This window comes from Cupriavidus pauculus (genome assembly GCF_022179805.1).
GTDB classification, from domain to species: Bacteria; Pseudomonadota; Gammaproteobacteria; order Burkholderiales; family Burkholderiaceae; genus Cupriavidus; species Cupriavidus pauculus_E.
Genome location: NZ_BPUO01000002.1, coordinates 223,443 through 281,113, shown reverse-complemented (window position 1 = coordinate 281,113; position 57,671 = coordinate 223,443). Strand labels below are relative to the sequence as shown.

Below are 57,671 nucleotides of genomic sequence, written 5' to 3'. Positions count from 1 at the left end.
CATAGGCCGACTTGCCGGCCGAGCCGACCAGTCCGTGCACCGACGCGATATTGACGATGCGGCCCCAGTTGGCGGCGCGCATCGACGGCAGCGCCAGCCGCGTGGTGTGGAAACCGGAACTCAGGTTGATCGCGATGATGTCGTCCCACTTCTGCACCGGGAAGTCTTCCACCGGCGACACATGCTGGATGCCCGCGTTGTTGACCAGAATGTCGACGCCGCCGCACTGTTCGCGTGCCAGCGCGAACATGGCTTCGATCTCGTCGGCGCGGCGCATGTCGGCCGGGTGGTGTACCACCTTGGCGCCGAGGGCGCGGATGCTTTCCCGCGCGCCGTCGATGTCGCCAAAGCCGTTGAGCACGATGTTGGCGCCGGCTTGCGCCAGCACCTGGGCCACGCCCAGGCCGATGCCGCTCGTCGAGCCAGTGATCAGCGCGGTCTTGCCATGCAGATTGACCATGATGTTTCCTTGCGCGAGGTTAGACGAGGCCCGTCAGGTAGAACGTGAGGATCACGAAGAACACGGCCATCGTCTTGATGATCGTGATCGCGAAGATGTCGCGGTACGACTCGCGGTGCGTGAGGCCGGTGACGGCCAGCAGCGTGATCACGGCGCCGTTGTGCGGCAGCGTGTCCATGCCGCCGCTGGCCATCGACACCACGCGGTGCAGCACTTCCAGCGGAATCTGTGCAGCCTGGGCACCCTGGATGAACACGTCGGACATCGCGGCCAGCGCGATGCTCATGCCGCCCGAAGCGGAGCCCGTGATACCGGCCAGCGTGCTGACGGAGACGGCCGCGTTGACCAGCGGGTTGGGAATGCTGCGCAGCGCGTCGCTGACCACCAGGAAGCCCGGCAGCGCGGCAATCACGCCGCCAAAGCCGTATTCCGAGGCGGTGTTCATCGACGCCAGCAGCGCGCCCGACACGGCGCTCTTGGTGCCTTCGGCAAAGCGCGACTTCACTGCGGCGAACGCGGTGACCAGCACCACGACGATGCCCAGCAGCAGGGCGCCTTCCACGGCCCAGATGGCGGTCACGCTGGCGATCTTGGTTTCCACCGGCTTGGTCAGGCCCGGCAGCGACACGCTGTTCGACTGGCCGTACCAGAGCGGAATCATGCGCGTGAGCCAGAAGTTGGACACGCCCACCACGATCAGCGGCAGGATGGCCAGCCATGCCGGCGGCAGCTTGCCGCCTTCCACGCGTTGCGGTTCGTTCACGAGGTTGGTGCCGTAGCCCTCGCCGCGCGCGGCGGCGGCGCGGCGGCGCCATTCCAGGTACGACAGGCCCACGATGATGATGAAGAGCGAGCCGGCCACGCCCAGCGCCGGTGCGGCCCACGACGTGGTCTTGAAGAACGTGGTCGGGATGATGTTCTGGATCTGCGGCGTACCCGGCAGCGAGTCCATCGTGAACGAGAACGCGCCCAGCGCAATCGCACCCGGCATCAGGCGCTTGGGGATGTTGCTCTGGCGATAGAGTTCGGCGGCGAACGGGTAGACCGCAAACACCACCACGAACAGCGACACGCCGCCGTACGTCAGCAGTGCGCAGACCGCGACGATCACGGCATTGGCGCGCGAGCGGCCGATGTAGCGGATGGCGGCGGCCACGATCGACTCGGAAAAGCCCGACAGTTCGATGACCTTGCCGAAGACCGCGCCCAGCATGAACACGGGGAAGTAGAGCTTCACGAAGCCGACCATCTTCTCCATGAAGATGCCGGAAAACACCGGTGCCACGGCCGACGGGTCGGTCAGCAGCACCGCGCCCAGCGCGGCGAGCGGCGCGAACAGGATCACGCTGTAGCCGCGATAGGCGGCGAACATCAGGAACGCCAATGCGGCGATCACTACGACAAAAGACATGGGGTCTCCATTACTTGTTCTTGAATGCGGTCAGGCCGAGGCAAGTTGCCTCGGTGCCGTCAATGCGAGGGTCGCTTGTGCATATGACAAGGGACCGCTTCATTAGCAGGCTCTGTGCCACACCAAAAAGTTACGAATAAGGCGCAAATAGTGTAACTTGCGGCGCATTGTCTCTACGTTGAGACAAGACAAGCGATTCGCGCGGCAGCGAATTCTTCTATATGAGACACTTCGCGTCTACAGATCGAGACAGGGTCCTCTCAGGGGACTTCCCGCCATGCAAAAGATCGCCGACCCAGGTGGCGCACTGCTGCTGGACTACGACTATGTTGCGCGACGTGCAATGGAGTCGTTGTTCCGCACATTCGAAAATTTCAGCGAAGGCACGTTCGTCGTGGACGAACACGCACGCGTGGTGTGGATCAACAAGCGCTACGCGGCGCGGTTCGGGTTCACCAATCCGCAGGACGCCATCGGGCTCGACTGCGAGCAGGTGATTCCGAACAGCCTGATGCGCGAGGTGGTCACCACGGGCAAGCCGATCCTGCTGGACCTGCTGGAAACCGACCGCGAGCCGATGATCGTCACGCGGCTGCCCATCAAGGACGACGACGGCCATACGATCGGCGGCGTGGGCTTTGCGCTGTTCGACGAACTGAAGGCGCTGACGCCGCTGTTTGCCCACTACTCGCGCGCGCAGGCAGAGCTGGCGGCGGCACGGCGCTCGCTCGACTACGCGCGGCGCGCCAAGTACACCTTCGCCAGCTTCGTCGGCACCAGTCCGGCCGCGCAGGAGGCCAAGCGCCAGGCGCGGCGCGCGGCGCTGGTGGAATCGCCGGTACTGCTGCTTGGTGAAACGGGCACCGGCAAGGAACTGCTGGCGCACGGCATCCACGCGGGTTCGGCGCGCGCCGAGCGGCCGCTGGTCACGGTCAACGTGGCCGCTATCCCCGACACGCTGCTGGAGGTGGAGTTCTTTGGCGCTGCGCCGGGCGCTTATACCGGAGTTGACCGCAAGGGGCGCGTCGGCAAGTTCGAACTGGCCGATGGCGGTACGCTGTTCCTGGACGAGATCGGCGACATGCCGCTGGCGCTGCAGAGCAAGCTGCTGCGCGCGCTGCAGGATCGCGAGTTCGAGCCGCTGGGGTCGAACCGGATCGTCCGCAGCGATGTGCGGATCATCGCCGCTACTTCGGCCGACCTGCCGGCGCTGGTGGCCGAAGGCCGCTTCCGCGCCGATCTCTATTACCGGCTGAACGTGCTGACGATCGACCTGCCGCCGCTGCGCGAGCGCCGGGCCGACCTGCTGCCGCTGGTCTACGCGATCGTCGAGGAACTGAGCATCAAGGCCGAGCGCCATCCGCTGGGCCTGCAGGACGATGCGCTGGAACTGCTGCGCACCTACGACTGGCCTGGCAATGTGCGAGAGCTTCGCAACGTGCTGGAACGCGTGGTGATGATGTGCGACGAGGATTCGGTCGATGCCGCCACGCTGGCGCCGCTGCTCGGGGCGCGGCGCGTGGCCTTGCCCGCTGCCGAGCCGGTCAGCGAACCCCCGGTCAGCGTGGCCGCGCCTGCCGTCGAGGTGTTGCTGTCACCACAGTTGTCACCGCCATCGCTACCAATGCCGGCGTCACCATCCACCCAGACCTATGCCGAAGCAATGGCCCAGTTCGAGGCGGCCTTCCTGTCGCAGGCGCTGGATGCATGTGGCGGGCGCGTCGCCGATGCCGCCGCGCGCATCGGTATCAGCCGCGCCGCGTTCTACAAGAAGCTGGCGGCCGCGCGCGAGGCTCTGTAACCCGCGCGCGCATCCCGACTTTCACGACGGCGTGATAACGTCACGCGAGACAAAGTGAATGGAGTCTGCATGCAATCGGGCATTGTCGAAGCCGGCTATGGTTCCGACCCGGTCGGTCTGGTCAGCGGTTTCCTGTTCGAGCCCGGACGGCCGGGGCGCGAGATCGACTCCAGCGCGGCGGCGGCCTGGCTGCGCGAGCATCCTCCTGCCGGGCCGGACGACGAAGTGGAGCAGGTGGAGCGCCCGTTCGTGTGGCTGCACTTCAACCTGTCGCACAGCGCCTGCGAGCGCTGGATGCGCGCCCAGCTTGGCCTGCCCGAAGACTTCTTCGAGGCGCTGCGGCAGGGGTCGCATTCCACGCGCATCGAACGCCAGGACGCCGCGCTGCTGGCCGTGGTCAATGACGTGATTTACAACTTCGGTGTGACTTCGACCGATATTTCCACGCTCTGGGCCCATGCCGACCACCGCCTGGTGGTCACCGCCCGCGCGCGTCCGCTGCGCTCGGTGGATCGCCTGCGCGCTGCCGTGCGGCGCGGCGAGATGTTCCGCTCGCCGCTCAACCTGGTGGTGCACCTGTTGCAGGACCAGGCCGACGTGCTGGTACAGATCGTGCGGGAAACCGGTGTTGGCGTGGATCAGATCGAAGACCAGTTGCTGTCGCAGCGCCTGCAGTCGAACCGGGCAGACCTGGGCGCCATGCGGCGCGGACTGGTGCGCCTGCAGCGCCTGCTGGCGCCCGAGCCCGGCGCGCTGTTCAGGCTGCTGAACCGGCCGCCCGCCTGGCTGCTGGAGACCGACCTGCGGGAACTGCGCGAATCGACCGAGGAATTCTCGCTGGTGCTCAATGACCTGGCCGCGCTGGTGGAACGCATCAAGTTGCTCCAGGAAGAAGTGGCCGCCAAGCTGAACGAGCAAACTAACCGCACGCTGTTCACCCTGACCGTGGTCACCGTGCTGGCCTTGCCGATCAACATCGTGGCCGGCTTCTTCGGCATGAATGTGGGCGGCATTCCGCTGGCCGACCACCCGCACGGCTTCTGGGTGCTGGTGGTACTGGTGGCCAGCTTCACGGTACTGGCCGGGCGCTGGGCGTTCCGCAAGCAGCAGGACGGCCTGATGTGATTCATGATGCCTCTATGACAATTCATCGAATTGCCATAAGGCGAGCGTACGATCGTTCACCAAGGCGCACGCCGTTCGGCGCGCGCGATGGAGGAAAGCCATGGACTACAACGACGAAGCACTGATCCGGCGCATTCACCGCGAGGTGGCGGACTACTACGACGAAGAGCTCGAACTGGAGCTGGAAGACCGCGATCCGATGCTGGTGCAGCGCGTGCTGGCCGGCGACATCGGCGGCCCCGGCGACAGCAGCAACCTCAATGGCGACGACGCGGAACGCGCCGAGCGCCATCTCTACTTCCGCGAGCTGTTCCGCCTGCAGGGCGAGCTGGTGAAGTTGCAGAGCTGGGTGGTGGCCACGGGCCACAAGGTGGTGATCCTGTTCGAGGGGCGCGACGCCGCCGGCAAGGGTGGCGTGATCAAGCGCATCACGCAGCGGCTGAATCCGCGCGTGTGCCGCGTGGCCGCGCTGCCGGCGCCCAACGATCGCGAGCGCACGCAGTGGTACTTCCAGCGCTATGTGTCGCACCTGCCCGCCGCCGGCGAAATGGTGCTGTTCGACCGCAGCTGGTACAACCGCGCCGGCGTCGAGCACGTGATGGGCTTCTGCACCGACGACCAGTACGAGGAATTCTTCCGCTCGGTGCCCGAGTTTGAACGCATGCTGGTGCGTTCCGGCATCCAGGTGATCAAGTACTGGTTCTCGATCACCGACGAGGAGCAGCACCTGCGCTTCCTGAGCCGCATCCACGATCCGCTCAAGCAGTGGAAGCTGAGCCCGATGGACCTGGAGTCGCGCCGCCGCTGGGAAGACTACACGCGCGCCAAGGAAATCATGCTCGAGCGCACGCATATTCCCGAGGCGCCGTGGTGGGTGGTGCAGGCCGTGGACAAGAAGCGCGCCCGCCTGAACTGCATCCATCATCTGCTTACGCAGATGCCGTACGTGGAGCCCTCGCAGTCCAGCATCGTGCTGCCCGAACGCGAGCGCCACGCCGACTACGTGCGCCAGCCCGTGTCGGACAACATGATCATTCCCGAGATCTACTAGGCACGGATCAAGCGGGGATCGAGCGGGAATCAAGCAAGGCCCACGCAGGTGCCGGCCTGTGTGGGTATCACGACGGATTGAAACGGCCGTTGGATCGAACCATCGCAAAAAGCGATGTGACGGCGCTAAATCCTCAGGGCTTTACACCGTTATTGGGTGACCACTCCGAAGCGGACGCGATGCGCCGTCGATCCGGAGACCGCTTTCGATTCGGAGTCCCCAATGCGTTCGATGACCTCGCGTGCCGGCACGCACCAACCGTTTTCCACCAGCCTGACCGCCCTTGCGGCGGCAACCGCGCTTGCCCTGGCCGCGTGCGGCGGCGGGGGAGGGGATGGCGGCGCCACCACCACGACCACGGCCCAGGCCGCCCCGCCCGCCACCGCCGAGCCATTGCTGGTCAATGGTCTTGACCAGGCGTGCAGCACCTGCGGCGCGGCCACGGCCAGCAGCTACGCGGGCACCGATGTCGGCGTCTGGGGCTACCGTAGCCAAAGCGGCGCGACGACCGACGTGCAGTATGCAATTTCCGGCGTGGCTGGCAAATCGATCTGGCTGCAGCTTGCCAACCTGACCGACACGGCAGCGGCCCTGCCGTCCGCGACGTCGTCGAAGGTTGCGGCCGAGATGATCGCGCCGCAGTCGCTGAGCCAGGCATCGGCCGACGAGGCCACGCAGCGTGCCATCGGCGAATACAACCGCAAGGGCTGGGCCGATGCCACGCACACGTCGGGCGATCCGATGCTGAGCACCCTGAGCGCGCCGGCCCCGCTGGCCGCTGGGATCGGCACCATGGGCATGAGCGAGAACGCCACGCGTAGCTGGTACCACACCGACGGCACGCTGCGCCCGGCCACGCTGCGCAAGCAGATGGTGGCCAGCGACGGCACGAAGGTCAATGTCTGGGTGGAGACCGCGGAGGCCGCCAACGTCACCGACAGCATGGTGCTGGACCTGGCCACGACGTTTGCCGGCAGCGGCATGGTCTACGACCGGCTGCTCGACCTGGGCGGCAAGGTGTGGGGCGCCAACCAGTTCGGCACGTCGATGCTGCCGGCGGGCGTGCCCGTGGACATCGTGGTGCTCAACTTCAACCGCGACGGCAAGGCGTACGGCACGGTCGGCTATTTCTGGGGTTTGCACAACTTCCTGAAGTCCAAGGAAGCCAACAGCAACGAGTCGATCTCGCTGTACCTGGACAGCGAGACGATGTCGGTGGGCGCGGCGGACGGCATGCGGTCCATCAAGACCACGATGGCCCACGAGGCCACGCACATGCAGAACTTCTACCGCCGCCAGGTGACCATGGGCGCCGAGCACGCCTACGACACGTGGCTGGAGGAAATGACGGCGATGCAGATGGAAGACTTCCTGAGCGGCATCATCGTGTTGAACCACAATCCGATCCGCGACGTTCGCCTGCCTGACTACTACCGCTACAGCGACTACAACTGCAACCTGACCACGTTCACGGGCTTCGGGGTGTCGTGCGAGAGCTATGCGGTGTCGGGCAGCCTGGGCGGCTTCCTCGATCGCCAGCTCGGTATCGGCTTCTTCCGCGACCTGCTGGCGCGCCCCGGCACCGATTCCCGCACGGTGCTTGGCAATGCCATCAAGGCGGCCCGCACCGACTGGAGCCTGGAGCAGGCACTAATCAACTGGCGTGCCACCACCAACAGCAACATGCCGATGGACCGCACCCCGGCCGGCTACGGCTATCCGCAATGGACCGACGGCGTGTACGCGCTGCCGGCCATCGATCCGTCGGCGGCCACCTACACCATGCTGCGCAAGCTGCCGGCCGCCGCGCCGTCGATGCTGCAAGGCTACGCCAGCTACATCGCCACGCGCAGCGCCAACAATAGTGGCGTGTACAGCGACAAGGTACGCGTGCCGGCCGGCGTGGCGCTGTCGGTCGTGGTGTACTGAGTTTGATGCGGTACTGAGCCGAGCGTGGCCTACAGGGCCACGTCCGGAAACGCCTCGGCAAAGGTCTGCACCGTGCCAGTCATCTTGCCGTCGTAGCCGGGCAGCGCATTGACGCGCTCGCGGAAGCTGCCGCTCTTCATGGCGTTGACCGCGCCCTGCAGCGCCGGGCTTTGCAGCGCGTCGGCCTCCAGCGCAAAGAAGTAGCGCTCCTTGAGCACCGGCACGAACTCCAGGTTGAAGCGGCGCGCCGCCGTTTCCACGCCAAAGCCCACGTCGGCCATGCCGCTGCCGATATAGGCTGCCACGGCGGCGTGGGTGAATTCCCCGTTGCTGAAGCCTTCGATGCGGCTGCTGTCGATGCCGCGCCGCGCCAGCATCAGGTCCAGCAGCAGGCGTGTGCCGGAACCGAGCTGGCGATTGACGAATCGCACGTCGGTGCGCGTCAGGTCGTCCAGCGACACGATGTTCAGCGGATTGCCGGGCCGCACGAACAACCCCTGCTGGCGCGTGGCCAGATGGATCAGGCAGTGCTTCTCAGGATGCAGCCAGCGCGTGAAGCCGCGCAGCGTCTCTTCCTCGAATTCCCCGATGGGCACATGAAAGCCCGCTACGTCGCACGCGCCTTCGGCCAGCGCGGCGGCGGCTTCCAGGCTGCCGCAGTACTTCAGGTCGTGGCGCACCTTCTGTTCGTCCAGGAAATCCCGCAGTGCAGCAACGGCAAAGCCATGGCTGGCGTGAATGCGCACCGCCGGGTCGCTGGCAGCCATCAGCTTCTTGAGCTCGATTTCCAGTTCGGACGCCAGGCTGTCCAGCGTGGGGGTGAGCCGGGCCGCGATGCGCTTGCTGGCCCACACCAGTTGCTGGGCCAGCGGGGTAAGGGTAGACCCTCGGCCGCGCGTCTTGGCGATCAGCGCGCCACCGAAAAGTGTCTCGGCATCACGCAAAATGCCCCAGGCGTAGCGGTAAGACAACGCCATGGCTTCTGCCGATTGCGCAATGTTTCCGGTGGATTCGATCAGGCCCAGAAGGGCCACCAGACGCGACACATCCAGCGCTGGCGCGGGTGCCAGGGAGGTATCGTCACGGATCTGCAGGTGGGGAAGGATCGAAATACGTAGCATATGCGGAAAATAGCATATTGAACGGCGTAAAACACGGTCCTATAGTCGCATAAAGAGGCCGAAAAGCCCGTTGTGATGTGCCCGAATATGAATAAGAAAGCCGGTTTCGGGACCGACAGAACAGAATGGAGACAGCATGCCAGACACCGCCATCCCCACGGCGCCAGCCGGCAGTGGCACCCCCGCACCAGAGATTGCGCGCATCGTCGCGGCCAGGCGAGACATGCCCGGCGCGTTGCTGCCGATTCTGCACGAAATCCAGGACTCGCACGGCTTCATTCCCGAAGATGCGGTGCCTGTCATTGCCAAGGCCTTGAACCTGTCGCGCGCCGAAGTGCATGGCGTCATCACGTTCTATCACCATTTTCGCCAGCAGCCGGCCGGCCGCCACGTGGTGCAGGTCTGCCGCGCCGAAGCGTGCCAGTCGGTGGGCGCCGATGCGCTGGCCGACCACGCATGCCGCAAGCTCGGCTGCGATTTCCATGAGACCACGGCCGACGGCCAGTTCACGCTGGAGCCGGTCTACTGTCTGGGCCAGTGTGCGACCGGCCCGGCGATGATGATCGGCGAGCGGCTGCACGCACGTGTGGATGCCAAGCGCTTCGACAAGCTTGTGGATGCGGTACGTGAAGACGAGGAGGCGCGCGCATGACCACCACCATCTTTGTCCCGCGCGATTCCACGGCGCTGGCGCTGGGTGCCGACGAGGTGGCGCAGGCCATCGCCGATGAAGCCGCCCGGCGCGGTGCCGATGTGCGGATCGTGCGCAACGGCTCGCGCGGCATGTTCTGGCTGGAGCCGCTGGTCGAGGTGCAGACCGGTGCCGGCCGCGTGGCCTACGGCCCGGTGACCGAGGACGATGTCGGCGCGCTGTTCGATGCCGGCTTTCTCACCGGCGGCCAGCACGCGCTGGCACACGGCGTGACCGACGAAATCCCGTTCCTGAAGCAGCAGGAGCGCCTGACGTTTGCACGCGTGGGCATCACCGATCCGCTGTCGCTCGACGACTACATCGCCCACGAGGGGTTTGCCGGCCTGACGCGCGCGCTGTCGATGACGTCGGCGCAGGTCGTGCAGGAAGTGCTGGACTCCGGCCTGCGCGGCCGAGGCGGCGCGGCGTTCCCCACCGGCATCAAGTGGAAGACGGTGCTGGCCGCGCAATCGCCGGTCAAGTACATCGTCTGCAATGCCGACGAAGGCGATTCGGGCACGTTCTCCGACCGCATGGTCATGGAAGACGACCCGTTCATGCTGATCGAGGGCATGACCATCGCGGGCCTGGCCGTCGGTGCCGAGTCCGGCTACATCTACACGCGTTCCGAATACCCGCACGCGATTGCCGCCACCGAGGCCGCCATCGAGATTGCCACGCAGGCGGGCTGGCTGGGCGACAACATCCGCGGCAGCGGCAAGCGCTTCACGCTGGAAGTGCGCAAGGGCGCCGGCGCCTATGTGTGCGGCGAGGAAACGGCGCTGCTCGAAAGCCTGGAAGGCAAGCGTGGCGTGGTGCGCGCCAAGCCGCCGCTGCCGGCGCTGAAGGGTCTGTTCGGCAAGCCCACGGTCATCAACAACGTGATCTCGCTGGCCACGGTGCCGATCATCCTGGCGCGCGGCGCCAAGTTCTACCAGGACTTTGGCATGGGCCGCTCGCGCGGCACGCTGCCGTTCCAGATCGCCGGCAACATCAAGCAGGGCGGCCTGGTGGAAAAGGCGTTCGGCGTGACGCTGCGCGAGCTGATGTTCGATTTCGGCGGCGGCACGCGCAGTGGGCGTGCCATCCGCGCGGTGCAGGTGGGCGGCCCGCTGGGCGCCTACCTGCCGGAGTCGCGCTTCGATGTGCCGCTCGACTATGAAGCCTATGCCGCGTTTGGCGCGGTGGTGGGCCATGGCGGCATCGTCGTGTTCGACGAAACGGTGGACATGGCCAAGATGGCGCGCTACGCGATGGAGTTCTGCGCCATCGAGTCGTGTGGCAAGTGCACGCCGTGCCGGATCGGATCGACGCGTGGCGTCGAGGTGATCGACCGCATCATCGCGGGCGACCAGCCAGTGAAGCACGTGGCGCTGGTGCGCGATTTGTGCGACACGATGCTGGCCGGTTCGTTGTGCGCGATGGGCGGCATGACGCCGTACCCGGTGCTGTCCGCGCTGAACGAATTCCCGGAAGACTTCGGGCTATCGGCCAAACCGGCAAAAGCTGCCTGAAGCGGCGGCATCTTTACAAGACGACGCATCCCTAAGGGATGCGCAACCTCACTAGCAGTGCATTACGGGAGACGTCCCTTGAACGCTCACGACGATTTCGACTACGGAACTCCGGCCATCGACACTGACACGATGGTCACGCTGGAGATCGACGGTGTACCCGTCACCGTGCCCGCCGGTACCTCGGTCATGCGCGCCTCTGCCGAAGCCGGCATCGGTGTGCCCAAACTCTGCGCCACCGATTCCCTGGAGCCGTTCGGCTCGTGCCGCCTGTGCCTGGTGGAGATCGAGGGCCGCCGTGGCTACCCGGCGTCGTGTACCACTCCCGTGGAAGCGGGCATGAAGGTGCGCACGCAAAGCGGCAAGCTGGGCGAACTGCGCCGTGGCGTGATGGAGCTCTATATCTCCGATCACCCGCTGGACTGCCTGACCTGCCCGACCAACGGCAACTGCGAGCTGCAGGACATGGCCGGCGTGGTGGGTCTGCGCGAAGTGCGCTATGCCGATGGCGCGGGCGGTGCCGCCCCGATCGCCACGCATACCAAGATGAAGAAGGACGAGTCGAACCCGTACTTCACGTACGACCCGTCCAAGTGCATCGTCTGCAACCGCTGCGTGCGCGCCTGCGAGGAAACGCAGGGCACGTTCGCGCTGACGATCAGCGGCCGGGGCTTCGACTCGCGCGTGGCGGCGGGTACCAGCCAACCGTTCATGGAATCGGACTGCGTGTCGTGCGGCGCCTGCGTGGCAGCCTGCCCGACCGCAACGCTGACCGAAACCTCGGTGATCCAGCTTGGCCAGCCGTCGCACAACGTGGTGACCACGTGCGCGTACTGCGGCGTGGGTTGCTCGTTCAAGGCCGAGATGAAGGGCAACGAGGTGGTGCGCATGGTCCCGCACAAGGACGGCGCCGCCAACGAAGGCCACGCCTGCGTGAAGGGCCGCTTCGCCTGGGGCTACGCCACGCACAAGGACCGCATCCTCAAGCCGATGATCCGCGCGAAGATCACCGATCCGTGGCGCGAGGTGTCGTGGGAAGAGGCCATCGGCTACGCCGCGTCGCAGTTCAAGCGCATCCAGGCCGAGCACGGCCGCGATTCGATTGGCGGCATCGTGTCGTCGCGCTGCACCAATGAAGAAGGCTACCTGGTGCAGAAGCTCGTGCGCGCAGCGTTCGGCAACAACAACGTCGACACCTGCGCACGGGTTTGCCACTCGCCCACCGGCTACGGCCTCAAGACCACGCTGGGCGAATCGGCGGGCACGCAGACGTTCCGCTCGGTGGCCAAGTCCGACGTGATCATGGTGATCGGCGCCAATCCGACCGATGGTCACCCGGTGTTCGGCTCGCGCATGAAGCGCCGTATCCGCGAGGGTGCCAAGCTGATCGTGGTGGATCCGCGCCAGATCGACCTGGTCGATTCGCCGCACGTGCGCGCCGACTATCACCTGCAACTGCGCCCGGGTACCAACGTGGCGCTGGTGACGTCGATGGCCCACGTGATCGTCACCGAGGGCCTGCTGGCTGACGAGTTCATTGCCGAGCGTTGCGAAGACCGCGCGTTCCAGCAATGGCGCGATTTCGTGGCGCTGCCCGAGAATTCGCCGGAAGCGCTCGAAGTGAACACCGGCGTGCCGGCCGACTTGCTGCGCGGTGCCGCACGGCTCTACGCCACGGGCGGCAACGCTGCCATCTACTACGGCCTGGGCGTGACCGAACATGCGCAGGGCTCCACGACCGTGATGGGCATCGCCAACCTGGCCATGGCCACCGGCAACGTGGGCCGCGAAGGCGTGGGCGTGAATCCGCTGCGCGGCCAGAACAACGTGCAGGGTTCGTGCGATATCGGCTCGTTCCCGCATGAGCTGCCCGGCTATCGCCATGTGTCGGATTCGACCGTGCGTACCCAGTTCGAATCGGCATGGAACGTGGAGATCAACCCCGAGCCGGGCCTGCGCATTCCGAACATGTTCGAAGCCGCGCTTACCGGCACGTTCAAGGGCCTGTACTGCCAGGGCGAGGACATCGTCCAGTCTGACCCGAACACGCAGCACGTTTCCGAGGCGCTGTCGTCGATGGAATGCATCGTCGTGCAGGACATCTTCCTGAACGAGACCGCCAAGTACGCGCACGTGTTCCTGCCGGGTTCGTCGTTCCTGGAAAAGGACGGCACGTTCACCAACGCGGAGCGCCGCATCTCGCGCGTGCGCAAGGTGATGCCGGCGGCGGGCGGCTATGCTGACTGGGAAGCCACCATCCTGCTGTCGAACGCGCTGGGCTATCCGATGGACTACAAGCATCCGTCCGAGATCATGGACGAGATCGCGCGTCTGACGCCGACGTTCTCGGGCGTAAGCTACAAGAAGCTCGACGAGCTGGGCAGCATCCAGTGGCCTTGCAACGACGAGGCGCCGAACGGCACACCGACCATGCACGTGGACGGCTTTGTACGCGGCAAGGGCAAGTTCATCATCACCAAGTACGTGCCGACCGACGAGCGCGTGACGAAGAAGTATCCGCTGATCCTGACCACGGGCCGTATCCTGTCGCAATACAACGTCGGGGCGCAGACGCGCCGCACTCCCAACGTGAACTGGCACGACGAAGACCGCCTGGAAATCCATCCGCACGACGCCGAGGAACGTGGCATCAAGGACGGCGACTGGGTGGGCGTGCAGAGCCGCGCGGGCGAGACCGTGCTGCGTGCGATCGTCAGCCAGCGCATGCAGCCGGGCGTGGTCTACACGACGTTCCACTTCCCCGAGTCGGGCGCCAACGTGATCACCACCGACAACTCGGATTGGGCCACCAACTGCCCCGAGTACAAGGTGACGGCGGTGCAGGTGATGCCGGTAGCGCAGCCGTCCACGTGGCAGCGCAACTACCAGGCGTTCAACGAAGAGCAGCTCGCGCACTTGCGCGCGGCCGGCGAAACGGCGCAGGCGGGCTAAGCGAGCGGGGAGGTGCGATGAAACGGGACGTACCCAGCCCGGACAGCGCGGCCGGTACCGACGAGGTACCAGCGCAGCGCACGTTCCCGGTCAGCCGCTGGCGTCATGGCGTGCTGACCGCGGAGGTCGATCATCTGGCCGAGGAAGTTCCGGTCGCGCTGGAATACAACGGCATCTCGCACGCGGTGATGCTGGCCACGCCAGCCGACCTGGAAGACTTTGCCGTGGGCTTCAGCCTGAGCGAAAGCATCGTCGACGCGGCCAGTGACATCTACGGCATCGACGTGGAGGCGGGCGCGCAGGGCATCACCGTGAAAGTCGAGATCGCCACCGGTGCGTTCGTCGAGCTCAAGGGCCGGCGCCGCACGCTGGCGGGTCGCACCGGCTGCGGGCTCTGCGGCACCGAATCGCTCGACGAGGTCATGCGCATTGCGCCGCCGGTGCACAGCGATGCCAGCTTCGATCCGCGCGCGTTCGAGCACGCATTTGCCGCGTTGCACAGGCGGCAAGCGCTGCTGCGCGACACCGGCGCCACGCATGCGGCTGCCTGGATGCGCGCCGACGGCGAGATTGCGCTGGTGCGCGAGGACGTGGGCCGGCACAATGCGCTGGACAAGCTGGCCGGCGCCCTGGCGCGCGGCGGGCAGGAAGATATCGCGCACGGCGCCGTGATCGTCACGAGCCGTGCCAGCTACGAGATGGTGCAGAAGACCGCGGCCATCGGCGCCGGCGTGCTGGCCGCCGTGTCCGGCCCCACCGCCATGGCCGTACGCCTGGCGGATACCGCCGGCATCACGCTGGCCGGCTTTGTGCGCGGCGGCACGATGGTGGTCTACAGCCACCCCCAACGATTCCATACCGAATAAGGTCAGGCATGCATATCGAGAACCTGGTCAAGATGGCCAACCAGATCGGCAGCTTCTTCGAGGCCATGCCCGATCATGACGAAGCGCTGGGCGATATCGCCGGGCATGTCAAGAAATTCTGGGAGCCGCGCATGAAGCGGGCATTCCTGGCGCATATGGATAGCACTGGCGGCGAGGGCGTGGACCCGATCGTCAAGGAAGCCATAGCGCGTCACCGCGAGAAGTTCGAGGTGACGCTGCGGGAAGCAGCCTGAGGCTTTTCACAGGCTACTTCTTGAGACGGTAGAGCACCTGCAGGATCGTCAGCCCGAACAACGTGGCGATCACGGCCGTGGCCTCGCGGCCCAGGCCGCACGCCACGCCAATGGCGGCCACGGTCCAGATGCTGGCGGCCGTGGTCAGGCCGCGCACGTCTTCCTCGCTGTTGAGCTTGATGATGGCGCCCGCGCCCAGAAAGCCGATGCCCGACATCAGGCCCTGCAGCACGCGGCTCATGTCGGGCAGCGCCACGCCGGCCTGCAGCGGCACCAGCACGAACAGCGCCGACCCCATTGCCACCAGCATGTGTGTGCGCAGGCCAGCCGGCTTGCCGGCGGCTTCGCGCTCGTAGCCGATCAGGCCGCCGAGCACGACGGCCAGCGTCAGGCGCAGCAGAATCCGTGTGAGTTCCTTCACGTCAGGCACGTCCGCGAATTCCGATCGCAGCGTGCCGTAGATATCGCCCCAAACTCCTTCCATGGCTGCCTCCACCTCCGGCGTGTTCCGGTTCGGGCAGGCTAGCATGCGGGGCAGGGCGCCGCCGTCGGGCGCCCGCTGACAACGCGGTCAGCGCAGACGCAGTGGCTCCAGCAGCGCGGCGTCGTATTGCGCACGTGTGATGCGGCCCAGTTCCATCATGCGCAGCAGGATATAGGTCTGGCGCTGCCGCGCGCGGCGCGGATTGACCACGGGATTGTTGGCCGATGGCGCTTTGGGCAGCCCGGCCAGCATCGCGCACTCGGCCAGCGTCAACCGCTCGACAGGCTTGCCGAAATAGGTATCGGCCGCTTCCGAGAAACCATAGGCGCCCTGACCCAGGTAGATCTTGTTCAGGTAGACCTCCAGGATCTCGTCCTTGGTCATCGCATTCTCGATGCGGTAGGCCAGCAGGATTTCGTACAGCTTGCGCGTGTACGTCTTCTGGCGCGACAGGAAGAAGTTGCGCGCCACCTGCATCGTGATCGTGGACGCGCCCTGCGACAGTTCGTCGGACAGGTTGGCAACGCCGGCACGCATCACGCCGACATAGTCGACGCCATCGTGCAGATAGAACCGGTCATCCTCGATGGCGACGACGGCCTCGGGCAGCGTATGCGGGAAGTCGCCCAGCTTCACGTAGCTAGGCGTATGCCGGAACGCCGTGAGCGCATCGAGCGACGGCAACTGCCGGTTGGCCATCAACACGGCAAACGCGACCAGCAGCGCGCCGCCTACGATGGCGAGGAGCACGAACTTGACGAAGAGGGACCAGAGACGTTGCATGGCGCGTATTGTGCCATTGCCGTTGTATGCCTCTGTTTTTTTGCTCCCCTCTCCCGCATGGCGGGAGAGGGGAGCAAAACAGGCGGGAGCCGGCAAGCTACGCCCCCGGCACCTCCACCCCCAGCTCCCTTCCCAACGCCTCCAGATTCCGCCAGATATTCGGATTGATATCGAGTTCATCGCCCGCCGCGGCGCGGCAAGCCGCTTCGTACTCTCCCGGGTACTGGACGCGCTCGCAGCCTGGTGCGGTCGGCGTGTCGTGCAGTTAGTCGATGAAGGCTTCCACCTCGGCGCGTTCCCAGTTCAGGCCAAGGTCGAACTCGGGGTTGAGCAGAACGGCGAACAGGTTGTTGGTGGCCACGCCGCCGCGCGGGTTGTCGGGCTGGATCGTGCCGCCGCCGGACAGCACGCCGGCCAGCAGTTCCGCCACCACGCCCAGTGCATAGCCCTTGTGCTGGCCGAACGGCAGCAGGGACCCCGGCCGTTCGCCAAACATCACCGACGCATCGGTCGTCGGGTTGCCGTCGGCGTCGATGATGCTGTGCTCGGGGGCCGGCTCGCCTTTTCCGCCAGCACGCGCGCCTTGTTGATGGCAATCGCGCTGGTGGCGATATCCACCACCAGCGGCGGACGGCCATTCGGCATTGGCCCGGAAAAGCACAGCGGGTTGGTGGTCAGGCGCGGCACGCGGCCGCCGAACGGTGCCACCACGGGTGGCCGGTTGATGACGTTGGTAAAGCTCAGCAGCACCAGGCCCGCCTGCGCCACCATTTCACCGTAGTGGCCCATGCGGCCAAGATGGTGCGAGCGGCGCAGCGTGACGATGCAATGGCCATGCTGGCGCACTCGGTCGATGGCCTGCAGCATCACGGTCTTGCCTATGTGCTGGCCAAAGCCGCCGTGGCCGTCGAAGACCATCAGCATGTCGCGGTCCATCACGCATTCGGCGCGGCCGGCGCAATTGACGCTCTGGCCCTCGATGGCGCGGCGGTAGTTGGGCAGGATCGAGATGCCGTGGCTGACGTAGCCGCTGCGGTCCGATTCGACCAGATGCTCGGCCACGTCGTCAGCAATGTCTTCGGGCACATTCTGTGCGATCAGGATATTGCGCGCAAAGGTGCGCGCGGATGCGGTCGACAGTTTCATGGGGGCGTCCTGGGTTACAGGTGGCCGGGTTCAGACCCAGCCAAGCCAGCGCCAGTAAGTGGCGGCGAACAGCAGCATCAGCAGGTGGCCAATGATCGTGACCGGGATGCCGACGCGGGCAAACTGCTTGCCGTTGAAGGTGTCAGTGCCCAGGCAGACCATGTTCTGCGGTGCGTTGATCGGCAAGATGAAGCCGAAGCTGACCGTGAAGCCGAGCAGCATCGTCATGCCGATCTTGTTGATGTCACCGGGCAGCGTCTGCAGCACCGAGATCAGGATCGGCAGCAACGCGGCGGTCAGCGCCGTGGCGCTGGCGAAGCCCAGGTGGAGCAGGATCAGGAAGGCCGCCAGCACGGCAAACACCATCAGCGTGCCGTGATCGGCCAGCCCGGAATGCGTGACCACGAACTTGCCAAGCCACTGGCCGGCCTGCGTGGTCAGCAGCGCGCTGCCCAGGCTGATACCCACGCCGAACACGATCAGCGTGCCCACGGCGTGCGTTGCTGCAGGGTCTTCCAGTCCATCACGCCGATGCGCGGCATCATCAGGATCACCAGCCCCACGAACGTGATGGTGGCGGTATCGAACTTGTGCAGCTTGCCCTCGGTGGCCCAGAACAGCAGCAGCCCGATGGCCACGGCGGCCAGCCGCTTCTGCGGGCCTGTTATGGGCCCCAGCGCGGTCAGTTCGCGCTGCACGGCTTCCTTGCCGCCGGCGATGGCGTCGGTTTCCGGAGGCAGCAGCCAGCGCACCAGGAAATACAGCACCGCCGACATGTGAGGGCCCACGGGGCACCGGCAATCAGCCATTGCATCCACGTCACGCGCTCGCCGAGCAGCTTGTCCATGAAGCCGGCAGTCAGCAGGTTCTGCGCGGCGGCGGTCTGGATGCCGACGTTCCAGACGCTAGTGGCCATGGCCACCATGATCATGATGCCGGCCGCGATGTTCGACTTCTTGTCCACGCCGAATGCGGCGCGTGCTGGTGCCGATGGCCGACAGCGTGACCAGCGCGATGCGCCGGTCGAGTCCAGTCACGGTCATCGCCGCCGAAATGAAAAGCGCGGCGGCCACCAGTGCCAGCGCGGTGTTCGAGAAGCCGGCCAGCGCCATGCCCAGCGCACGGGAAGTGCCGTAGATCGTGGTGGGATCGTTCACGGTTGGCGCAAAGCCGATCAGCCCCGCCATCAGCGACGTGATCATGATGGCGCTGGTCTCGTAGGTCACGGCCTCGGTGATCCACACCACCACCGCGAAGGCCAGGATTGCCAGCATGCGCTGGCCGGCCACGGGAAGGTCCGGCGGCAAGGGGATCAGCAGCACGGCGATCAGCACGACGACGGCGGCGTAGAGGCCCCAGTGAATGTGTAGCTTGGGCGTGACGGGCGCGGCCGCCGCAGTGGCGGCCGCGCCAGGGGAGAGATTCGGGTCGGGCATGGTGACGTCCTTGGATGGGGCGGCGGGCCGGACGCGTCGCGGCGCACATGACTTGCCGCGTTCGACCTATGGTCATCATGTGAACGCTGGCGCGGTGCGCCAAGATCGCCATTTCCGCGAAGTTGCCCTGGATCAATCCGCTGCGAAGTCAGCTTTTGCCAGGTGACGTGCCGTCCTTCAGGCGTGGCAACGGCTGGCGGGGTTTCGTTGGCGGGAGGGTGTCATTACCGCGAGCGATCTGAAATAATTGGCGTCGATGCTGAACGTTTTTTATGCGTGTCGTGTAACGCGCCAAAGAGATATGCAGAACAACACCGACAAGATTGCCGCAGCCGCGCTGCGGACCTGCCTGGACCTGGAGACCATTGCCAATGCGCGCGACCTGGGTGGGCTCACGGGCCATGCCGGACGCCGTATCCGGCATGAAAAGCTGTATCGCAGCGCAAATCCCGCGCTGGGGTGCGCCGCCGATCTCGACAAGCTCGATGCGCTGCGGCTCGACATCGTGGTCGACTTCCGTTCGATGGGCGAGAAGTCAGCCGCCGAAGCGGCATTCGGGCAGCGGTTCCAGTGGCTGGCGGTGCCGGTGCTGGACGGCTCGATGTCCATGGACGTGCTGATGCCGCGCCTGCGCGCCAGCAACGCAGCGCAGATGCACGGCTTCATGCTAGATGTGTACCGCGATTTTCCGGTGCGCTACCGCGACGCGTTCGGCGCGTTTATGGGCCATGCCGAAGCGGGCAAGACGCTGCTCTACCACTGCACCGCCGGCAAGGATCGCACCGGCTTTGCGTCGCTGCTGCTGCTGAGCGCGCTGGGTGTGTCGCAGGACGACATCGTCGCCAACTACCTGGAGTCCAACCACTGGAACCAGCGCTTCAACGAGAAGATGCTGGCCGGCGTGGCGGGGATCGGGGTGGCGGCGGAAACGATGTTGCCGCTGCTCGAAGTGCGGCCCGAATACATCGAGGCGTCGATGGATGCGATGGCGAACACCTACGGCGGCGTCGAGAACTTCCTGGCCGACGACCTGGGTATCGACGTCGACCAGTTGCGCCGGCACTACCTCGAAGCCTGAGGCGTCGTCTAACGCCTGCCAAAGCCCGCTACAGTCCGCCGTTCTCGCGCAGGATGCGCGCGGTAGACAGCGCGATCATGCCTTCCTCGTCGGTGGGCAGCACCAGCACTGGCACCTGGCTCGCGTCGCGGCTCACGCGCTGGCAGTTCTCGGCGTTGGCGGCCGCATCGAGCGACACGCCGAACAGGTCGGTCAGGTGCGCGCAGATGCGGGCACGCACGTCGGGAGAATTCGCGCCGATGCCGGCGGTGAAGACCAGGGCATCGAATCCGCCCAGAGTCACGGCCAGCTTGCCGATTTCCTGCGCGGAGCGCCACGCGTAGAAATCGACTGCGAGTTTTGCACGCAGGCTGTCGCTGTCCAGCAGCGCGCGCATGTCGCTGCTGATGCCCGAAATGCCCTTGAGCCCGGACTGGCCGTACAGCATCGACTGGATCGCGTCGGTATCCATGCCCTGCGCGGCCAGGTACAGCACCGCACCGGGATCGATCGATCCGCAACGCGTGCCCATTGGCATGCCGTCCAGCGCGGTCAGGCCCATCGTCGAATCGATACTCTTGCCGTCGCGCATCGCGCACAGGCTGGCCCCGTTGCCCAGATGCGCCACGATGACACGGCCACTGGCCAGGTCCGGCGCCACCTGTCTGAGCCGCCGCGCGATATAGGCATACGACAGGCCATGAAAGCCGTAGCGGCGCACACCCTGCTCGAAGTACTCGTAAGGCAGCGCCATGAGCTGCGTCAGCGGGTCGTGGCCCGCGTGAAAGGCCGTATCGAAGCAGGCCACCTGCAGCAACTCGGGCGCCGCGCCGCGAATCGCACGGATCGCCGTGAGGTTATGCGGCTGATGCAGCGGTGCCAGCGGCACCAGCGCTTCCAGCTTGGCGATGACTTCATCATCGATGCGCACGGCATCGGCGAATTCACTGCCGCCATGCACCACGCGATGGCCGATCGCCACCGGCGGTGTATCGCGCAGCGCCACGCTCAGCGTCAGGCGGATCAGCCGGAACGCGGCGTTATGGTCCGGCACCTGCTCCGCCGGAAAGCGCTGGTCGGTGACCTCGCGGCCATCGGCCATCTTTGCCACCAGGCGCGGCGCCACGCCGATGCCTTCGATCTGGCCGTGCGCGGCCAGCGTGGGCTGGATGTCAACGTTGTGGTGCGCGTCGTCCGGCACCACGTAGATCGATACCTTGACGCTCGACGACCCTGCGTTGACCACGAGGATGACTGGATGCGATGTGCTCACGCCGCTCTCCTCTCAGGCGGGGACGGAGGTTTGCGCGCTGCGCCGCGCGTGCGCCAGCAGCACGGCAATCGCGCAGCTGCCGATGCGCGCGCGCACGCTGTCGGCGCGGCTGGTCAGAATGACGGGCACGCGCGCGCCCAGCACGATGCCGGCGCATTCGGCCCCGGCCAGGAACGTGAGCTGCTTGGCCAGCATATTGCCCGCCTCCATGTCCGGCACCAGCAGGATATCGGGGTCGCCGGCCACGTCCGACTTGATGCCCTTGGTATCGGCGGCGGCCTTGCTGATGGCGTTGTCGAAGGCCAGCGGGCCATCGAGCAGGCCGCCTTCGATCTGGCCGCGCAGGCTCATCATGCACAGCGCGGCGGCATCGATCGTCGACGGAATCTTGTCGGTGACGGTTTCCACGGCCGACAGGATGGCCACCTTGGGCCGTTCGACGCCCAGCACGCGCACGAGGTCGATCGCGTTGCGCACGATGTCGGCCTTGTCGTTCAGCGTGGGGAAGATGTTGACCGCCGCGTCGGTGATGAACAGCGGCTTGTGATAGTTCGGCACGTCCATCGCAAAAACATGCGACAGGCGCCGTTCGGTGCGCAGCCCGCTGGCACTGCGGGCCACCGCGTGCAGCATTTCGTCGCTATGCAGGCTGCCTTTCATCAGCAGCTCCGCCCGGCCAGTACGTACGGCCTCGACCGCGCATTCGGCGGAAGCGTGGCTGTGCGGGGCCTCGATGATCTCGGTGTTGCCCAGCGACAGGCCGTGTTCCTCGGCTACCGCGCGGATGCGGGCGGCGGGGCCGCACAGGATCGGCACGATCAGCCCGAGCCTCGCGGCTTCCAGCGCGCCGTCCAGCGACGTGTAGTCGCAGGGATGGGCGACGGCGGTGGGGATGGGCGGCAGTCCCTCGCAGCGTGCGAGCAGGCGCGCGTATTTGTCGTCAGACGATGGTGTTGGCATGGGCAGGTACCTAAAATTCCATCGGACAGCACCCGGCAGGACCTGTGGATGCTGCATTGCGCAAACGGTCTGTCGCAGTATAGGCCAAGCTGGGCGCCGCATCGATGACTTGCCAGAGACATATACGGCGCGGTCAGTGTCATCGGACCCGGTGACAGTTGTCATGTCGCACGGAGGCTGGTAGATTTTTACTGTTGCATCGCAGCAAGCGATGTTCGCGCCACGCTGCATGCCCCTGATCCGCCAATCCCGAAGGAGAAACGGAAATGAATGCACGTCAACCTGCGGTAGGCGAGGTGCCCGCTCAGGACGCCACCCCCGACGCCCAGGCTCCCGCCCGGGCCGCCCCACAAGATTCCCAGCCGGCCGCGCCGGCATCCCCGTTTTCCCTCCCGTTTGCCGCCTTCCCGCCCATGCCGTTGAACCCGGTGGCGCAGGCCGCGTGGGAATACGGCATCGACGCCTGGCAACGGTCGATCCTGTTCCTCGATATCCTGCGCCGCCGTGGCAACGAGACCGCCGAGCACGAGCGCGGCGGCATGCCGCCGGTGCTGGTGTTCCAGCACGAGGTGCTGATCGATGGGCGCGATTTGCCCCGGCCGGTCAACTACGCGCTGATGCGCATCGTGCCGCCGGCCGCGCATCCCACCGACGACACCAAGCGGCCGTTCGTCGTGATGGACCCGCGCGCCGGGCACGGCCCCGGCATTGGCGGCTTCAAGGCCGACAGCGAGATCGGCAATGCCATCCGCACCGGTCATCCGTGCTACTTCATCACGTTCTTCCGCGATCCGTGCCCCGGCCAGACCATCGAGGACGTGGCACGCACCGAAGGCAAGTTCCTGCAGGCCGTGGCCGAGCGGCATCCCGAGGCACCGGGCAAACCGTTCGTGGTGGGAAACTGCCAGGCAGGCTGGGCGTTGCTGATCCTGGCGGCGGCTTCGCCCGAGGTAACCGGCCCGATCCTGCTGGCGGGCGCACCGGTGGCGTACTGGTCTGGCGTGCGCGGCAAGAATCCGATGCGCTATGCGGGCGGGCTGCTGGGCGGCACGTGGTTGTCCTCCCTGGCCGCCGACTTGGGCAATGGCCGCTTCGACGGGGCCTGGCTGGTACAGAATTTCGAGAAGCTGAATCCGTCGAACACGCTCTGGGAAAAGTTGTACAACGTCTACGCCAGGGTGGACACCGAAGGTCCGCGCTTCCTGGAGTTCGAACGCTGGTGGGGCGGGCATTTCCTGATGAACCGCGAAGAGATCGACTGGATCGTGCAGAACCTGTTCGTCGGCAACCACCTGACGGCCGGCGAGGTGCGCAGCAAGGATGGCCAGACCGTGATCGACCTGCGCAACGTGCGGTCGCCGGTGATCGTGTTCGCGTCCTGGGGGGACAACATCACGCCGCCGCAGCAGGCGCTGAACTGGATTCCCGACCTGTATGCGAACGTGGACGAAATCGTCGCCAACGAGCAGACCATCGTCTACTGCCTGCATCCGTCGATCGGGCACCTGGGCATCTTCGTTTCCGGCAGCGTGGCCAACAAGGAGCACTCCGAACTGTTCTGCGCGCTGGACCTGATCGACGTGCTGCCGCCGGGCCTGTACGAAGCGAAGATAGAGGACTTCGCACCGGATTCCCCGCACAGCGAACTGATCGAAGGCCGCTACCTCGTGCGTTTCGAGCGGCGCACCATCGACGACATCCTGGCACTCGACGATGGCCGGGACGACGAGCAGCCGTTCGAAGTGGTGCGGCGCGTGGCCGAGATCAACCAGAACCTGTATGACACGTTTGCGTCGCCGGCCGTGCGTGCGACGTCCAACGAGGTCACGGCGCAGGCCATCCGCGCCATCCATCCGTCGCGGCTCGAACGCTCGCTGTTCGCCGACGAGAATCCGTGGATGCAATGGATCGCCGCCATGGCGCCGGCCGTGCGCGATGCGCGCCAGCCGGTGTCTGCCGACAATCCGTTCCTGGCCATGCAGCAGGCCGTATCCGACCAGATCGTGCGCTCGCTGGACCAGTATCGCGACGCGCGCGACGCGTGGCAGGAGCGCATGTTCGAATCGATCTACGGCTCGCCGTGGCTGCCGGCCATGCTGGGCATGACGTCGACGCCCAAGCGCTCCGAGTCGCCGGCCATCACGGCGTTGCGCAAGGAGGTGGCCGATCTGCGGCGGCGCGAGGCCGAGCGCGAGATCGGCACGGGCACCGCGCTCGACGCGTTCCTGCGCGTGCTGTCGTACGTGACGCAGGGCCGCTCGGCCATCGAGGAGCGGCCGTTCAACCTGCTGCGCAAGCTGGCGCGAGAGAACCCGCCGGAAAAGCGCATCACACTGGCGCAGTTCAAGGACGCCGTACGCCGGCAGAGCTACATCGTCAGCCTGGACCCCGAAGGGGCCATCCAGGCGCTGCCGGAGCTGGTGCCCGACATGAAGGAGCGTCGTCGCATCATGGTGCTGGCGCATCGCGTGCTCACCGTTGGCGGGCCGCTCGATGCGGAATGGCTGGCCCGCTACCGCGAGGTGGCCGAGGTGTTCGGCACCGACCAGGGCAACGGCAAGGCCACGCCGGCGGAAGCCGAATAGTCCACCGTTGACGATGCACGCAAGGAGAGGCTGACACGATGGTCAACGTACCCAATCCCCCGCTATCTGGCAACCGCGTGCTGATCGTTGGCGTGGCCAACGAAGACTCCATCGCCTGGGGCTGCGCGCGCGCGTTCCGCGAGCTTGGCGCCGAGGTGGCGCTGACCTACCTGAACGACAAGGCGTATCCGCACGTGGCGCCCCTGGCCGAGCAGATCGGGGCGCCGATCCTGATGCCGCTGAACGTGGAGGACGACGCGCAAATGGACGCGCTGTTCGCCCGCATCGGCGAGACGTGGGGACAGCTGGATTCGGTGGTGCATTCGGTGGCCTTCGCGCCCAAGGCAGATTTGCAGGGCGGGCTGCTGCAGTCGTCGGCGGCGGGCTTTGCGCGCGCGATGGACGTGTCGTGCCATTCGTTCATCCGCATGGCGCGCCGCGCTGTGCCGCTGATGGGGCAGGGCGGCACGCTGTTCGCCATGAGCTACGACGGCGCCAACCGCGTGGTGCCCAACTATGACCTGATGGGTCCGGTCAAGGCCGCGCTGGAGGCCACGTGCCGCTACCTGGCCTATGAACTCGGGCCGCAGGGCATTCGCGTGCATGCGATCTCGCCGGGGCCGCTCAAGACGCGCGCGGCGTCGGGGCTCAAGGACTTCGATGCATTGCTGGCCGAGGCCGCCGGCCGCGCGCCGCTGGGCGAGCTGGTCGACATCATGGACGTGGGCTTTGCCACGGCCTATCTGGCCACGCCGTACGCGCGCCGGGTGTCGGGCAACACGGTGTACGTGGACGGCGGCGTGCACATCATGGCGTGAATCGTGCGATTGCCGCATCGCTTGGCGGCGCCATCGCCGGGTGCGGCCTAGAATACAGGCATCACCACTTTCCAATCGGGGAGAGGCTGCAATGCAGGTACTGATACGCGGGCTGCATCGCGATGTGACCGAGGACATGCTGCGCGAGAAGCTCAAGATCTACGCCAAGGTCAATTCCATCGAACTCGTGCGCGAGGGCGACCCGGACCATCCCTGGGCCTGGGTAGACCTGGCGGTGGACCCGTTCACTTGCTGGCGCCTGCTGCGGCAGTTGGACAAGCAGTACTTCGCCGGCAGCGTCATGCGCTGGTACATCCCCGCCCATCAGAGCTGACGTGTACGCTGCCGGTGGCCGCTGGCAGTAATATACGCACTTCCGACATTACAGACAGGTCAGCGCATGCTAGAACTCCAGGGCGCCATCTGGTTCCGCGCCGGCCAGCAGGACTGGGGCGGCAAGGACCGCATCGCGTTGCTGGCCGCCATTGGCGAGCACGGCTCGATCACGGCCGCCGCGCGCGCGGTAGGCATCAGCTACAAGGGCGCCTGGGATGCCATCGACGCGATGAACAACAGCGCCGGCGAACCGCTGGTACTGCGCGCGGCGGGCGGCAAGGGTGGCGGCGGGACGCGGTTGACGGACCGGGCCGCGCGGCTGATCGCGACTTACCGCGCCATGGAAGCCGAGCACGCCCGGTTCATCGCCCATCTGGAGCGTGCCGGCGCGATGTCCGAGGCCAATCCCGAAGACGTTCACCTGATCCAACGCATGATGATCAAGACCAGCGCACGCAACAAGCTGTTTGGCCGCGTGGAGGCCGTGCGGCCCGGTGCCGTCAACGACGAGATCACGCTGGCGCTGCCCGGCGGTCTGCGCATCGTTTCCACGATCACCCATGAAAGCACCGAGACGCTGGGACTGGTGCCCGGTGCCGAGGCGTTCGCGCTGGTCAAGGCATCGTCCGTGATGATCGGCCTGCCCGATCCCGCCGCGCGGCTGTCGGCGCGCAACCAGTTGCCCGGCACGGTGGCACGCGTGGTGCCTGGTGCGGTCAATGCGGAAGTGGTGCTGGAGCTGGAAGGCGGCGGCACCGTGGCGGCCATCGTCAACAACGCGGCGCTGGCCGACCTGGACCTCAAGGAAGGCGTGGCCGCGCTGGCCATCTTCAAGGCGTCGAGCGTGATCCTCGGGACGATGATCTGAACGCTACGGCCGCCGCCTGGACCCAGACACTAGACCACGTGCGCGGATTCGGGCGCGTAGACCGGCGGATGCCGTTGTGCGCGGCCGCTGGCGTGGATACGGCCGTCGCGGATTTCGAGTACGTGGTCGCCCAGCACTTCGACGTCTTCCGGGTCGTGCGAGATCATCAGCATCGGCACGTCCAGGCTTTCCTGCAGCGCGCGCAGTTCCTCGCGCATGCGTACGCGCAGCGCCGGGTCGAGCGCCGAGAACGGTTCGTCTAGCAGCAGGATATCGGGCTGCGCCACCAGCGCGCGCGCCAGCGCCACGCGCTGCTTCTGTCCGCCCGATATCTGCGAGGGGTATTGATTCACGATGTCGCGCAGCCCGAACGCCTCGACCCAGCGCGCGGCCTCTGGCGGCAGCGCGCGTCGCGCGGGATTGCGCCAGCCCCGGCGCAGCCCGAACGCGATGTTCTGCGATACGGTCAGGTGCGGAAACAGCGCGTAGTCCTGGAACAGGTAAGCCACGCGCCGCTCTTGCGGACGCACGTCGATGCCGGTGTCGCTGTCGAACAGCGTACGGCCGTTCAGCGCAATGCGGCCGGCATCGGGTGCCATCAGGCCGGCGATGGCCCGCAGCGTCAGGCTCTTGCCGGCGCCGGACGGCCCGAACAGCGCCACGCGGCGGCTATCCGATTCGAACGCGATATCCAGCGCGAAATGGCGGTCCTGTGACGCCATGCGCTTGCGGACATTGATCTGCATGCTCATGCCCATCACCTCGCCACAGGCTCGCGCCGGAACTTGCGGCGCTCGAACAGGTTGCCCGTACCGCGCTGCGCCGGTGGCACCAGCCGCGCCGCCACCACGAGCAACACGATGCAGGTGACCGAGGTGACCAGCACCAGCAGGTTGGCGGTATCGTCATTGCCGGCCTGTACGGCCTCGTAGATCGCCACCGACAGCGTCTGGGTGCGGCCGGGAAGGTTGCCCGCCACCATCAGCGTGGCGCCGAATTCGCCCAGCGCGCGTGCAAAGGCCAGCAGCACGCCGGCCACGATGCCGGGCAGCGCCATGGGCAGCGTCACGCGGAAGAAGATCGCAGCCTCCGAGATGCCCAGCACCCGTGCCGCGTTCTCCAACTGATGGTCGACGCCTTCGAACGCAGCGCGCGCCGACTTGAGCACCAGCGGAAAGGCCACCACAGTCGATGCCAGCACCGCGCCCTGCCAGGTGAACACCAGTTCGATGCCGATGCTTTCCAGCCACGCGCCGAACACACCGCGCCGGCCCACCAGCACCAGCAGGTAGTAGCCGAGCACCGTGGGCGGCAGCACCAGCGGCAGCGTCAGGATGGCATCGACCACGTCGCGCGCCCGCGAGCGCCAGCGCGCAATGGCATACGCGGCTGCCACGCCCAGCACGGCATTGAGCACCGTGGCCCAACCCGCAACCTTGAGCGACAGCAGCAGCGGAACCCAGACAGCATCCATGACAGTGGCCTTATTGCGCTTTCGTGAAGAATGTCAGGGCTTCTGGAAGCCGTACTTGGCCAGCGTTGCCTGGCCTTCTGGCGACAGCACGTACTGCACGAAGGCGTTGGCTTGCTTGGCCTGCTTGGTCTGCGCGGTCACGGCGATCGGGTAGGTGACCGGCGTGGTGGTGGGCACGCGCGCGGCAACCGTGACCTTGTCGGGCATCACGGCGGCGTCGGTGGCGAACACGAAGCCGGCATCGACCTCGCCGCGCGCCACGTAGTCCAGCGCCTGGCGCACGTTCTGCGCCGGCACGCCCTTGGCTTCCACGGCACTCCACAGGTTCTGGGTTTCCAGCGCACCGCGCGTATAGCGGCCCACCGGCACCGACGACGGGTTGCCATAGGCCACGCGCTTGACGTCGGCGCGCGTCAGGTCCTTCGGGCCGGCGATGCCGAGCTTGCTGTCATGCGGCACGATCAGCACGATCGCATTGGCCGCGAAATCGCGGCGCGAGGCGGCCTGCACCACTTTTTCGGCCTCGGCCTTGTTCATGGCGTCCTGGTCGGCGGACGCGAACACGTCGGCCGGGGCGCCCTTGACGATCTGCTGCATCAGCACATCCGACGCGCCGAAGTTCAGCACCACCTTGGTATCGGGATGGGCGCGCTCGAACTGCTCGCCCAGTTGCTTGAACGCGTTGGTCAGGCTGGCGGCGGCGGACACCACGAGGTCGACGGCAAAGGCCGACGGCGCGGCCAGGGTCAGGGCGGACAGGGCGGCGCCGGCGGCGGCACGGCGCAGGAAAGGACGAAGGCTCATGGCGAATGCGCAGGAAAGTGGAGGGTGTGCATCATGGGTTGCATCCGCAATATAAGCGCGTATATAACGCCCAGTCAATTGCCCGTCCGGATAGGGATCTTCAGCCAATTGGAATAGTGGTGCGTACCTGGTTGCCCCACTTCAATATGATGTTTTTGTCATATTTGTGTCGATTGTCACGGTAATGACGCGGTTTCGCCACTTCCCTGCCATCCCGGCTTACCAAAATCGTCGGGCTGCATCACAAACACAAAACAACAGGGAAATCCGAGACCATGCAACACCATCGCATCCGGGCCGCCGTGCTGGCCGCACTGGTCGCCACCGCGCTGGCCGCCTGTGGCTCCGACGACAACAGCAACGCGGGCAATGGCGGCAACAACGGCAACGGCAGCAACAGCGGTACGACGGTGCCTGCCGGCACCAAGTCCACGCTGGCGCTGTTGGAAACCACCGACCTGCACACCAACGTACTGAGCTACGACTACTTCAAGCTGGCCGAGGACAAGTCGATCGGTTTCGAGCGTGTGGCCACGCTGATCAAGTCGGCGCGGGCCGAATTCCCGAACAGCATGCTGCTGGACAACGGCGACACCATCCAGGGCACCGCGCTGTCGGACTACCAGGCGCTGGTCAAGCCGGTGGCGTGCGCCGAAACGCTCGCGATGTACAAGGTGATGAACGCGGCCGGCTTTGATGGCGGCGGCATCGGCAACCATGAGTTCAACTACGGACTGCAGTACCTGAGCCAGGTCACGGGCAACCGCTTCAACGTGGATGGCCTGCCCGACCCGGGCACGCAGCCGGTATGCGCCGGCCCGAAGTTTCCGCAGGTGCTGGCCAATGTCTATAGCGTGAAGACGCGCCAGCCGCTGTTCCAGCCGTACGCGATCCTGACCAAGACGCTGACCGCCACGGGGCCTGACGGCAAGACGATCTCCGCGCCGATCAAGGTGGGCATCATCGGCTTTGCGCCGCCCGCGATCCTGAGCTGGGACAAGCGCTGGCTCGACGGCAAGGTCTACACCGAGGGCGTGGTGGAGACCGCGCAGAAGTACATCCCGGAAATGCGCGCCAAGGGCGCCGACCTGATCGTGGTGATCTCGCACGGCGGGCTGGACAACTCGACGTATTCGCCGACGATGGAAAACGGCAGCTATCACCTGTCGAAGGTGAGCGGCGTGGACGCCATGCTGATCGGCCATTCGCACCAGATCTTCCCGGACGCCAACAGCACGGTGGGCCAGTTCAACCTGCCGGGCGTCGACAAGGTCAAGGGCACCGTCAATGGTGTGCCGACCGTGATGGCCAACTACTGGGGAAAGCACCTGGGCGTGGTCAAACTGGCGCTGAACTACGACGGCAGCAAATGGAGCGTCGACCGCACCAACACGAAGGTGGAAGCGCGCTCGACCCAGAACGCCGACAAGAGCTACGTGGCCGCCGACGCCAGCGTGGCGTCCGCCATCGACACCGAGCACCAGGCCACCATCCAGTACGTGAAGACGCCGATCGGCAGCACGGACTACCGCATGTCGAGCTATTTCGCCGACGTGGGCGACCCGGGCGCAATCCAGATCGTGAACCAGGCGCAGGCCCGTTACGTGAAGAACTACATCACGGCCAACCTGCCCGCGCTGGCGGCGCTGCCCGTGCTGTCGGTATCGGCGCCGTTCAAGAGCGGCTTCGGCGGCGGCAATGACTATACCGACGTGGCGATGGGCAGCCTAGCCATCAATAACGCGGCCGATCTGTACCTGTACCCGAACACGGTCTACGCGGTGAAGGTCAACGGCGACGAGGTCAAGGCGTGGCTGGAGACGGCCGCCAACCGCTTCAACCAGATCAACCCGGGGCTGACCACGGAACAGCAACTGATCAGCACGTTCCCGGGCTACAACTTCGACATGTTCACCGACGCCGATATGCAGTACGAGATTGACGTCACGCAAGCCGTGGGAAGCCGCATCAAGAACCTGACGTACAAGGGCGCGGCGGTGACCTCGGCGATGGAGTTCATCGTCGCCACTAATAACTATCGCGCCAGCGGCGGCGGCAACTTCCCGGGCCTCGATGGCACTAAGACCGTCTACGCATCGCCCGACGCCAACCGCGATGTGCTGATCCAGTACGTCAAGGACGTGGCCACCGTGACGCGCGCCACCAACGGCAATGCGCGTAGCTGGCACTTCACCAAGGTGGTGACCAGTGGCGACGTGGTGTTCAGCTCGGGCGTTGGCATGCTGGCACAGGCCACGGCCGGCGGCGTGGCCGGCATCTCGCTGGTAGCGGCCGACGATGGCTCGGGCAAGAACCTCTCCAAGTACAAGATCGACCTGAACCAGTAACTACGATGCAAGTCTCCGTCGCCGCCACTGTCACCGTCAATTCGGCTTCTCACGCCGGCACACGCCGCACCGCCGCGCGCCGTCTGCCGCGCATCCACCCGCTGTTCGTGGCCGCCACGCTGGCCGTGGCGGTGGCCACCGCCGGCGTGGCGGGTGCCGCCGTGTGGCGCCACCAGTCGGATGCCCGCCACACGCAGATCGCGCAGTGGCAGCTACTGGCCACGTCGGCCGGCGACGCCGCTGCGCTGGACCAGTTGCAGCAGGGCGCCCGCAACGGCGAGACCGCCGCGCGCGCCGCGCTTGGCGAAACGCTGATGGCACGCACCGATGCCGCTACGCGTGCCGACGGCGAGCGCTGGCTGCGCATGGCTGCCGACAGCGGCTACGTGCGCGCGCAGTTCCTGCTGGGCAAGGCAGCCCTGCTGGGCACCCTGGCATCGGGCCGGGCCGATCTGCCGCTGGCATGGCAGCAGACCGAAGCGGCTGCGCGCGCCGGTGACATTGGCGCGGCCTATTACCTGGGCCTGCTGTATCGCGGCGGCCATGGCCACGCGCCGGACCCGGCGCAGGCGGCCCGCTGGTTCAAGGTGGCGGCCGACGGCGGCGTGGCGCAGGCGATGTTCCTGCTGGCCAACGCGTATCGCGAAGGCGAGGGCGTGTCCCAGGACGATGCCCGCGCCGTGGCATGGTACGAAGCCGCCGCCGAGCGCGAGCACCCGGCATCGATCCAGGCACTGGCCACGGCCTATCGCAACGGCGAACTGGGCCTGGCGCAGGATGACCGCAACTACCGCCAGCACATGGCCGAGGCCGCGCACGCGCTGAAGCATCCCGCGATCAATCCGTAACGCCTACTGGTAGCTCATGGTGAAGGTGGCGATGCCACGCACCGTGGCCGGCGTCACGGGGCCGACGGCCACGTACTCGGCTTGCATCTGAATGATGCCGGCGCCGCTCACCACACCCGCCATCCATTGGTTCGTATTGCCCGATGCTCCCGAATCGGGGCCGAATCTGACGGCCTCGTTCGATGGTCGCCTGATGCGCAACTGTACGCCGCGGGTGGTGGAGTCTGCGGTGAGCGTCAGCAAGTCACTACGATTGCCGGGCGTGGTCGCATCGGTCAATGTGATGTGGGCATGCGCGTGGTTCTCGCAATGCAGGCCAATGCGGAAGGGCGTTGCGCCGGCAGTGGCGCCGACGGTTTCCAACGCGGTGTCAGGCGCCGAAGCCAGCGTGACGCCGACGTTGGGTGTAGTCACCCGGCACGTTCCCCGGCTGACGGGGCCACTGTCCATCGTCATGGTTCCCGCCGTGGGCGAAACGTAGTTCGTTGTGGTATTTCGGTTCTGGAAGGTATGGACAACGTCAAACGGGATCCAGTGCCTGCTGTTGATGTTTCCGGTCTTGACCAGTTGGTATCGGAACTGGAAGGCGCCGACGAAGGCATCGGTGCCCCAAATGGTGGGGGTGAGATCCAGGCCTTCGGGGCCAGTAAAGGTCGATACCACGCGGTCTAGGCTGGGGCTGAATATGCGCACACCAATACCGGGGACCCCGGTGTTCCAAGCGTCGCTCACCGGGGAAGATGGTCCATGGATCGGCACCCCTTGAATGCGATAGCCAACGCCGCTTCCGCGGCCCCTGCTGGCTGGACAGCTGACGAACGCAATATAGGTCCGCTGTTCACTGATTGCCGCGCCGATGGGCGTATCTGGCGCGACCCAGACCAAAAAGCGCGAGTTACTGGGTCATGTTCTGGCGGGCCATGGAGTGGAAGAACCCATCGTCCGAAACGGAAAGGTGGTGTTTGCCGAGGTATGCTTCAGGCGTTTCCGACTGGAGGCGTCCATGAAGACGATCTATCTCGCTGGTTTCGACGTATTCCGCAAGGACGCCCGGGCCTGGGGCGAACATCTGAAGGCACTGTGCGCGCAACATGGCTTCGAGGGCCTGTACCCGCTCGACAAGGCGGCGCCCAGGGGGTTGTCCGGGCCCGACACCGCGCGATGGATCTACGAGGCCAACGTCGCGCTGATCCGCCGGGCGGACATCGTGATGGCCAATCTCGATGACTTCCGTGGCCCGGGAGAACCTGACAGCGGCACGGCATTCGAGGTGGGATTCGCGGTGGCGCTGCAGAAGCCCGTGTGGGGCTACGCGACCGATGCCGGCACGCTGCTGGATCGCGTGCGCGTGACCACCGATGACAATGGCGAGGCGCGCGACGCGAACGACTACGTGGTGGAAAACTTCGGCCTGCCGATGAACCTGATGCTGGCCTGCAGCGTTCGGCTCGTGACGGGCGATGCCGGGGCGTGCCTGGAGGCGATGGCCGACGCCGATCGCCGTCGCGCCGCGCGCCGCCTCCAGGCGCTGGCGGACGGTGGTCCGGAGGATTGATGCCGTGCCGGCGCAGGTGTGCGCCGGCTACTGGTAGCTCATCGTGAAGGTTGCCACGGCCGGTTCCTGCAGATAGATGATCCGCAGCGTCTGACCCTTCTTGGGATCGAGCCGGAACAACGGCGGTGTCAGTGTGAACGGGGTTTTCGAATCGTCGGGCATGGCGTTCGGGTTGCCGTCGTCGATCCACGCCTGTACCAGCGCCGGCGCGATGCCCTCGTTACTGAGGTTGAGTGTGACTTCGCGTCCCTTTGCAGGATAGACCACCCGCGTACCGGTCAACACCAGGGAAGCGCTGGCTTGCGACAGTGCCATGGCGAAGAGAGTGGCAGCCAGGGCTGCACGGAACTTCAGGGGCGTCGACATGAGTTCAGCGTTCCGTAAAAATGCCCGGGCCCATCCGTAAAAAAACACCGGCAGGCCTGGGGCTGCCGGTGTGTGGTCGATTACGGGTACACGACGGAATACGTGGTCGTCCTCAAGACATCGCCTGCCGTGGCTGCCCCGCCGGTGGCCACATACTGGGCGTAATAGGGCAGGGGGCACCGCCGCATGCCAGTGCCACGACCTGCGAGTTCTGCGCGGGATATCCCGAACCCAGCGCAATATCGGTCAGGTTCGCGTTCTGCAGCCCGACTTCCACATTGCCGGCCCCGCCGGCCTCGGTATTCACGAGCCGGCCGGTGACGTAATCCACGGTGGCGCCCGGTTCGAAAAAGACCGAAACGTTGCCGGTGGCCGGATTGCAGCCGGAAACCACGATGTTGAATGGCGTACGGCCCGCGACATTACCGGATGCCGAGAGCGCCGAGGTCGGTACCGTCGGCAGGGTCACGGTAAAGCTGCTGCCACCACCATTGCCGGCAATCGTGCAGGTCTGGCCGCTAACGCGGCCGTTGAAGGTAATGGTGCCGTCCGAGGCAAATGCCTGGGGTGAAGCCGCGACTAAAAGTACGGAGGCGCCGAGAATGAGGGTGCGTAAATTTTTCATTTTGCTGACCATTTGGCTTGAATTGACAAAGGTTCTGTCAAGACAGATCGGAATGTCTCATGTTACAGAGGGGGGGCGATTTGGCGAGTGAAGAAACCCTGCGTGATTGCCGGTGTTTCCTTTATTGCCAGCTCATTCCGTTCCCTTGCATTTCATCCTCCTGACGACATAATGGTATGAACGGTCAGGTATCGCATGAATGGTCATTTCCTTAATCTGTGCGCGATCGAATTCATGATATGGCTATTGCCGAAAAAATGGGTTTGAAACTGCACGAATTGAAATTTCCGGAATATAACGCGTGACGATAAATATTCCAGCGCGAAAAAAGCGTCAGGAAAATATGCGCACGGGTGGCGGCAAACCGGCGGATGGGGAAGGGCGGGGGCGGTCGCCCCAGGGCGCCGGGATCAGGCGCGTGGGGCGACGGTGAAGCGGGGTGTGGAGAGTAAAGCGGGCGTGACGCCGCGAGGCGTCGGCGTGACTAGCGCTGTAGTGACCGCACGCCGGCGGCGATGTCAGCGGCCGCCATGCCGACGATCTGGCGATACGCGGTGATCACGCCATCGATCTTGCCCGGCGCGGCCAGGTCCGCTTCGGTGCGGCCGCTCAGCACCTTGCCGTCGGGCAGGCGGCGCACGGTCCAGGCAATCGACGCGGCGGCACGCACGCCGGGGTCGGCTTCGAGCCGCACGACTTCGGTGGTCACGCGAAACACCGGCTCCACGTCCGACAGCCCTTGCTGATAGGTGTCGATCGCACCGAGGTTGCCCTGGAGCTGCTGCGACAGCGCGTCACGCAGTTCATCGGGCAGCGGCGACGACCAGCGCGACTGGTCGAGCAGCTTCACGTTGCCGGTGTTGCCGTCGATGACCACGAGCTGGGCGCGGTTCAGCCGCTCGGGCACGCGTACCGGCGCCACCTCGATCCATACTGGTTGCGTGGCAGCGGGCGAGGTGGCTGGAGCGGTCGGGGCAGCCGCACCGGTTGCCAGCGTGTAGTAGCGCGGCTCCGGCGAGGCGCAGGCGCCGAGCCCGGCCACGGCCACGGCCAGCAACATGGCGCAAAGCGTCAGCGAACGTTTCATCATTTGTCCTCCGTCTTGCCGCGCAGCAGCGCCTCGGGATGGCGTTCCAGGTAATCGGTCAGTGCGCGCAGCGATACCGCCGTGCGCGTCAGTTCCTGCATCATGCGGCGTGTGTCCTGCTGCAGCGGCGCGTCGGACGCCAGCGTGCCGTTGGCCGAATTCAGGGTGCGGCGCGCGTCCTGCAGCGCTGCCGTCACCTGCGGCGCCACGTCGCCATTGAGCTGCGCCACGAGCTTGTCGGCGGTCTCCAGCATCTTGTTCATCGATGCGATGGCCGTGCGCGCGTCCTGGCCGATCTGGTCGAACGGCACCTTGTCGATCTTGTTGACGATCTCGCCCAGCTTGGCCTGCAGCTCGTCGAACGTGCCCGGCGTGGTCGGGAACTCGGGCATCGGCGCTTCAAGGTCGATGTCCTTGGCCGGCGGGGCCTTCGGGAAGAAGTCCAGCGCGACGTACAACTGGCCGGTCAGCAGGTTGCCAGTGCGTAGCTGCGCGCGCATGCCGCGCTTGACCAGCGCCTGCACGATGGTGCGCTTGCGCGCTTCGTCGGCCACGTCGCGTTCGCGGAAACCCATGCGCGACGGGTACAGCTCCACCACCACCGGCATGCGGAACGCCTTCTTGTCGCGCTGGTATTCGATGCCGATCGACCGCACCTGGCCCACGATCACGCCACGGAAGTCCACCGGCGCACCGGGCGACAGTCCGCGTACCGACTGGTCGAAGTTCAGCACGGCCAGCGTCGGCGCCAGTTCCTCGGGTTCCTTCATCGCCTCGGCCTGGTCTGCCGCCAGCAGGAACTGGGTGTTCTCCGCCGCAGAGTCGCGCGCGACGGTGTTGTCGGGCGCCTGGAACGCAACGCCACCCAGCAGCACCGTAACCAGCGATTGCGTGGACAGCTTCAGGCCGCTGGCATCGAGCTTCAGGTCCACGCCGCTGGCGTGCCAGAAGCGCGTGTCGGCGCCCACGAGCTTGTCGTACGGCTTGTTGACGAACACGCGCAGCGTGATGTCGCGCCCGTTCGGCTCAAGCTGATAAGCCACCACCTGGCCCACCTGCACGCGGCGATAGTAGACCGGCGAGCCGATATCGAGCGAACCCAGGTCCTGTGCGCGCAGCACGAACTGCCGGCCCGAAGCGTCGGTGGTCACCACGGGCGGCACCTCCAGGCCCGTGAAGTTGCGCGTGCTTTCGGTGGACTTGCCGGCGTCCACGCCGATGTAGGCGCCCGACAGCAGCGTCTCCAGACCCGATACGCCGCTGATCGCAAAGCGCGGCCGAACCACCCAGAAGCGCGTGTCCTTGACGGCGAAGTTCTCGGCGTCCTTGGTCAGCTCGATCGTGGCCAGCACGTGCGAGCGGTCCGACGCCAGCCGCACCGACTTGACCAGCCCGATATCCACGTCCTTGTAGCGCACGGCGGTCTTGCCCGGGGTGAGGCCCTCGGCCGTGCCGAACGTGACCGTGATCTCGGGGCCGCGCGATGCCAGCGTGTTGATCAGCAGCGAAATGCCCACCACGGCCGCGACGATCGGAATCAGCCAGACCAGTGACGGCAGCCAGCGTGCGCGGCGGCGGCGCGCGGGCTGCGGAATGCCGGCGGGATTGGGGCTGGGGGGAGGGGTAGGAGTATCAGGATCAGCCATGGTCGGGTTCCGGCGATTTCGAAGGGGCGTTCGCGTCGAGCGAATCCCATAGCAGGCGTGGGTCGAACGACAGCGACGCCAGCATGGTCAGTACGACGACCGAGGCAAAGGCCAGCGCCCCGCCCCCGGGAATGATGGTGGCCAGCGCTCCGGCGCGCACCAGCGCGGCCAGCAGCGCGACCACGAAGATATCGAGCATGGACCAGCGGCCGATGATCTCGACCAGTCCATAGAGTTTGGTCTGCTGGCGGATACGCCACGATGACTTGAAATGCACCGACACCAGCAGCAGCGTCAGGATCACCATCTTCAGCAGCGGCACGATGATGCTGGCGATCAGCACCACGCCGGCCAGCATGTGCGATCCGGACAGCCACAGGTAGATCACGCCGGACAGGATGGTGTCGCGCTGGGTGCCCAGGATCGACTGGGTCACCATCACCGGCAGCAGGTTGGCCGGGATGTACAGGATGAACGCGGACAGCAGGAAGGCCCAGGTGCGCGCCAGGCTGGCCGGCTTGCGGTGATGGAGCGTGGCGCCGCAGCGCGGGCACGGCTCGCCATCCAGCGTCATCGGACTGACCAGGTCGCAGGCATGGCACGACAGCAGCCCGCGCGACGCTGCCGTGGGCACTTGCGCCAGCGGCGTGCGTTCGTCGTCGTCGGTCAGCTCCGCGACCACGTCGGCCGCCACGCGGCGCGAACGGGCCAGTTGCTCGCGGGCCTGCACGGCACGCGACGGGCGGGGCGGGGGCGTGCTCATGCGCGGTCCTCGCGCGGCGGCGCTTCGTCGGCACCGGCCGGCTCCAGGTAATGCCAGAGATCGCGCGGATCGAACGACAGCATCGCGGCCAGCACCACCACGAGCGCGCCAAACGACCACAGCGCCACGCCGGGAATCACCTGGGCCATGGTCGACAGTTTCACCACGGTCACCAGCACGCCGATCATGAACACCTCGATCATGCCCCAGGGCCGCGTCTGACGGATGCCGCGCACGATGCGGTCGAAGCCCATCGGCATGCGGTGCCGGGCCATCGGCACCAGCAGGTAGCACATCATCAGCATCTCGGAGAGCGGGAACAGGATCGTGGTGCCAAATACGAGCAGCGCCACCAGCGTCATGTGGTCGCTGTGCAGCGCCTGGACGGCACCCCACAGCGTGGTTTCGGTACGCACGCCCTTGAGGTCCATCTCGACGATGGGATACGTGTTGGACACCAGGAACAGGATCAGCGCGGTGACCACCAGCGGCAGCAGCCGCCGGTAGGCGCGCGTGCTTTCGCGGTACAGCACGCCGCCGCAGCGCAGGCACGTGGCCCGCTCGCCGGGAGCCAGCGTGGTGCGCTCGTAGAGCGCGTCGCAGTACTCGCAGGCCACCAGCCGGTGCAGGTCCTGCTCCGGCCCGGCGTGCGCGGGGTGTGTCCCGTCGCTCATGCGTCCGGGGTCAGTTGTGAGGGCGGCGCGGGCGTGACCGCGGTGACTCCCGGCCGTTCCTGCGAGCCGATGGTCCAGTCGCGCAGCAGCGCGTAGGCCACGGCCAGCACCGTCGGCCCCAGGAACACGCCCAGGAACCCGAATGCCAGCGCCCCGCCCAGCACGCCCATCATGATCCAGATTAGCGGCAGGCCGGTGCCCTTGCTGATCAGCAGCGGCTTGATGACGTTGTCGGCCATGCCCACCACCACGGCGCCCCACACCACCATGAAGATGGCCCAGCCGGTCTCGCCGCTGTGATAGAGCCACAGTGCTGCCGGAATCCACACCAGCGGCGGACCCATCGGCACCACGGACAGGAAGAACGTGACGAAGCCCAGGATGGCGGCGCCGGGCACGCCGGCGATCCAGAAACCGATGGCGGCCAGCACGGCCTGCACGAACGCCGTGCCCAGCACGCCGTACACCACGCCCTTGATCGTGCCGCCGGCCAGCGCCATCAGGTGGTCGGCACGCTCGCCGGCCACCCGGCGCATGCCGCCGCGCAGCCATTCCACGGCCAGTTCGCCGCCGGTATAGAAGAAGAACGCCAGGATGATCGACAGCGCCAGTTGCCCCAGCCCGCCGCCAATCGACAGGCCGGCGCCCAGTAGCACGTGGCCCACGGGCGCAATCAGCTTGCGCAGGTTGGCCACCATTTCGGAGTCGGCGTGGATGATCTGTTCGTAGCTCGATTGCAGCTGCGGGCCCACGTAGGGCAGGCTGCTGAGCCAGTCAGGTAGTTGCGGGAAGCCGCGCTCCGTGTAGCTGTTGACCAGCGCGGTCAGTTCGTCGAGGTGGGCCGAGAAGCTGGCGCCGGCATAGACAAACGGGCCCAGCACGATCACGGCAGCCACCAGCACGCACACCAGCGCGGCCAGCCCGCGCCGGTTGCCGAGCCAGCGCGACAGCACGGTATATGGATACCACGAGCTGTAGGCCAGGATGGCGCCCCACACGAGCGCCGTGGCAAACGGGGCCAGCACGACCAGCGAACCGCCGATCAGAACGATCAGCGCAAAGACCGCCGCAAGCTTTTCAATCAGTTGTCCGGAACTCATCGTCGCGCGCCAGCCGGCGTCCATGTTGCGAGAACGCCGTAAGCATAGCGGAATTCGCCGACAACTCCGGGTTATCCCTTGCCGGATCAACGAATGCGGGCGATGGCCCGCCGCATGGATCAGCTTGCCATCAGGACGCCGCCGTGGCGGTTTCCGCGGCGGTTGCCGTACCGCCCTGGCGCAGCAGCGCCGCGACGAGGTCTGACTGTGTGACGATGCCCACCACGCGCTTGCGCTCGTCCAGGACCGGCACGTGATGCAGGCCACCATCGGAGAACGCCTGCGCCAGATTGACGATCGGCTGGTCGGCGCTGGCGGAGATCACCGTACGCGTCATCAGGTCGCGCACCGCGCCGTTGACGCGGCGCGAATTCACGCGGTAGGCACTGAAGAAGTCGCTCTGTGTGAGGATGCCAAGCAGACGCCGCTGGCGGTCCACCACGGGCAGCGCCTTGATATGGTGGCGCGCCATCAGCGCGGTGGCGTCGGCGGCCATCTGGCCGGGACGCACCGACACCACGTCGCGCGACATGATGTCGCCGCAGCGCACGTCGCCAAACCGGCGCGAGTACGCGCGCAGCTCGGCGGCCACCAGGATCGCTTCGAGATCGTCTTCTTCGATATCCAGGAATTCGCCGCGTGCCGCCAGCACCGCATCGAGGTCAGACCGCGTGAAGCCCACGCGCTTGCTGGGCGGCACGTCACGGGTGTGATGCTGGGCCGCTGGTTCCGGCGGACGGTGCGGGTAGCGGCGCCGCGCCAGGTTGTTGAAGGCCAGCGCGGTCAGCAGCAGCAACATCGAATTCACGGCCACCGGGATTACCACGAAGCCAAAGCCCATTGCCTGCACGACGGGCCCGCCAAACACCGCGGTCACGGCCACGGCGCCGCTGGGCGGGTGGACGCAGCGCAACTGGAACATCAGCGCGATGGCGCCGGCCACTGCCACGCCAGCGGCCAGCCCGGGGTCGGGAATCCACTTTGCGCAGGCCACGCCTACGGTGGCGGCCACCATGTTGCCGCCGATGATGGACCACGGCTGCGCCAGCGGACTGGACGGCACGCCGAACAGCAGCACGGCGGAGGCCCCCATCGGGGCGATGAACCATGGATTGAACCCCTGCAGGAACTGGCGGCAGATCCATTCGGTCAGCGCCAGGCCAATCAGCGCGCCGAGGCAGCTCTTGAGCCGCTCGCGCCGGTTGGCCGCGATCGGCATGGGGACAAAAGTGCGCAGCCAGGCACGGGCCTCGGCGACGGAAGAGGTCGGGTCGAATGCAGTCGGCATCGAAAGCGGGGGCGGCTTTGGGTGTTGGGGGCGTCACCGGTGCATTGACCGGACCGTCAATGTATCACAGCATGATATATTTCGCAGGCTGTGCTCTCCGCATCATCCCAGCCGCCCCCGGCTCATGTCCATGACAAATCATTCCGCATTGCACCAATCCGAGCCGCGTTTCGAGCGGCGCGACTACGCGGCAAACGGCCGTTTGCCCATGCTGGCCGGCATCGCGCTGCTCATTGGCGGCGTCAGCACCGGCGCGGCATTCGTGCTCGTCAACCTGATCCGCTTCTTCACCAACCTGTTCTTCTTCCAGAGCCTGTCGTTCGCCGAGCGCTCGCCCGCGCACCACGCGCTGGGCCCGTGGGTCATTGCCGTGCCGGCCATCGGCGGGCTGATCGTCGGGCTGATGGCGCGCTATGGCAGCGACAAGATCCGGGGCCACGGCATTCCGGAGGCCATCGAGGCCGTACTGTTCGGCAAGAGCAAGATGTCGCCCAAGGTGGCGGTGCTCAAGCCGTTGTCGTCGGGCATCGTCATTGGCAGCGGCGGGCCGTTCGGTGCCGAGGGGCCGATCATCATGACGGGCGGATCGATTGCGTCGCTGCTGGCGCAATACCTGCACCTGACCGCCGCCGAGCGCAAGACGCTGCTGGTGGCAGGCGCCTGCGCCGGCATGACGGCGATCTTCGGCACGCCCGTGGCGGCGGTGCTGCTGGCCATCGAACTGCTGCTGTTCGAGCTGCGCCCGCGCAGCCTGCTGCCGGTGGCGCTGGCATGTGCCGTGGCCGGGTTCCTGCGGCCGTTCCTGTTCGAGGCCGGCCCGCTGTTCCCGCTGCACACCGCACCGGCCAGTACCGTGGCGCTGGGGTCGTGCGTGGCGGCCGGGCTGCTGTGCGGCGTGCTGGGTGCGGCGCTGACGCTGGCCCTGTATCGCACCGAGGATGCGTTTGGCCGCCTGCGGCTGCACTGGATGTGGTGGCCGGCGATTGGCGGGCTTGTAGTGGGCATCGGCGGATATTTCGAGCCGCGCGCGCTGGGCGTGGGCTACGACGTGATTGGCGACCTGCTCAACAACCGGCTGGCCATCGAGGTGGCCGTGGCGCTGCTGGCCGTGAAGGCCGTGATCTGGATTGCCGCGCTGGGCTCGGGCACGTCGGGCGGCGTGCTGGCGCCGCTGCTGATGCTGGGCGCCGGGCTGGGCGTGGTGGTTGGGCCGTTCCTGCCTGGCGGTTCGCCCGCGCTGTGGGCGCTGGTGTGCATGGCCGGCGTGCTGGGCAGCGTGCTGGGCGCGCCGCTGACCGCCATCGTGTTCGCGTTCGGCCTGACGCACGACAGCGAGGCGCTGCTGCCGCTGCTGCTGACCACGGCGGTGGCCTACGGCTTCTCGGTGCTGACGATGAAGCGCGGCATCATGACCGAGAAGATCGCGCGCCGTGGCTTGCATATCTATCGCGAATACGGCGTCGATCCGCTGGAGCGTTCGCACGTGGAAGAACTGATGACGCGTGAGGTGGTGACCATCGACGCCAGCCTGCCGGTGGCCGATGCGCTGGACCGCTACTTCGGCGCCCAGGCCGCGCACCGCGCGTATCCGGTGTTGGCAGATGGGCGCGTGGTGGGCATGCTGCATCGCAGCGCCATCGTGGCCGCGCATGCGGGCGACGATGCCGGACTGCGCTGCGGCGATCTGGTCACCGCGCAGGCCGATGGCAGGGGCACGGACCGTGGCACGCCCACGGTGCTGCTGCCCGCGCAGACGGGCCGCGCGGCGGCAGGGCAGATGGCGGCGCTGAGCGTGGCGCGCATGCCGGTGGTCGACAGCCTCGACACGATGCGGCTGGTCGGCATCGTGTCGCTGCGCGACCTGCTGGCGCCGAGCGAACATGCGTTGCACGAGGAAACCCACCGCGAGCGGCTGCGCGGCAGGCAGCAGGGATCGATGTCGCTGCGTCGCAACGCTTGAATCGAGTCAGATCCGTTCAGAGCTTGTAGCTCGACAGCAGGATGCTGGTTTCGGTGGCCGAAATGCCATCGACCAGCCGGATCCGGTCGAGCGTGCGGTCGAACTGCTCCAGCGTATCGGCGCGCAGTTCGGCGATGATGTCCCAGCGGCCATTGGTCGTGTGCAATGTCTGTACATTGGGGTCGCCACGCAGCGCCTGTAGCACCTGGCGCGCCTTGTTGCCTTCTACGGCCACCGTCATCCAGGCGCGGATGCGGTGCGGCTCGGCTTCGGGCTTGAGCCGTACCGTGTAGCCCACGATCTGGCCTTCCTTCTCCAGCTTCTCGATGCGATTCTGCACGGTGGCGCGCGACACGCGCAGCGCCTTGGCCAGCGCCGTGACCGGCGTGCGCGCGTTGTCGCGCAGCAGGCCCAGCAGTTGACGATCGGTGGCGTCCATCGCGGTCCTCCCTGGTAACTGGCAGATTGCTGGTTCACTCCAGCAAATTGTTCAGCGAACCTAGCAATTTGTCCAGTTTGCTAACTATTCGTTGGCAGGCACGCGCACGACAATTCACTCAGAGCCTTTATCTAACTGAGGAGACCGCCGTGACCGATCGCCCGACCATTCTGCTGGTTGCCCCAACGTTCTACGACGTGTCCTACAGCATCAATCCCTGGATGGACCCGGCGGCCTGGGCCCGCGACCCCGGCGGCATGCATCGCCGTGCACTGGCGTCGTTCGATGCGCTGCGCGAGGCCTTGGACCGGGCCGGGTTTGCCGTCGAAGTGGTCGAAGGCGCGCCGGGCCAGCCCGACATGGTGTTTCCGGCCAATGCCGCCGTCGTGCTCGATGGCAAGGCAGTGCTGGCGCGCTTTCGTTACCCGCAGCGACGCGGCGAGGAAAAGCCATTCGCGGCCATCTTCGAGCAGTTGCGTGCGCGCGGCCTGATCGACACCGTGGAAACGCTGCCGGACGGCTGCTTCCAGGAAGGCGCCGGCGATTGCATCTGGGACGCCACGCGCGGGCATTTCTGGGCCGGCTTCGGACCCCGCTCGTCGCGCGATGCCGCCGATGCCATGGCACGCCAGTTCGGCCAGGAGGTGGTGGCACTGGAACTGGCCACGGAGCAGAGCTATCACCTCGATGTCTGCTTCTGCCCGCTGGCCGGTGGCGACGTGCTCTATTACCCGCCGGCCTTCACCGAATCCGCGTTGCGGACATTGCGGGCTCGTGTGCCGGTGGCCCAGCGTATCGAGGCCAGCGAGGACGACCTGCGGCACTTCAGCGTCAACGCGGTCAATCTCGACGAGCACGTGGTCATGACACGTACGACATCGCATCTTCGCCATGAACTGGGACAGCGCGGCTACCGCCTGCATGAGGTGGACCTGTCGCCGTACATGATGTCGGGCGGCGGCGCGTATTGCATGACGCTGCGGCTGGACCGCGTCAGCGCCAGTGTGCGGCGCGCCGCGGCGGCCTGACTGGAGACCCGCCATGAAACAACGGCCTGCAATGACCCGCTTTCTCGATGCTGGCGACGTCGCCGCACTGGTCCGCGGCGAGGGTGTGCGCCAGGCAATCGTGCAGGTGGCAGCCTGTGTGCGCGAAGACTTCCTGCGCTGGCAGGCGTTCGAGAAATCGGCGCGGCTCGCCAGCCATTCACCCGTGGGCGTGATCGAGCTGATGCCGGTCAGTGACGGCGCGCAGTTCGCTTTCAAATATGTGAATGGCCATCCGCGCAATGCGCAATATGCGCTGCCCACCGTCATGGCCTGCGGCATGCTGGCCGACGTGAACACCGGCTTTCCGCTGCTGCTGGCGGACCTGACGCTGGCCACCGCGCTGCGTACCGCCGCCACCTCGGCGTTGGCCGCGCAGGCAATGGCCCGCCCCGGCGCGCGCACGATGGCGCTGATCGGCAACGGCGCACAGGCCGAGTTCCAGTCGCTGGCGTTTCATGCCATGGCCGGCGTGACGACGATACGCGCTTACGACATCGACCCCGGCGCCACGGCGCGGCTGATGCGCAATCTGGCGAACGTACGAGGTCTGGCGATTGTGCCGGTGCGTTCGGTGTCCGAGGCGCTGAGTGGTGCCGACATCGTGACCACGGTCACCGCCGACAAGACGCGCGCCACCATCCTCACGCCGGACATGGTGCAACCCGGTATGCACCTCAATGCGGTGGGCGGCGATTGCCCAGGTAAAACCGAGTTGCACGTGGACATCCTGCGCCGTGCGCGCATCGTGGTGGAGTACGCGCCCCAGTCGCGTATCGAGGGCGAAATCCAGCAATGGCCCGAGGCCCCTGTCAGCGAGTTGTGGGAGGTGTTGTCGGATGCCGCTCCCGGCCGCGTGGGCGACGACGAGGTGACGGTGTTCGATTCGGTCGGGTTTGCGCTGGAAGACTATGCGGCATTGCGCTGGCTTCACGCCACCGCGCTGGCACGCAACGCGGGCCGTGCCGTGGAGCTGGTGGCGATGCCGCCCGACCCGCGCGACCTGTATGGCTGGATGATGGCGGCGGACCCACTGGATCCGCCGGCAGCAACCGCCTTGTCCCGACCCATGCCCAGCGAGGCAATGACGTCGTGAAAAACAAACGGCCCGGACTGATCGTCCGGGCCGTTTGTTTCATCGTAGATTAACGAATTCTTAAGCGCCTGCGCGGCCCATCATCAGCTGGGCGCGCAGGAAGCCCTTGATTTCCTCGAGCGACGGCGTCTTCAGGAACACCATGATGCCCCATTGCTGCAGCGCATCGGCCACGCCGTCATAGGCCTGGCGGTTGGTGATCACCGCAAAGATCACGCGCTGGCGCGAGAAGAAATTCTGCAGCTTCTCGATCGTGGCGGACTCGGCGTCGTTCAGTTCCTCGACGTAGTAGAGCACCACGCGCGGGCGCGAATCCACCGACGTGATGACCGTGTCGACTACGTCTTCCAGTACCTGCGTCTTCAGCGGCAACGACCACTTGCCGAGCTGCGCACTGATGCGTTGCGCTTCGGTGTGGTTCGGGTGGAAGACGACGAGATCGAGATTGTGCTCGACGGTGGTGTCTGGCAAGGCCCGGTTTTCCAGCAGCCGGTGCACGGTTTCCTTGTGGATGCGCCTGTGGCCACCATTGGTTTTCCAGGCGCCAAGTTCACCGCGTTCCACCATTTTCTGGACGGTACCCAGCGATACGTTGAGAAGTTTTGCAGCGGTTCGCGTGCTGTAGTACGGCTTTTCAGCCAGTTCCGGATCCAGTTTCATCCAATCACCCGTAGTGTCGATCAACAGCACAGTACGACTCGCGCACTGCACGGGCGTCCTCGGACACGCCACGTCGGTCATTGACCGGGCTGCTGTTTTTTACTGACCCTGATGCTCTCGACCTGCTCCCGGCCGGTCTTTGTTGCTTTGTTGCTTTACTTCGTGTTGACGTAGCAACGGCTTCAGGTTGCCGTGCACGCTTCCATCATTCGCAGCATTTACGCTGAATGCCAATAGTATGGCTTCAAGATGATTCGTTGCTACAGGGAAAGCAATGATTGGCGTCACACTTTTGTTGTTTAACGAACATCATTGCGATTAGGTGGACAGCGATAGACAAACATCATGACGCTCGACATTTATGCAGCCGGCGTCGCGTATAGCATCACAGACCCTGCATGCCGAACTTGGGTTCCCAAGTCCTATACATTTGACACATTTGCACGCGGGCGATGACCTTTCATTCAGCTTGCAGACCCCGCTGACAAGCCATGCTTGCGCACCTTGTCGAACAGCGTTGTCTTGGCCACACCCAGCGCCTCGCTGGCGCGCGTGAGATTGCCCGCGTGCCGCCGCAATGCATCGGCAATCAGTGCACGCTCGAACTGGTCCACGGCCTGTGCGAGCGGCAATGCCTCGGGTGCGACCGAGCCCTGGGCCGGGTCGCAGCCTAGCCCCAGCACATGGCGCTCCGCCAGGTTGCGTAACTCGCGTACGTTGCCGGGCCACGGGTAGGCCACCAGTGCCGCCAGTTCGGCGGGCGAGGCCGGCAGTGCTTCGCGCTCGAAGCGCAGCGCGGCCTGTGCGACAAAGTGTTCGAACAGCAGTGGCACGTCCTCGCGGCGTTCGCGCAGCGGTGGCAACTCCAGCGTGACGACATTCAGCCGGTAGTAGAGATCGGCGCGGAACTGGCTGGCATCGGCCAGCGCGCGCAAGTCGGCCTTGGTGGCCGCCACCACGCGCGTGTTCACCGGCACCGGCTGGTTGGACCCGAGCCGCTCCACCACGCGCTCTTGCAGCACGCGCAGCAACTTGATCTGCATCGGCATCGGCATGCTCTCGATCTCGTCGAGAAACAGCGTGCCGCCCTCGGCGTGTTCGATCTTGCCGATGCGCCGCTTGGCTGCGCCTGTGAACGCGCCGGCTTCGTGGCCGAAGATTTCCGATTCGAACAGTTGTTCGGGAAGCCCGCCGCAGTTGATCGGTACGAAGTGCCGCGCACGCCGGCCGCTGGCTTCGTGCAGGCAGCGCGCCACCAGCTCCTTGCCCGTGCCGGTCTCGCCGTGGATCAGCACATTGGCCGCCGTGTCGCCAACGCCGGCGATCATCTGGCGCAGCCGCTCGATGGCTGGCGAATGGCCGATCAGCTTTGCGGTCAACCCTTCGCGGCCCGCCAGGCGCGCACGCAGGTCGGCCACTTCCAGTGCGAGTCGTCGTTTGTCCAGCGCGCGGCGGCACGTGGCCACCAGCCGCTCCGGCGAGAACGGCTTCTCAAGAAAATCGTAGGCGCCTTGTTTCATGGCCTGTACTGCGAGCGTGACGTCGCCGTGCCCCGTGATCATGATCACGGGCAGCGACGCGTCGCGCCCGGCCAGTTCGCGCAGCAGGGCCATGCCGTCCGCGCCGGGCAGGTGGATGTCGCTCACGACGATGCCGGCGAAGCCGGTCTCCACCTCGCGCAGCGCTGCCTCGGTACTGCCCACGGCGCGCGTGGCGATGCCTTCGAGCTTCAGCGCCTGCTCGCAGCCCAGCCGCACGTCGGCATCGTCCTCGACGATCAGCACTGTGAGCGCGGCCGGTGCGTCGGCCGGCGCCTGGACTTCGATCGGTTCAGCCGACATGGCGCAATGCCTCGCGTGCCTGCGGCAGGGCCAGCGTGAAGCAGGCGCCGCCGTCGGGGTGATTGGTCGCGGTCAGGTTGCCGCCGTTCTCGCTCAGGATGCCGGCCGACAGCGTCAGCCCCAGGCCCAGCCCTTCACCGGCCGGCTTGGTGGTGAAGAACGGCTCGAACAACTTGGCGAAGGCGGCCTCCGACAAGCCTGGGCCGTTGTCGCGCACGGTCAGGTGCACCATGTCCGCCGATTCGTAGGCATGCAGCGACAGGTGCGGATCGGGGCGGCCCTTCAGCGCGTCGAGCGCATTGCCGACCAGGTTCACCAGCACCTGTTCCAGCCGGTTCGGGTCGCACGCCACGGCCAGGTGTGCGTCGATGTCGCGGTCGATGCGCGGGGCCACCGCCGCGATGCGCGTTTCCAGCAGGAACAGCGCGTTGTCCACGGTATCGGCCAGTTGCGCGGTGTGGCCCTGGCCGGCCGCCGGATTGCGCGCGAACGACTTCAGCGCGCCGGTAATGCGGCCCATGCGCTCCACCAGGCCGATGATCCGGTCCAGGTTGCCTTGCGCGGTCTCGTAGTCACCCTGCGCCATGAACTTGCCCGTATTGCCGGACAACGTGCGCAGCGCCGCCAGCGGCTGGTTCAGTTCATGGGCGATGCCGGCGGACATCTGGCCCACCGCAGCCAGCTTGCCGGCCTGCATCAGGCCATCCTGGGCCTGCCGCAGGAAGGTCTCGGTACGGGTCCGTTCCACCACCTCGGCCTGCAGTTGCTGGTTGGTGGCGGAAAGGTCGGCGGTGCGCTCCGCCACCTTGCGTTCCAGTTCACTGTTGGCGGCTTCCAGCGCCGCGCGCGCGGCCAGCCGTTCGCCGACGATGCGTCGCCGCACATTCCAGGCGGCGCCCAGCAGCAGCACGAACGCGGCCAGCACGCCGGCCAGCGCGGCGCTGTTGAGCGCGGCCACGCGCGCCTGCGACGTGTTGGTCAGCAGCGTCAGGTCCCAGTCGGTGCCCGGCAGCGCCAGGTGCTGCGCCAGCATCGGCGGGCCCTGGCGCAGCCGCACCAGTGCATCGCCGCCCACGGACGGGCCGCTGGCCAGCGGCCGCACGGTGGTCAGTTCCAGTTGGGGCAGGGCGGCGCGGTTGTATTGCAGGCTGCGGTCCAGCCGCGCGCGCAGGTCGTCGGACAGCGGGTGCAGCGCGGCCAGCTTCCACGACGGGTCCGATGCCAGGATCACCACGCCGTTCTCGTCGGCCAGCAGCATCTGGCTGTCGTTGCCCTGCCAGCGATTTTCCAGCGGTTCCAGGCCGATCTTGACCACGGCCACGCCCACCGGGCGGTCGCGGTCGCCCAGCGGCGCCGACAGGTAATAGCCAGACTCGCTGCGGGTCGTGCCCACGCCGTAGAAACGGCCGAGCTGGCCTTCGATGGCGGCGCGGAAGTAGGGGCGAAAGCTCAGGTCTTCGCCCATGAAGCTGTCCGGGCGCTGGAAGTTGCTGGTGGCCAGCACCTTGCCCCGGGCATCGAGCAGGTAGATGACGCGCGTGCCGGCCCGGCTGTTCAGGGCCGCCAGGTAGGCATTGGCCTGGGCCACGCGCTCGGGCGAGGCGGGCTGGCGCAGCAGCGCATCGATGCGTCCGTCCAGCGACAGCAGGCTGGGCACGTAGTCGTAGCGGGCCAGCTCGCTTTCCAGCGCCTGGGCGTACAGCCGCATCTGCACCTGGCCGCGCTCGGCCTGGCGGGACAGGGCGCCGTCATAGGTATAGCGATAGCCCAGCCAGCCGGCGCCCGTGATCAGCACGGCCAGCACGAGCAGGGCGACAAACGGGACAGCGCGGCGCCAGGGCGGGATGGACGTCCGGGCGCCGTCGGGGGGAGACACGATCATGCGGATTCGGGGGGACGGAAACTCGCCATGTGGCGTATCGGGCTCTTGTTCGCGGAAAAATCACGCGTTTGGCCGCGCGGCGTCATGGGCAAGGCGACGTTTTACCACAGCCGGCGCTGCGTCCATCGGAAGTCGGGGCGTTTCCATCCCCCATTCGGGGGATACGGCGCAGGCCGTAAACGCAAAAAGGCCCGCCTGCCTGATCGGCAGCCGGGCCCTGGCACACCTTGGACCAGCTTACTTGCTGGCCAAAGCCTGAACGGGTGTCAGGCCGGCATCGTCCGCCGAGGTGTCAGCCTCGTCGGACAAATCCGGTGCGCCGATCGCGTTCTCGCTTTTGGCGACAACGGTCGTTGCGATGGCATTGCCAAGCACGTTCGTCACGGTACGGCCCATGTCCAGGACATGGTCGATACCCAGCACCAGCAGGATGCCGGCTTCCGGCAGGCCGAACATCGGCAGCACGGCGGCCACCACCACCAGCGATGCGCGCGGCACGCCGGCGATGCCCTTGCTGGTCACCAGCAGCACCAGCAGCATGGTGATCTGCTGCGACAGCGACAGCTCGATGCCGTACACCTGCGCCACGAACAGCGCGGCGAACGACGTGTACATGATCGAACCGTCCAGGTTGAACGAGTAACCCAGCGGCAGCACGAAGTTGGTGATGCGGCTCTTCACGCCAAAGCGGTTCAGCTGGTCGATCACCTTCGGGTAGGCCGACTCGCTGCTGGCCGTGGCAAAGCCGATCATCAGCGGCGCGCGCAGCTGGCGGATCAGCTTGAAGATGTCGCGGCCCAGGAAGAAGTAGCCACCGGCGATCAGCGCGATCCAGAGTAGCGCCAGGGCGGCGTACACGCTACCCAGCAGCTTGGCGTAGATCACCAGCACGCCCAGGCCCTGGGCGGTGATCACGGCCGCCACGGCACCGAACACGCCCACCGGCGCAAAGGCCATGACGTAGTTGGTCACCTTGAGCATGATGTGGCCCAGGCCGTCGATGCTGGCCAGCACCGGCTTGCCCACGCCGTCCTTGAGCGTGCCCAGCGCAAAGCCGAAGAACAGCGAGAACACCACGATCTGCAGCACTTCGTTGGTGGCCATGGCCTCGACGAAGCTCTTCGGGAACATGTGCGCGATGAAGTCGCGCAGGTTCAGCGAGCCGGTCTTCAGGTTCGACGCGGCGTCGGCGGCCGGCAGCGGCAGGTTCATGCCGTGGCCCGGCGCCAGCAGGTTGGCCATCAGCAGGCCCAGCAGCAGCGACGTGATGGACGCGGCCATGAACCAGGCCATGGCCTTCAGGCCGATGCGGCCCACGGTCTTGCCGTCGCCCATGCTGGCAATTCCCGACACCAGCGTGGCAAACACCAGCGGCCCGATGATCATCTTGATCATGCGCAGGAACACGTCGGTCAGGATCGACAGCTTGTCGGCAATCGCCTTGGCGGAGGCGGCGTCGGCCGCCATGTTGTGCGCGGCACTGCCGACGATCACGCCGAGCAGCATCGCAATGAAGATCAGGGTTGGCAGTCGTTTTGTCATCGTGGGTACTTCCTCCTTTGTGCCGGCACGTCACACGCGGGTTTGGGGGCAGCGAGCCCGGGCCGGGATGTCATATAGCGGCGGCTAGAGTGCACGAGCCGTGCCAGCGGAGGACCGTCTGAATACAGATGTAAAACGATGAATACAAAGGGATTTTTTGAGTGCTGCCGGCGGGGTGTCCGGGAATCCGAACAGGGAGGGGGGGAATGCTGTTCGGGTTTCCGAACGGGGTTTTGGTGGGATGTGATGGGGGAGGCGGTTGGGGGGGGCGGGTTTTCTCCCCAACCGATGTGAAGCTCCCCTCTCCCGCCTGCGGGAGAGGGGAGCTTCAATTGGGGAGCGTCACTTAGGAAGCGTCAGCCGTCAACCGCCGCCGCGCCCTCGCACGTATCCAGAAACGCTTCCAGCGGCATCGGTTTCCCTATCGCATACCCCTGCGCATAGTCCACGCCAATCGCCCGTAGCGTGTGCAGCGTACCTTCGTCTTCCACCCATTCGGCCACGGTGCGCACGCCCAGCCGGTGGCCGATGTCGTTGATCGAGCTGACGATCTCGCGGTCCACGGCGTTGCGGGCCAGGTTGCGGATGAAGCTGCCGTCGATCTTCAGGTAGTCCACCGGAAACTGCTTCAGGTAGGCAAACGACGACAGGCCGGCGCCGAAGTCGTCGAGCGCCACGGTGCAGCCGGCGCTGCGCATGTCGGCCACCACGCGGCTGGCGGCGGTCATGTTGTTGATCAGCGCGGTCTCGGTGATTTCCAGGCGGATGCGGTCGGCCGGCAGCGCCGAGTCTTCCAGCGCGGCGTGCAGGAACGGCAGCAGGAAGGGCTCGCCCAGCGAGTTGGCCGACAGGTTGATCGACACCGACAACCCCGGCACGCCGGCCAGGCGGTCGCCGTACTGCTGCAGCACGTTGCGGATCACCCAGCGGTCGATATGGCCCATCAGGTCGTAGCGTTCGGCGGCCGGAATGAACGCGCCGGGCATGATCAGCGTGCCTTGCTCGTCCACCATGCGCACCAGGATCTCCACGTGGCGTGTGTCGTCCTGGGCCGGGCGCAGCGAGCGGATTTCCTGCGCGTACAGCCGGAAGCGGTTGGCCTCCAGCGCCGAATGGATGCCGGCGGCTACCTCCAGCTCGCGGTGGTGGCGCCGCGCATCGCTTTCATCGCGGCGATAGACCGACACGCGATTGCGGCCGGCTGCCTTGGCGGCATAGCAGGCCACGTCGGCGCGGCTCATCAGTTCGCTCACGGGCGGCACGTCGTTGTCGATGGCCGCGATGCCGATGCTGGCGCCCACGTCGTAGACGCGGCCGTTCCACGGAAAGCGGCGCTCGCGCACGGCGTCGATCACCTTCATGCAGACCTGCTCGGCATGCTCGACGCTGCAATCCTTGAGCAGCAGCGCGAATTCGTCGCCGCCCAGCCGCGCCAGCAGGTCGTCGGGGCGCACCTGGTGGCGGATCACGTAGCCCAGTTCGCGCAGCAGCACGTCGCCGGCGCCGTGGCCGGCCGTGTCGTTGACGATCTTGAAGCGGTCCAGGTCGATGAAGCACAGCGCTGCGCGCTGGTGGCCGTGCAGCCGCGCATGCTCGCAGGCTTCGCGCAGCCGTTTCTCGAACCAGGCGCGGTTGGGCAGGCCGGTCAGCGCGTCGTGGGTGGCCGAATGGGCAAGCTCGCGTTGCAGCGCGCGCGACGTGGTGATGTCCTGGAACACCAGCACCGCGCCAAGCACGCTGCCGTCGTTGGCCAGCACCGGCGCGGCGGAATCCTGCACGTCATGGCGCTCGCCGGTCAGGCTCTGCAGCACCGCGCCTTCTTGCAGGTAGGCCGGGCGCAGCGTTTCCAGGCATTGCTCCACCGGACTCGGAATCGTCAGGTCAGTATCCTCGTCGACGATGCGGAACACCTGTTCCAGCGGCTGGCCCATCGCGGCGTCCATGCTCCAGCCGGTCAGTTGCTCGGCAATCGGGTTCATGAAGGTCACGCGCATCACGCGGTCCGTGCAGATCACGGCGTCGCCGATGGAGCGCAGCGTGATGTGCAGCCGTTCCTTTTCCTCGAACAGCGCCCGGTTCAGGTTGCGCTGCTCGGTGATGTCCCAGTTGGTGCCCACCAGCGCGCGCGTGGTGTCGTCCTCGTGGCGCGAGATCGTGGCCATGGCGCGCACATGGCGGATCTCGCCGGCGGGCCGCACCACGCGGTATTCGGTATCGAAGCGGCGCACGCCACGAATGGCCTGGCGCATCTCGGTGCTGACCCGGCTCACGTCCTCGGGATGGACCATCGCGATCCACTGGGCCAGCGTGGGCGGCCCCAGCTCGGGCGCGGTGCCGTGCAGCGCGTGCATGCGCGCGTCCCACGTGATTGCTGCCGCCGAGAAATCCCATTCCCAGATGCCCACGCCGCCGGCTTCCACGGCCAATTGCGTGCGGCGCGTCAGCTGCTCCAGCTGTTCCTGGGCCAGCTTGCGCGTGTGGATGTCTTCCACCTGCGAAATGAAATGGTCGGGCCGGCCAGTGTTGTCGTCGCGCACCAGCGACACCGCCAGCAGCGTCCAGAGGTAGTGGCCGTCCTTGTGGCGGTAGCGCTTTTCCAGCCGGTAGGAATCGATCTCGCCGGCCAGCAGCCGCTCCACCTGGCGCAGGTCGGCCGCCAGGTCGTCGGGGTGGGTCATCAACTGGAACGGCAGGTCGCGCAGTTCGTCGGGGCTGTAGCCCAGCAGGTCGACCATGGCGCGGTTGACCATCTGCCAGCGCCCGTCCAGCCCCACCAGCGCCATGCCGATGGCCGAATGCTCCAGCGCCTGGCGGAAGCGCCGTTCGCTGCCGCGCAGTTCGATCCGGCCCTTGCGGTTCTGCTCGGTCATGAACGCGATGCAGACCGGGAACACCATCACCAGCGCCCCCGACAGCGGAATCGACCGCGTGGCCAGGAATTCGGTGCCGGACAGCAGGCCGACGACTTCGGCGGCCGCCGCGGCCAGCAGGGTCAGCAGCGCCGTGGCGAACGGGTTGCTGACCAGCGCCACGATCACCAGCGGCAGCGACATCACCACGAACGGGTCGTGCCCGGCGCGGATGGCGCCGGCGCCAATGGCCACGCACAGCGCGGCCAGGCCGGCCAGGCGCAGCAGCATGGCCCGCTGGCAGGTGGCGCGCACGCGCTCGCGCGAGATGGACACCATCAGCGGCAGCAGCATCACCATGCCGATGGCACCGGCGTTCCACCAGTTCCACCAGACCTTGGGAAACGGCGTGCCGTATTGGGCCGCGATGACCCACGCGCCCAGCAGGCCGCTGAGCGCCGGCCCTACCGTCGAGGCGATGCCCAGCGTCAGCGCGAACGTGGCCAACTGCCCGGTGCGGAACAGCGCCTGGCGGCCGACCATGAACCGCACGAGCAGCACGGAACCGGCCAGTTCGACCAGGTTGGCGGCGGAAAGCAGCAGCGCGGCGCCCGGCGGGTGGCCGGCGCCCAGGATGTCCGCGGCGATATTGGCCGCCATCATGGCCGCCAGCAATGCCGGCGTCTCGCGGTTGGGGCGATGCAGCAGCAGGCCCAGGCCAAACGCGTTGGCCAGCCAGACCGCCGCGGCGTGGCCAGGAATGCGGGCCAGCCACAGGCCGGCCAGGGCCAGCAGGAAATAGCCGGTGCCCGCCAGCAGCAGCGGACGCCAGTTGCCAAGGCGTGCCATGGGCGAAAGATTCGAAGGGGGCGCGGCCGTGTCGGGCGTCATCAGTTTCGGGTTCCCACTTGGCACGCCACGCGTGCCGAAAGCCATGCGGGCAGGCGTGCGATGGTCGCACCGTGCCCAGCGTAGGTGGCACTTTAGTCGCGCCAGGCAAAATCCGACAGCGGATAAAGGGGTAGCTGCACGGCTTTGTTGGGACTGGCGCGGGGCGGGGAAAACTGGTATGGCAGCCGGGTGGGCCACTATAAATAGACGACCGAAAGTGTCAGGGAACCGTCCAGCGAGATGTCGCCTTGGATCGGCAGGTTGGGTTTGGACACGATCCAGGTCTTGACGGACAGCGGCTGCTCCAGCCGCTCGATGGTGCCTGGCGTGGCCGAGGCGTCAGTCGACCACGCGTAGGTCGCCTCAGTGCCGGTGTAGTAATCGCCACTCATGCGGGTCCAGCTGGCGCCGGCGTTCTTGCTTCCCAGCGGCGCGGCCGTCCGGCCGTCGGCACTGCCGTTCTTCATCACCAGCGCGTAGCTGCCGATGTTGGCCGCGTCCACGCTGCCGAGGCCGAAGTAGTTATCGGGATACTTGCTGTCGTGGGGTACCTTCGTGGCGGCGCGATTGTCGACAATCTGCATGCCGAGCTGCGTCGGGCCATCGCACTGGAGTCATGACTGTATTGATGGTGGCCATGGCCTTCATGCCCTGCGCGTTCAGCGTGCTCGACGGGATCGTGCCCAGGTCGACCACGCCATCGTTGTTCAGCGAAATGGCGCAGGCCGACGGCCGGATGGTGCCGCCCATGCGCAGATCGGCCGACTCGGCGCCCAGGGCGCAGGTCGAAGCGCCAAGGATTAGCAGGCCGGTCACGGCAATGCGGTGCATGTCTTTCATCGGGGGCTCCAGTCGGCATGGACGCGAGTTGCGGCTCGCAGTCAGATGACGATGCATTGCAGTCTGATGCAGTCCGGTGGTTTGCTGAATGGCCATTTATTGAAGTTGTTGGAAGTTTCGTCGTAGTTCGCCGAAACTTCCGGGGTCTGTACCTTTCCGAACGGAAGCCTGGCCCGCCAGACGCTGCAATCGGCCGGCGGCTCATCAGGGGGACACCCATGGACGTCAAGCGATTCTTCCGCATTGCCAGCTCCGCGCTGGTGGCCTTTGTCATCTTCGTGGTGCTGGCCGTGGGCAGTACGTACTGGTGGGGCGGGCGCAAGCTCGCGCGCAAGATCGACGTGGCGGTGCAGCCGGTGGCGATACCCACCGACACCACGGCCATCGCCCATGGCAAGTACCTGTTCGATTCGCGCGGCTGTGCCGACTGCCATGGCGGCAAGGGCACGGGCCGGCAGGTGTTCGACGAAGCCAACGGCTTTCGCGTGTTCGCGCCGGACCTGACGCGCGCCAATCCCGAAATCGCCAAATACCAGTCCCAGGACTGGGACCGCGCCATCCGCCACGGCGTGGGGCCCACTGGCCGGCCGCTGCTGGTGATGCCCAGCGAGGACTACAACCGGCTTTCCAACGAAGACTTCGGCGCGCTGGTCGCCTATATACAAAGCCTGCCGCCCGGCGAGGGCCGGCAGGGCGAAATTCATTTCCCGTGGTTCCTGCAGGGCATGTATGGCGCGGGCGTGATCAAGGATGCGGCCGAGAAGATCGACCACAGCCTGCCGCCGCAGCCGGCCATTGCGGCAGCGGTGAACGTGCAGTACGGCGCCTACGTGGCCAATTCCTGCAAGGGCTGCCATGGCGGCGACCTGCGCGGCGGCCATATCCCGGGCGCGCCGCCCGACTGGCCGCCAGCCGCCAACCTGCGGCCCGGCGGCGTCATGAAGACCTATGCCGGCGCCAGCCAGTTCGTGGACATGATGCGCACCGGCAAACGGCCCAACGGCACCGACGTCAGCCGCGTGATGCCATTCGGCGCCTTCGCCAAAATGGACGACACCGACCTCAACGCGCTCTATCTGTTCCTGACTTCGGAATAATCCCCATCGGAGTGCGTGCGGCAGCGTTT

Annotated in this window: 47 protein-coding genes and 3 pseudogenes (1 of these 50 only partly in view); 21 read left to right on the top strand and 29 right to left on the bottom strand. The window is 66.3% G+C overall.

Going from position 1 to position 57,671, the window contains the following annotated elements; genetic code table 11:
* Both MFF62_RS04895 and MFF62_RS04890 read right to left on the bottom strand, forming a co-directional pair.
* Positions 1-460: the 5' portion of a 3-hydroxybutyrate dehydrogenase gene (locus MFF62_RS04895; RefSeq protein ID WP_238260759.1), read on the bottom strand. 317 nt of this gene lie to the left of the window's left edge; only the first 460 of its 777 coding nucleotides appear in the window; its start codon is at positions 458-460; the stop codon falls past the left edge of the window.
* 19 nt (positions 461-479) lie between these two features.
* The gene (locus MFF62_RS04890) at positions 480-1,871 is read right to left on the bottom strand and encodes a GntP family permease (RefSeq protein WP_238260757.1); all 1,392 of its coding nucleotides are present in this window, start codon (positions 1,869-1,871) and stop codon (positions 480-482) included.
* A gap of 277 nt (positions 1,872-2,148) precedes the next feature.
* Here MFF62_RS04890 and MFF62_RS04885 point away from each other — a divergent pair, with 277 nt between their 5' ends.
* The 4 genes from MFF62_RS04885 (at position 2,149) to MFF62_RS04870 (ending at position 7,777) form a co-directional block, all read left to right on the top strand.
* Complete coding sequence (locus MFF62_RS04885; protein ID WP_238260755.1) at positions 2,149-3,672, top strand: sigma-54 interaction domain-containing protein; 1,524 nt, start codon at positions 2,149-2,151, stop codon at positions 3,670-3,672.
* 69 nt (positions 3,673-3,741) lie between these two features.
* Positions 3,742-4,797, top strand: a complete 1,056-nt coding sequence (locus tag MFF62_RS04880) for a transporter (protein ID WP_238260753.1) — start codon at positions 3,742-3,744, stop codon at positions 4,795-4,797.
* Positions 4,798-4,897: 100 nt separating this feature from the next.
* Positions 4,898-5,848: a polyphosphate kinase 2 gene (gene ppk2, locus MFF62_RS04875; protein WP_238260751.1), complete on the top strand. Its 951-nt coding sequence runs from the start codon at positions 4,898-4,900 to the stop codon at positions 5,846-5,848.
* 222 nt (positions 5,849-6,070) lie between these two features.
* Positions 6,071-7,777 (top strand): M30 family zinc metallopeptidase, encoded by a 1,707-nt coding sequence (locus MFF62_RS04870; protein WP_238260749.1) that lies wholly within the window; start codon positions 6,071-6,073, stop codon positions 7,775-7,777.
* Between the two features lie 29 nt (positions 7,778-7,806).
* On the opposite strand, the gene MFF62_RS04865 is transcribed toward MFF62_RS04870, so the two are convergent.
* Positions 7,807-8,898 (bottom strand): substrate-binding domain-containing protein, encoded by a 1,092-nt coding sequence (locus tag MFF62_RS04865; protein WP_238260747.1) that lies wholly within the window; start codon positions 8,896-8,898, stop codon positions 7,807-7,809.
* 136 nt (positions 8,899-9,034) lie between these two features.
* Here MFF62_RS04865 and MFF62_RS04860 point away from each other — a divergent pair, with 136 nt between their 5' ends.
* The 5 genes from MFF62_RS04860 (at position 9,035) to MFF62_RS04840 (ending at position 15,175) form a co-directional block, all read left to right on the top strand.
* Complete coding sequence (locus tag MFF62_RS04860; RefSeq protein ID WP_238260745.1) at positions 9,035-9,550, top strand: formate dehydrogenase subunit gamma; 516 nt, start codon at positions 9,035-9,037, stop codon at positions 9,548-9,550.
* Positions 9,547-11,103 carry a formate dehydrogenase beta subunit gene (locus tag MFF62_RS04855; RefSeq protein WP_238260743.1) on the top strand — a complete coding sequence of 519 codons (1,557 nt, stop codon included), beginning with the start codon at positions 9,547-9,549 and terminating at the stop codon, positions 11,101-11,103. The genes MFF62_RS04860 and MFF62_RS04855 overlap by 4 nt, the downstream gene beginning before the upstream one ends.
* 132 nt (positions 11,104-11,235) lie before the next feature.
* Positions 11,236-14,055, top strand: a complete 2,820-nt coding sequence (gene fdhF, locus MFF62_RS04850) for a formate dehydrogenase subunit alpha (protein ID WP_404990672.1) — start codon at positions 11,236-11,238, stop codon at positions 14,053-14,055.
* A gap of 17 nt (positions 14,056-14,072) precedes the next feature.
* Complete coding sequence (gene fdhD / locus MFF62_RS04845; RefSeq protein WP_238260739.1) at positions 14,073-14,921, top strand: formate dehydrogenase accessory sulfurtransferase FdhD; 849 nt, start codon at positions 14,073-14,075, stop codon at positions 14,919-14,921.
* Between the two features lie 8 nt (positions 14,922-14,929).
* Entirely contained in the window at positions 14,930-15,175 is a 246-nt protein-coding gene (locus MFF62_RS04840) for a formate dehydrogenase subunit delta (RefSeq protein WP_238260737.1), read from the top strand.
* A 13-nt stretch (positions 15,176-15,188) separates the two neighbouring features.
* On the opposite strand, the gene MFF62_RS04835 is transcribed toward MFF62_RS04840, so the two are convergent.
* The 4 genes and pseudogenes from MFF62_RS04835 to MFF62_RS04820 form a co-directional block, all read right to left on the bottom strand.
* Positions 15,189-15,659: an MgtC/SapB family protein gene (locus tag MFF62_RS04835; protein WP_238260735.1), complete on the bottom strand. Its 471-nt coding sequence runs from the start codon at positions 15,657-15,659 to the stop codon at positions 15,189-15,191.
* An 87-nt stretch (positions 15,660-15,746) separates the two neighbouring features.
* Positions 15,747-16,442 carry a transglycosylase domain-containing protein gene (locus MFF62_RS04830; RefSeq protein WP_238260733.1) on the bottom strand — a complete coding sequence of 232 codons (696 nt, stop codon included), beginning with the start codon at positions 16,440-16,442 and terminating at the stop codon, positions 15,747-15,749.
* Between the two features lie 97 nt (positions 16,443-16,539).
* A pseudogene (locus MFF62_RS04825) lies at positions 16,540-17,588 on the bottom strand (Ldh family oxidoreductase).
* A 30-nt stretch (positions 17,589-17,618) separates the two neighbouring features.
* Positions 17,619-19,024: pseudogene (locus tag MFF62_RS04820) on the bottom strand (SLC13 family permease).
* Between the two features lie 301 nt (positions 19,025-19,325).
* On the opposite strand from MFF62_RS04820, the gene MFF62_RS04815 reads away from it, so the two are divergent.
* The gene (locus tag MFF62_RS04815; protein ID WP_238260731.1) at positions 19,326-20,102 is read left to right on the top strand and encodes a tyrosine-protein phosphatase; all 777 of its coding nucleotides are present in this window, start codon (positions 19,326-19,328) and stop codon (positions 20,100-20,102) included.
* 28 nt (positions 20,103-20,130) lie between these two features.
* Here MFF62_RS04815 and MFF62_RS04810 read toward each other — a convergent pair whose 3' ends face one another.
* Together MFF62_RS04810 and MFF62_RS04805 are read right to left on the bottom strand one after the other, a co-directional pair.
* Entirely contained in the window at positions 20,131-21,354 is a 1,224-nt protein-coding gene (locus MFF62_RS04810; RefSeq protein WP_238260729.1) for an acetate/propionate family kinase, read from the bottom strand.
* A gap of 12 nt (positions 21,355-21,366) precedes the next feature.
* The gene (locus MFF62_RS04805) at positions 21,367-22,371 is read right to left on the bottom strand and encodes a bifunctional enoyl-CoA hydratase/phosphate acetyltransferase (RefSeq protein ID WP_283205312.1); all 1,005 of its coding nucleotides are present in this window, start codon (positions 22,369-22,371) and stop codon (positions 21,367-21,369) included.
* A 209-nt stretch (positions 22,372-22,580) separates the two neighbouring features.
* Between MFF62_RS04805 and MFF62_RS04800 the strand changes: the two genes are divergently transcribed.
* The 4 genes from MFF62_RS04800 to MFF62_RS04785 all read left to right on the top strand — a co-directional run bounded on the left by MFF62_RS04800 (position 22,581) and on the right by MFF62_RS04785 (position 26,921).
* Complete coding sequence (locus MFF62_RS04800; protein WP_404990621.1) at positions 22,581-24,899, top strand: DUF3141 domain-containing protein; 2,319 nt, start codon at positions 22,581-22,583, stop codon at positions 24,897-24,899.
* A gap of 38 nt (positions 24,900-24,937) precedes the next feature.
* Positions 24,938-25,717, top strand: a complete 780-nt coding sequence (fabI, locus tag MFF62_RS04795; RefSeq protein WP_238260725.1) for an enoyl-ACP reductase FabI — start codon at positions 24,938-24,940, stop codon at positions 25,715-25,717.
* 91 nt (positions 25,718-25,808) lie between these two features.
* On the top strand, positions 25,809-26,051 hold the full coding sequence (locus MFF62_RS04790) for an RNA recognition motif domain-containing protein (RefSeq protein WP_238260723.1): 243 nt from the start codon (positions 25,809-25,811) through the stop codon (positions 26,049-26,051).
* A gap of 66 nt (positions 26,052-26,117) precedes the next feature.
* Positions 26,118-26,921, top strand: coding sequence for a TOBE domain-containing protein (locus tag MFF62_RS04785; protein WP_238260721.1), 804 nt, complete (start codon positions 26,118-26,120; stop codon positions 26,919-26,921).
* A gap of 29 nt (positions 26,922-26,950) precedes the next feature.
* On the opposite strand, the gene MFF62_RS04780 is transcribed toward MFF62_RS04785, so the two are convergent.
* Genes MFF62_RS04780 through modA form a run of 3 tightly spaced genes read right to left on the bottom strand, consistent with a single transcriptional unit; the run spans position 26,951 to position 29,199 of the window.
* Positions 26,951-27,673 (bottom strand): sulfate/molybdate ABC transporter ATP-binding protein, encoded by a 723-nt coding sequence (locus MFF62_RS04780; RefSeq protein WP_238260719.1) that lies wholly within the window; start codon positions 27,671-27,673, stop codon positions 26,951-26,953.
* 5 nt (positions 27,674-27,678) lie between these two features.
* Complete coding sequence (gene modB / locus MFF62_RS04775) at positions 27,679-28,395, bottom strand: molybdate ABC transporter permease subunit (RefSeq protein ID WP_238260718.1); 717 nt, start codon at positions 28,393-28,395, stop codon at positions 27,679-27,681.
* A 33-nt stretch (positions 28,396-28,428) separates the two neighbouring features.
* Positions 28,429-29,199 carry a molybdate ABC transporter substrate-binding protein gene (modA, locus tag MFF62_RS04770; RefSeq protein ID WP_238260716.1) on the bottom strand — a complete coding sequence of 257 codons (771 nt, stop codon included), beginning with the start codon at positions 29,197-29,199 and terminating at the stop codon, positions 28,429-28,431.
* Positions 29,200-29,474: 275 nt separating this feature from the next.
* On the opposite strand from modA, the gene MFF62_RS04765 reads away from it, so the two are divergent.
* Together MFF62_RS04765 and MFF62_RS04760 are read left to right on the top strand one after the other, a co-directional pair.
* A complete protein-coding gene (locus tag MFF62_RS04765; protein ID WP_238260714.1) occupies positions 29,475-31,547 on the top strand; it encodes a bifunctional 2',3'-cyclic-nucleotide 2'-phosphodiesterase/3'-nucleotidase in 2,073 nt (690 codons plus the stop codon).
* 5 nt (positions 31,548-31,552) lie between these two features.
* On the top strand, positions 31,553-32,395 hold the full coding sequence (locus tag MFF62_RS04760) for a tetratricopeptide repeat protein (protein ID WP_238260712.1): 843 nt from the start codon (positions 31,553-31,555) through the stop codon (positions 32,393-32,395).
* Positions 32,396-32,398: 3 nt separating this feature from the next.
* Here the strand turns inward: MFF62_RS04760 and MFF62_RS04755 are convergent, their stop codons facing one another.
* Positions 32,399-33,127 (bottom strand): fimbrial protein, encoded by a 729-nt coding sequence (locus MFF62_RS04755; RefSeq protein ID WP_238260710.1) that lies wholly within the window; start codon positions 33,125-33,127, stop codon positions 32,399-32,401.
* Between the two features lie 271 nt (positions 33,128-33,398).
* Between MFF62_RS04755 and MFF62_RS04750 the strand changes: the two genes are divergently transcribed.
* On the top strand, positions 33,399-33,950 hold the full coding sequence (locus MFF62_RS04750) for a nucleoside 2-deoxyribosyltransferase (RefSeq protein ID WP_238260708.1): 552 nt from the start codon (positions 33,399-33,401) through the stop codon (positions 33,948-33,950).
* 27 nt (positions 33,951-33,977) lie between these two features.
* On the opposite strand, the gene MFF62_RS04745 is transcribed toward MFF62_RS04750, so the two are convergent.
* The 8 genes and pseudogenes from MFF62_RS04745 to MFF62_RS04710 form a co-directional block, all read right to left on the bottom strand.
* Complete coding sequence (locus tag MFF62_RS04745) at positions 33,978-34,316, bottom strand: fimbrial biogenesis chaperone (RefSeq protein ID WP_283205311.1); 339 nt, start codon at positions 34,314-34,316, stop codon at positions 33,978-33,980.
* Positions 34,317-34,396: 80 nt separating this feature from the next.
* Positions 34,397-34,941: pseudogene (locus MFF62_RS04740) on the bottom strand (fimbrial protein).
* A 484-nt stretch (positions 34,942-35,425) separates the two neighbouring features.
* On the bottom strand, positions 35,426-36,031 hold the full coding sequence (locus MFF62_RS04735) for a PqiC family protein (protein WP_238260706.1): 606 nt from the start codon (positions 36,029-36,031) through the stop codon (positions 35,426-35,428).
* Complete coding sequence (locus tag MFF62_RS04730) at positions 36,028-37,674, bottom strand: PqiB family protein (protein WP_238260704.1); 1,647 nt, start codon at positions 37,672-37,674, stop codon at positions 36,028-36,030. Before MFF62_RS04730 ends, MFF62_RS04735 begins: the two co-directional genes overlap by 4 nt.
* Positions 37,667-38,437: a paraquat-inducible protein A gene (locus MFF62_RS04725; RefSeq protein WP_238260702.1), complete on the bottom strand. Its 771-nt coding sequence runs from the start codon at positions 38,435-38,437 to the stop codon at positions 37,667-37,669. Before MFF62_RS04725 ends, MFF62_RS04730 begins: the two co-directional genes overlap by 8 nt.
* Positions 38,434-39,111 carry a paraquat-inducible protein A gene (locus MFF62_RS04720; protein ID WP_238260700.1) on the bottom strand — a complete coding sequence of 226 codons (678 nt, stop codon included), beginning with the start codon at positions 39,109-39,111 and terminating at the stop codon, positions 38,434-38,436. The genes MFF62_RS04725 and MFF62_RS04720 overlap by 4 nt, the downstream gene beginning before the upstream one ends.
* Positions 39,108-40,211, bottom strand: a complete 1,104-nt coding sequence (locus MFF62_RS04715) for an AI-2E family transporter (protein ID WP_238260698.1) — start codon at positions 40,209-40,211, stop codon at positions 39,108-39,110. The genes MFF62_RS04720 and MFF62_RS04715 overlap by 4 nt, the downstream gene beginning before the upstream one ends.
* Before the next feature lie 130 nt (positions 40,212-40,341).
* Entirely contained in the window at positions 40,342-41,499 is a 1,158-nt protein-coding gene (locus MFF62_RS04710) for an HPP family protein (RefSeq protein ID WP_238260696.1), read from the bottom strand.
* A gap of 130 nt (positions 41,500-41,629) precedes the next feature.
* Between MFF62_RS04710 and MFF62_RS04705 the strand changes: the two genes are divergently transcribed.
* Positions 41,630-43,459 carry a chloride channel protein gene (locus tag MFF62_RS04705; protein ID WP_404990618.1) on the top strand — a complete coding sequence of 610 codons (1,830 nt, stop codon included), beginning with the start codon at positions 41,630-41,632 and terminating at the stop codon, positions 43,457-43,459.
* A gap of 16 nt (positions 43,460-43,475) precedes the next feature.
* Here MFF62_RS04705 and MFF62_RS04700 read toward each other — a convergent pair whose 3' ends face one another.
* Complete coding sequence (locus MFF62_RS04700) at positions 43,476-43,898, bottom strand: Lrp/AsnC family transcriptional regulator (RefSeq protein WP_124682268.1); 423 nt, start codon at positions 43,896-43,898, stop codon at positions 43,476-43,478.
* Between the two features lie 149 nt (positions 43,899-44,047).
* Between MFF62_RS04700 and MFF62_RS04695 the strand changes: the two genes are divergently transcribed.
* Positions 44,048-44,926, top strand: coding sequence for a dimethylarginine dimethylaminohydrolase family protein (locus MFF62_RS04695; protein ID WP_238260694.1), 879 nt, complete (start codon positions 44,048-44,050; stop codon positions 44,924-44,926).
* A 31-nt stretch (positions 44,927-44,957) separates the two neighbouring features.
* Complete coding sequence (locus tag MFF62_RS04690) at positions 44,958-46,040, top strand: ornithine cyclodeaminase (protein ID WP_473700882.1); 1,083 nt, start codon at positions 44,958-44,960, stop codon at positions 46,038-46,040.
* Between the two features lie 60 nt (positions 46,041-46,100).
* Here MFF62_RS04690 and MFF62_RS04685 read toward each other — a convergent pair whose 3' ends face one another.
* The 7 genes from MFF62_RS04685 to MFF62_RS04655 all read right to left on the bottom strand — a co-directional run bounded on the left by MFF62_RS04685 (position 46,101) and on the right by MFF62_RS04655 (position 56,545).
* Positions 46,101-46,700 carry a helix-turn-helix domain-containing protein gene (locus tag MFF62_RS04685; protein ID WP_238260690.1) on the bottom strand — a complete coding sequence of 200 codons (600 nt, stop codon included), beginning with the start codon at positions 46,698-46,700 and terminating at the stop codon, positions 46,101-46,103.
* 464 nt (positions 46,701-47,164) lie between these two features.
* Entirely contained in the window at positions 47,165-48,541 is a 1,377-nt protein-coding gene (locus MFF62_RS04680; protein WP_238260688.1) for a sigma-54-dependent transcriptional regulator, read from the bottom strand.
* Positions 48,531-50,423, bottom strand: a complete 1,893-nt coding sequence (locus tag MFF62_RS04675; RefSeq protein ID WP_238260686.1) for a sensor histidine kinase — start codon at positions 50,421-50,423, stop codon at positions 48,531-48,533. The genes MFF62_RS04680 and MFF62_RS04675 overlap by 11 nt, the downstream gene beginning before the upstream one ends.
* Before the next feature lie 237 nt (positions 50,424-50,660).
* Positions 50,661-51,965: a dicarboxylate/amino acid:cation symporter gene (locus MFF62_RS04670; RefSeq protein WP_238260684.1), complete on the bottom strand. Its 1,305-nt coding sequence runs from the start codon at positions 51,963-51,965 to the stop codon at positions 50,661-50,663.
* Between the two features lie 356 nt (positions 51,966-52,321).
* Positions 52,322-55,705: a diguanylate cyclase gene (locus tag MFF62_RS04665; RefSeq protein ID WP_238260682.1), complete on the bottom strand. Its 3,384-nt coding sequence runs from the start codon at positions 55,703-55,705 to the stop codon at positions 52,322-52,324.
* A 197-nt stretch (positions 55,706-55,902) separates the two neighbouring features.
* Positions 55,903-56,289: a DUF1120 domain-containing protein gene (locus MFF62_RS04660; RefSeq protein WP_238260681.1), complete on the bottom strand. Its 387-nt coding sequence runs from the start codon at positions 56,287-56,289 to the stop codon at positions 55,903-55,905.
* On the bottom strand, positions 56,228-56,545 hold the full coding sequence (locus tag MFF62_RS04655; protein ID WP_238260679.1) for a fimbrial protein: 318 nt from the start codon (positions 56,543-56,545) through the stop codon (positions 56,228-56,230). Before MFF62_RS04655 ends, MFF62_RS04660 begins: the two co-directional genes overlap by 62 nt.
* 218 nt (positions 56,546-56,763) lie before the next feature.
* Between MFF62_RS04655 and MFF62_RS04650 the strand changes: the two genes are divergently transcribed.
* Positions 56,764-57,642, top strand: a complete 879-nt coding sequence (locus tag MFF62_RS04650; protein WP_238260677.1) for a c-type cytochrome — start codon at positions 56,764-56,766, stop codon at positions 57,640-57,642.
* Positions 57,643-57,671: the final 29 nt, after the last annotated feature.

Coding starts and splice junctions, on each gene's coding strand:
- MFF62_RS04890 (WP_238260757.1), bottom strand. CDS start 1,871: ATGTCTTTTGTCGTAGTGATCGCCGCATTGGCGTTCCTGATGTTCGCC.
- MFF62_RS04885 (WP_238260755.1), top strand. CDS start 2,149: ATGCAAAAGATCGCCGACCCAGGTGGCGCACTGCTGCTGGACTACGAC.
- MFF62_RS04880 (WP_238260753.1), top strand. CDS start 3,742: ATGCAATCGGGCATTGTCGAAGCCGGCTATGGTTCCGACCCGGTCGGT.
- ppk2 (WP_238260751.1), top strand. CDS start 4,898: ATGGACTACAACGACGAAGCACTGATCCGGCGCATTCACCGCGAGGTG.
- MFF62_RS04870 (WP_238260749.1), top strand. CDS start 6,071: ATGCGTTCGATGACCTCGCGTGCCGGCACGCACCAACCGTTTTCCACC.
- MFF62_RS04865 (WP_238260747.1), bottom strand. CDS start 8,898: ATGCTACGTATTTCGATCCTTCCCCACCTGCAGATCCGTGACGATACC.
- MFF62_RS04860 (WP_238260745.1), top strand. CDS start 9,035: ATGCCAGACACCGCCATCCCCACGGCGCCAGCCGGCAGTGGCACCCCC.
- MFF62_RS04855 (WP_238260743.1), top strand. CDS start 9,547: ATGACCACCACCATCTTTGTCCCGCGCGATTCCACGGCGCTGGCGCTG.
- fdhF (WP_404990672.1), top strand. CDS start 11,236: ATGGTCACGCTGGAGATCGACGGTGTACCCGTCACCGTGCCCGCCGGT.
- fdhD (WP_238260739.1), top strand. CDS start 14,073: ATGAAACGGGACGTACCCAGCCCGGACAGCGCGGCCGGTACCGACGAG.
- MFF62_RS04840 (WP_238260737.1), top strand. CDS start 14,930: ATGCATATCGAGAACCTGGTCAAGATGGCCAACCAGATCGGCAGCTTC.
- MFF62_RS04835 (WP_238260735.1), bottom strand. CDS start 15,659: ATGGAAGGAGTTTGGGGCGATATCTACGGCACGCTGCGATCGGAATTC.
- MFF62_RS04830 (WP_238260733.1), bottom strand. CDS start 16,442: ATGCAACGTCTCTGGTCCCTCTTCGTCAAGTTCGTGCTCCTCGCCATC.
- MFF62_RS04815 (WP_238260731.1), top strand. CDS start 19,326: ATGCAGAACAACACCGACAAGATTGCCGCAGCCGCGCTGCGGACCTGC.
- MFF62_RS04805 (WP_283205312.1), bottom strand. CDS start 22,371: ATGCAGCATCCACAGGTCCTGCCGGGTGCTGTCCGATGGAATTTTAGG.
- MFF62_RS04800 (WP_404990621.1), top strand. CDS start 22,581: ATGAATGCACGTCAACCTGCGGTAGGCGAGGTGCCCGCTCAGGACGCC.
- fabI (WP_238260725.1), top strand. CDS start 24,938: ATGGTCAACGTACCCAATCCCCCGCTATCTGGCAACCGCGTGCTGATC.
- MFF62_RS04790 (WP_238260723.1), top strand. CDS start 25,809: ATGCAGGTACTGATACGCGGGCTGCATCGCGATGTGACCGAGGACATG.
- MFF62_RS04785 (WP_238260721.1), top strand. CDS start 26,118: ATGCTAGAACTCCAGGGCGCCATCTGGTTCCGCGCCGGCCAGCAGGAC.
- MFF62_RS04780 (WP_238260719.1), bottom strand. CDS start 27,673: ATGAGCATGCAGATCAATGTCCGCAAGCGCATGGCGTCACAGGACCGC.
- modB (WP_238260718.1), bottom strand. CDS start 28,395: ATGGATGCTGTCTGGGTTCCGCTGCTGCTGTCGCTCAAGGTTGCGGGT.
- modA (WP_238260716.1), bottom strand. CDS start 29,199: ATGAGCCTTCGTCCTTTCCTGCGCCGTGCCGCCGCCGGCGCCGCCCTG.
- MFF62_RS04765 (WP_238260714.1), top strand. CDS start 29,475: ATGCAACACCATCGCATCCGGGCCGCCGTGCTGGCCGCACTGGTCGCC.
- MFF62_RS04760 (WP_238260712.1), top strand. CDS start 31,553: ATGCAAGTCTCCGTCGCCGCCACTGTCACCGTCAATTCGGCTTCTCAC.
- MFF62_RS04750 (WP_238260708.1), top strand. CDS start 33,399: ATGAAGACGATCTATCTCGCTGGTTTCGACGTATTCCGCAAGGACGCC.
- MFF62_RS04745 (WP_283205311.1), bottom strand. CDS start 34,316: ATGTCGACGCCCCTGAAGTTCCGTGCAGCCCTGGCTGCCACTCTCTTC.
- MFF62_RS04735 (WP_238260706.1), bottom strand. CDS start 36,031: ATGATGAAACGTTCGCTGACGCTTTGCGCCATGTTGCTGGCCGTGGCC.
- MFF62_RS04730 (WP_238260704.1), bottom strand. CDS start 37,674: ATGGCTGATCCTGATACTCCTACCCCTCCCCCCAGCCCCAATCCCGCC.
- MFF62_RS04725 (WP_238260702.1), bottom strand. CDS start 38,437: ATGAGCACGCCCCCGCCCCGCCCGTCGCGTGCCGTGCAGGCCCGCGAG.
- MFF62_RS04720 (WP_238260700.1), bottom strand. CDS start 39,111: ATGAGCGACGGGACACACCCCGCGCACGCCGGGCCGGAGCAGGACCTG.
- MFF62_RS04715 (WP_238260698.1), bottom strand. CDS start 40,211: ATGAGTTCCGGACAACTGATTGAAAAGCTTGCGGCGGTCTTTGCGCTG.
- MFF62_RS04710 (WP_238260696.1), bottom strand. CDS start 41,499: ATGCCGACTGCATTCGACCCGACCTCTTCCGTCGCCGAGGCCCGTGCC.
- MFF62_RS04705 (WP_404990618.1), top strand. CDS start 41,630: ATGACAAATCATTCCGCATTGCACCAATCCGAGCCGCGTTTCGAGCGG.
- MFF62_RS04700 (WP_124682268.1), bottom strand. CDS start 43,898: ATGGACGCCACCGATCGTCAACTGCTGGGCCTGCTGCGCGACAACGCG.
- MFF62_RS04690 (WP_473700882.1), top strand. CDS start 44,958: ATGACCCGCTTTCTCGATGCTGGCGACGTCGCCGCACTGGTCCGCGGC.
- MFF62_RS04685 (WP_238260690.1), bottom strand. CDS start 46,700: ATGAAACTGGATCCGGAACTGGCTGAAAAGCCGTACTACAGCACGCGA.
- MFF62_RS04680 (WP_238260688.1), bottom strand. CDS start 48,541: ATGTCGGCTGAACCGATCGAAGTCCAGGCGCCGGCCGACGCACCGGCC.
- MFF62_RS04675 (WP_238260686.1), bottom strand. CDS start 50,423: ATGATCGTGTCTCCCCCCGACGGCGCCCGGACGTCCATCCCGCCCTGG.
- MFF62_RS04670 (WP_238260684.1), bottom strand. CDS start 51,965: ATGACAAAACGACTGCCAACCCTGATCTTCATTGCGATGCTGCTCGGC.
- MFF62_RS04665 (WP_238260682.1), bottom strand. CDS start 55,705: ATGACGCCCGACACGGCCGCGCCCCCTTCGAATCTTTCGCCCATGGCA.
- MFF62_RS04660 (WP_238260681.1), bottom strand. CDS start 56,289: ATGCAGATTGTCGACAATCGCGCCGCCACGAAGGTACCCCACGACAGC.
- MFF62_RS04655 (WP_238260679.1), bottom strand. CDS start 56,545: ATGAAAGACATGCACCGCATTGCCGTGACCGGCCTGCTAATCCTTGGC.
- MFF62_RS04650 (WP_238260677.1), top strand. CDS start 56,764: ATGGACGTCAAGCGATTCTTCCGCATTGCCAGCTCCGCGCTGGTGGCC.